The organism is Candidatus Eisenbacteria bacterium (assembly GCA_016930695.1).
In the GTDB taxonomy this organism is placed as follows: Bacteria; Orphanbacterota; Orphanbacteria; order Orphanbacterales; family Orphanbacteraceae; genus JAFGGD01.
Genome location: JAFGGD010000028.1, coordinates 1 through 40,650, shown reverse-complemented (window position 1 = coordinate 40,650; position 40,650 = coordinate 1). Strand labels below are relative to the sequence as shown.

General features: G+C 65.8%; 38 protein-coding genes and 1 tRNA gene. 2 read left to right on the top strand and 37 right to left on the bottom strand.

The features are described from left to right. Positions 1–435 precede the first annotated feature (435 nt). From JW958_05285 to JW958_05170, 24 genes are all read right to left on the bottom strand, one after another. Positions 436–521, bottom strand: a tRNA-Leu gene (locus JW958_05285). A 98-nt stretch (positions 522–619) separates the two neighbouring features. Then, positions 620–1,045 (bottom strand): preprotein translocase subunit SecG, encoded by a 426-nt coding sequence (gene secG, locus JW958_05280; GenBank protein ID MBN1825661.1) that lies wholly within the window; start codon positions 1,043–1,045, stop codon positions 620–622. 36 nt (positions 1,046–1,081) lie between these two features. Beyond that, positions 1,082–1,837, bottom strand: coding sequence for a triose-phosphate isomerase (locus JW958_05275; GenBank protein MBN1825660.1), 756 nt, complete (start codon positions 1,835–1,837; stop codon positions 1,082–1,084). Positions 1,838–1,850: 13 nt separating this feature from the next. Continuing rightward, positions 1,851–3,041 carry a phosphoglycerate kinase gene (locus JW958_05270; protein ID MBN1825659.1) on the bottom strand — a complete coding sequence of 397 codons (1,191 nt, stop codon included), beginning with the start codon at positions 3,039–3,041 and terminating at the stop codon, positions 1,851–1,853. Between the two features lie 19 nt (positions 3,042–3,060). Next, positions 3,061–4,074 (bottom strand): type I glyceraldehyde-3-phosphate dehydrogenase, encoded by a 1,014-nt coding sequence (gene gap, locus JW958_05265; GenBank protein ID MBN1825658.1) that lies wholly within the window; start codon positions 4,072–4,074, stop codon positions 3,061–3,063. A 182-nt stretch (positions 4,075–4,256) separates the two neighbouring features. Next, positions 4,257–5,156: a hypothetical protein gene (locus tag JW958_05260; GenBank protein MBN1825657.1), complete on the bottom strand. Its 900-nt coding sequence runs from the start codon at positions 5,154–5,156 to the stop codon at positions 4,257–4,259. A gap of 97 nt (positions 5,157–5,253) precedes the next feature. Then, complete coding sequence (rnc, locus tag JW958_05255; protein ID MBN1825656.1) at positions 5,254–6,081, bottom strand: ribonuclease III; 828 nt, start codon at positions 6,079–6,081, stop codon at positions 5,254–5,256. A 24-nt stretch (positions 6,082–6,105) separates the two neighbouring features. Continuing rightward, complete coding sequence (gene fabF / locus JW958_05250) at positions 6,106–7,353, bottom strand: beta-ketoacyl-ACP synthase II (protein ID MBN1825655.1); 1,248 nt, start codon at positions 7,351–7,353, stop codon at positions 6,106–6,108. Positions 7,354–7,381: 28 nt separating this feature from the next. Continuing rightward, a complete protein-coding gene (gene acpP, locus JW958_05245; GenBank protein MBN1825654.1) occupies positions 7,382–7,615 on the bottom strand; it encodes an acyl carrier protein in 234 nt (77 codons plus the stop codon). Positions 7,616–7,668: 53 nt separating this feature from the next. Further along, positions 7,669–8,430, bottom strand: coding sequence for a 3-oxoacyl-[acyl-carrier-protein] reductase (fabG, locus tag JW958_05240; GenBank protein ID MBN1825653.1), 762 nt, complete (start codon positions 8,428–8,430; stop codon positions 7,669–7,671). Between the two features lie 27 nt (positions 8,431–8,457). Further along, the gene (gene fabD, locus JW958_05235; GenBank protein ID MBN1825652.1) at positions 8,458–9,387 is read right to left on the bottom strand and encodes an ACP S-malonyltransferase; all 930 of its coding nucleotides are present in this window, start codon (positions 9,385–9,387) and stop codon (positions 8,458–8,460) included. Beyond that, positions 9,387–10,373, bottom strand: coding sequence for a ketoacyl-ACP synthase III (locus tag JW958_05230; GenBank protein MBN1825651.1), 987 nt, complete (start codon positions 10,371–10,373; stop codon positions 9,387–9,389). The genes fabD and JW958_05230 overlap by 1 nt, the downstream gene beginning before the upstream one ends. Then, positions 10,366–11,379 carry a phosphate acyltransferase PlsX gene (plsX, locus tag JW958_05225; protein MBN1825650.1) on the bottom strand — a complete coding sequence of 338 codons (1,014 nt, stop codon included), beginning with the start codon at positions 11,377–11,379 and terminating at the stop codon, positions 10,366–10,368. Before plsX ends, JW958_05230 begins: the two co-directional genes overlap by 8 nt. 15 nt (positions 11,380–11,394) lie before the next feature. Then, entirely contained in the window at positions 11,395–11,571 is a 177-nt protein-coding gene (gene rpmF / locus JW958_05220; protein ID MBN1825649.1) for a 50S ribosomal protein L32, read from the bottom strand. 2 nt (positions 11,572–11,573) lie between these two features. Beyond that, positions 11,574–12,326, bottom strand: coding sequence for a DUF177 domain-containing protein (locus JW958_05215; protein ID MBN1825648.1), 753 nt, complete (start codon positions 12,324–12,326; stop codon positions 11,574–11,576). Beyond that, positions 12,323–13,618 carry an insulinase family protein gene (locus JW958_05210; protein ID MBN1825647.1) on the bottom strand — a complete coding sequence of 432 codons (1,296 nt, stop codon included), beginning with the start codon at positions 13,616–13,618 and terminating at the stop codon, positions 12,323–12,325. Before JW958_05210 ends, JW958_05215 begins: the two co-directional genes overlap by 4 nt. Further along, positions 13,615–14,934 carry an insulinase family protein gene (locus tag JW958_05205; GenBank protein MBN1825646.1) on the bottom strand — a complete coding sequence of 440 codons (1,320 nt, stop codon included), beginning with the start codon at positions 14,932–14,934 and terminating at the stop codon, positions 13,615–13,617. The genes JW958_05210 and JW958_05205 overlap by 4 nt, the downstream gene beginning before the upstream one ends. Next, a complete protein-coding gene (locus tag JW958_05200) occupies positions 14,931–17,009 on the bottom strand; it encodes a hypothetical protein (protein MBN1825645.1) in 2,079 nt (692 codons plus the stop codon). Before JW958_05200 ends, JW958_05205 begins: the two co-directional genes overlap by 4 nt. Positions 17,010–17,037: 28 nt before the next feature. Further along, positions 17,038–18,786, bottom strand: a complete 1,749-nt coding sequence (locus JW958_05195; GenBank protein MBN1825644.1) for a hypothetical protein — start codon at positions 18,784–18,786, stop codon at positions 17,038–17,040. 93 nt (positions 18,787–18,879) lie between these two features. Continuing rightward, a complete protein-coding gene (locus tag JW958_05190; GenBank protein ID MBN1825643.1) occupies positions 18,880–21,171 on the bottom strand; it encodes a carboxypeptidase regulatory-like domain-containing protein in 2,292 nt (763 codons plus the stop codon). Positions 21,172–21,314: 143 nt separating this feature from the next. Then, a complete protein-coding gene (locus tag JW958_05185; protein ID MBN1825642.1) occupies positions 21,315–22,001 on the bottom strand; it encodes a zinc metallopeptidase in 687 nt (228 codons plus the stop codon). Between the two features lie 268 nt (positions 22,002–22,269). Next, a complete protein-coding gene (locus JW958_05180) occupies positions 22,270–22,491 on the bottom strand; it encodes a helix-turn-helix domain-containing protein (protein ID MBN1825641.1) in 222 nt (73 codons plus the stop codon). Between the two features lie 314 nt (positions 22,492–22,805). Further along, positions 22,806–23,804, bottom strand: a complete 999-nt coding sequence (locus tag JW958_05175; GenBank protein ID MBN1825640.1) for a hypothetical protein — start codon at positions 23,802–23,804, stop codon at positions 22,806–22,808. Between the two features lie 146 nt (positions 23,805–23,950). Then, positions 23,951–24,388, bottom strand: coding sequence for an Hsp20/alpha crystallin family protein (locus tag JW958_05170; GenBank protein ID MBN1825639.1), 438 nt, complete (start codon positions 24,386–24,388; stop codon positions 23,951–23,953). Positions 24,389–24,740: 352 nt separating this feature from the next. Between JW958_05170 and JW958_05165 the strand changes: the two genes are divergently transcribed. Continuing rightward, the gene (locus JW958_05165) at positions 24,741–25,751 is read left to right on the top strand and encodes a right-handed parallel beta-helix repeat-containing protein (protein ID MBN1825638.1); all 1,011 of its coding nucleotides are present in this window, start codon (positions 24,741–24,743) and stop codon (positions 25,749–25,751) included. Between the two features lie 117 nt (positions 25,752–25,868). Here the strand turns inward: JW958_05165 and JW958_05160 are convergent, their stop codons facing one another. The 13 genes from JW958_05160 to JW958_05100 form a co-directional block, all read right to left on the bottom strand. Next, positions 25,869–27,116 (bottom strand): hypothetical protein, encoded by a 1,248-nt coding sequence (locus tag JW958_05160; protein MBN1825637.1) that lies wholly within the window; start codon positions 27,114–27,116, stop codon positions 25,869–25,871. A 21-nt stretch (positions 27,117–27,137) separates the two neighbouring features. Beyond that, positions 27,138–27,293 carry a hypothetical protein gene (locus tag JW958_05155; GenBank protein ID MBN1825636.1) on the bottom strand — a complete coding sequence of 52 codons (156 nt, stop codon included), beginning with the start codon at positions 27,291–27,293 and terminating at the stop codon, positions 27,138–27,140. A gap of 161 nt (positions 27,294–27,454) precedes the next feature. Beyond that, positions 27,455–28,246, bottom strand: a complete 792-nt coding sequence (locus JW958_05150) for a ubiquinone/menaquinone biosynthesis methyltransferase (GenBank protein MBN1825635.1) — start codon at positions 28,244–28,246, stop codon at positions 27,455–27,457. Next, a complete protein-coding gene (locus JW958_05145; protein ID MBN1825634.1) occupies positions 28,243–29,658 on the bottom strand; it encodes an RtcB family protein in 1,416 nt (471 codons plus the stop codon). The genes JW958_05150 and JW958_05145 overlap by 4 nt, the downstream gene beginning before the upstream one ends. A gap of 20 nt (positions 29,659–29,678) precedes the next feature. Next, on the bottom strand, positions 29,679–30,101 hold the full coding sequence (locus JW958_05140; protein ID MBN1825633.1) for an archease: 423 nt from the start codon (positions 30,099–30,101) through the stop codon (positions 29,679–29,681). A 201-nt stretch (positions 30,102–30,302) separates the two neighbouring features. Beyond that, complete coding sequence (locus tag JW958_05135) at positions 30,303–33,257, bottom strand: sigma 54-interacting transcriptional regulator (GenBank protein MBN1825632.1); 2,955 nt, start codon at positions 33,255–33,257, stop codon at positions 30,303–30,305. Positions 33,258–33,342: 85 nt separating this feature from the next. Then, a complete protein-coding gene (locus JW958_05130; protein MBN1825631.1) occupies positions 33,343–33,591 on the bottom strand; it encodes a hypothetical protein in 249 nt (82 codons plus the stop codon). 233 nt (positions 33,592–33,824) lie between these two features. Next, positions 33,825–34,028: a hypothetical protein gene (locus tag JW958_05125; protein ID MBN1825630.1), complete on the bottom strand. Its 204-nt coding sequence runs from the start codon at positions 34,026–34,028 to the stop codon at positions 33,825–33,827. Between the two features lie 371 nt (positions 34,029–34,399). Further along, positions 34,400–36,526, bottom strand: coding sequence for a glycosyltransferase family 39 protein (locus JW958_05120; GenBank protein MBN1825629.1), 2,127 nt, complete (start codon positions 36,524–36,526; stop codon positions 34,400–34,402). Positions 36,527–36,729: 203 nt separating this feature from the next. Then, the gene (locus tag JW958_05115; protein ID MBN1825628.1) at positions 36,730–36,963 is read right to left on the bottom strand and encodes a hypothetical protein; all 234 of its coding nucleotides are present in this window, start codon (positions 36,961–36,963) and stop codon (positions 36,730–36,732) included. After that, a complete protein-coding gene (locus JW958_05110) occupies positions 36,960–37,532 on the bottom strand; it encodes a hypothetical protein (GenBank protein ID MBN1825627.1) in 573 nt (190 codons plus the stop codon). The genes JW958_05115 and JW958_05110 overlap by 4 nt, the downstream gene beginning before the upstream one ends. Before the next feature lie 11 nt (positions 37,533–37,543). Next, on the bottom strand, positions 37,544–38,218 hold the full coding sequence (locus tag JW958_05105; protein MBN1825626.1) for a hypothetical protein: 675 nt from the start codon (positions 38,216–38,218) through the stop codon (positions 37,544–37,546). Positions 38,219–38,265: 47 nt separating this feature from the next. Beyond that, positions 38,266–39,351, bottom strand: coding sequence for an AAA family ATPase (locus tag JW958_05100; GenBank protein MBN1825625.1), 1,086 nt, complete (start codon positions 39,349–39,351; stop codon positions 38,266–38,268). Between the two features lie 369 nt (positions 39,352–39,720). Between JW958_05100 and bshB1 the strand changes: the two genes are divergently transcribed. Beyond that, the gene (gene bshB1, locus JW958_05095; GenBank protein ID MBN1825624.1) at positions 39,721–40,434 is read left to right on the top strand and encodes a bacillithiol biosynthesis deacetylase BshB1; all 714 of its coding nucleotides are present in this window, start codon (positions 39,721–39,723) and stop codon (positions 40,432–40,434) included. Positions 40,435–40,650: the final 216 nt, after the last annotated feature.

Sequence of the window (40,650 nt, the reverse complement as noted above, 5' to 3'; positions counted from 1 at the left end):
GGGTCGGCGAGCGAGAAGAGGGAGGATGCGGAAGCATCCGGACCGTGCCCCGAAGGGAGACCGGTGGGGGAAGAGAATGAATCGATATCGATTCCAAGCGCCCCGGATTCCGAGAGGGATTACCCGTCCGTCCTCCTTCCCCACACCGTGCCCCGAAGGGAGTGCCGGGGGTGGAAGGGATTTCGATACCGATAGCGATACCGATAGCGACAAAGACACCCTCACCCCCGAATCTCTACACAATGAAAAACCGCCCGCCGGTCGACGGAGGATCCGTAGCGAGGTTTCAAGGGATGAGGCGAGGAGAACCTTCGGACGAGAGGATTTCCGGAATCGTGGCCATAGTCACGATGAGGAAATCCTCGACGGAGAAGGGTTTCCGCAGCCCATCCATGGAAACCGCAGTAGGATCCTCCGTCGATCGGCGGGCGAAGATGGTGCCGGAGGCGGGATTCGAACCCGCACAGGCTGCGCCCACTGCCCCCTCAAGACAGCGTGTCTACCAATTCCACCACCCCGGCGTACCCATCGTTCTATTCAATTGTCGAAATCATGTTATGTGCATACCGCACGATCTGTCAATGCCTTCGGGCGGTTCGGGGCCGGTCCCCCCGGCGTTTTATCGCCCTTCCGCGGCGCCCCCGGCCGCGGGCTGAGCGCCGGCGCCCTCTTCCGCGGCCTGCGGGGCGGCTTCCGTCCCCCCGCCGTCCATCGGAACGGTGGCGGGAGCCGCGGGCAACCCCGCCGCCGGTACAACCGAATGCCCCTCCTGCTGGAGCGCCCGGCGAAGCGCGCTCGATTGCTCGCCGCCGCCCCGGCGTCCCAGAACGGTCAGGCTAAGCGAGGTGAGCATGAAAATGACCGCCAGAGCGGTGGTCGCCTTGGAGAGAAACGTTCCCGCTCCTCTCCCTCCGAACACGGCGCCGGTTCCGCCGCCGCCGCCGAAGGCGCCGGCCAACCCGCCCCCCTTGCTCGACTGGAGAAGCACCACCACGATAAGCAGCAGGCTGTTGAGCACGTGAATCACCGTCAATACCGTAACCATTTCGATGCGTCCTTCCTGTTCGCTCTTTCCGTAACGCTAGGCGGAGAGAATGGCGGAGAAGGAATCCGCCTTCAGGCTCGCCCCTCCCACCAGCGCCCCATCGATTTCCGGACTCTGCAACAGATCCGCCGCATTGGACGGCTTCACGCTTCCACCATAAAGAATGCGGATCGCTTCCGCCGTCGCCGCGCCGAAACGTCCGCCGACCCAGTCGCGGATAAAGCGATGCATGACCGCCGCGTCCTTCGGCGTAGCGGTTCTCCCGGTGCCGATCGCCCAAACCGGCTCATAGGCGACGGTCAGAAGCCGATCCGCTTCCTCCTTTTGGACGTTCTCCAGCGCCGCGCGGAGCTGGCGTTCCACCACTTTGCGTTCGTGGCCCCGGAGCCGTTCGTCCTCTTTCTCGCCGACGCAGAGAATCGCGCCGAGGCCTACGTCGAAAGCGCGCCGCACTTTCCGCCCGATCAGCTCGTCGCTCTCGCCGCCGTGTTCCCGCCGCTCGGAATGCCCGATGATCGAGAAACGGCACCCCTCGTCGAGGAGCATCTCCGCGGAAAGTTCGCCGGTGAACGCCCCGTCCTCGTGGGCGGAGACGTCCTGGCCGGCGAGAAGGATCGCGCTCCCGACCAGCGCCTCTCGGACCGGTCCGAGGTACGGCGCGGGCGGCGCCAGGAGCACCTCCCGCTTCTTCGCCCCTCCCTCCGCCGCGTGCCGGACGGCGCGGGCCAGGTCGACCGCCGTATCCCGGCGGAGATTCATTTTCCAGTTCGCGGCGATCAGTTCGGTTCTCAAGTTCTCCTCCGCACTATCGGTCGGTGAGCGCCGTGACTCCCGGCAGCTCTTTTCCTTCCACGAATTCCAAAGAGGCGCCGCCGCCGGTGGAGACGTGAGTGACCCGATCGGCCGCCCCCGCCTCGCGAACGGCGCGCGCCGAATCCCCTCCGCCGACCACGGTAACCGCGCCCGCCTCGGTGGCGCGCGCCATCGCTTCCGCCAGCGCGCGGGTGCCCGCGGCGAAGGGCTCCATCTCGAACACACCCATCGGCCCGTTCCAAAAAACGGTCCTCGACTTCTCCAGCTCGGCGGCGTACCGCTTCACCGTCTCCGGACCGATGTCCAGGAAACGCCAGCCCTTCTCCAAACGATCCGCCGCGACGATCCGCCTCTCCGCGTCCTCGGCGAAGGCCGAAGCGGCCACGCCGTCGCCGGGGAGAACCAGCTTCTCTTCGCCGAGCGCGGCGAGCAGATCCCGGGCGACCTCGATCCGGTCCTCTTCGACCAAGGAATCGCCGGTCTCCCACCCCTTCGCGGCGTAGAAGGTCCCCGCCATGCCGCCGCCGATCAAAAGACGGTCCACGCGCCCGGCCAGGTTCCGGATCACGTCGATCTTGCCGCTGATTTTCGCGCCCCCCAGGACCGCCGTGAAGGGATGCTCCGGCGACTCAAGAAGCCGGGAGAGATAGTCGATCTCCTTCTCCATCAGGAAACCGGCGGCGCGGACCGTGAAGTGCGCGGTTACGCCGACGGTCGAGGCGTGGGCGCGGTGGGCGGTGCCGAAGGCGTCGTTCACATAGACGTCGCCGAGCCGGGCGAGCGCCGCCGCGAATGCCGGATCGTTGCCGGTCTCCTCGGCGTGGAAACGGAGGTTCTCCAGAAGGACAACCTCGCCCATCGGGAGTTCGGCCACCCGTTTCTCGATCTCCGGACCGACACACTCCTCGAAGAAGCGGACCGGCGCGCCCAGGAGCTCGCCGAGCCGCTCCGCGACGGGACGAAGGGAAAGCTCCGGCTTCACCGTTCCCTTGGGGCGGCCGAGGTGGCTCATCAGCACCACCGTCCCTCCCTGATCCGACACGTAGCGGATCGAGGGGATCGCCGCGCGGATCCGCCCGTCGTCGGCGACGGTTCGGTCCTCGAGAAGAGGAACGTTGAAATCCACGCGCATGAGAACGCGCCTGTCCAAAACGTCCACGTCCCTCAGGGTCCGCTTTTTCATTCTTCCCGCTCCCCGGCGATCAGACCGACAGGTCCGAGGCGACCCGGTGGGCCATGTCCACCATCCGGCTGGCGTAGCCGTACTCGTTATCGTACCAGGAAAGGACCTTGACCATGTCGCCGGAAAGCACCTTGGTGGAGAGCCCGTCCACGATGGACGACGCCGGATTCCCGACGACGTCGATGGAAACGATCGGCACGTCGGTGTAGACCAGATACCCCTTCAGAGGTCCTTCCGCGGCGGCCTTCCGGAGCGCGTCGTTCACCTGCTCGGCGGTCACTTTCTTCTCGAGCAATACGGTCAGGTCGACCAGCGAGGCGTCCGGAGTGGGAACGCGCACCGCCATTCCGTCCAGCTTCCCCTTCAGTTCCGGCAGCACCAGAGAGACCGCCGCCGCCGCGCCCGTTGTGGTGGGGATCATGGAGAGCGCCGCCGCGCGGGCCCGTCGCAGGTCCTTGTGGGGAAGGTCGAGGATCTGCTGGTCATTCGTATATGCATGAATGGTCGTCATCAGGCCTTTTTGAATGCCGAACGTATCGTTCACCACTTTCGCGACCGGCGCCAGACAGTTGGTGGTGCAGGAGGCGGTGCTGATGATGTGGTGCGTCGCGGGATCGTAGTCGCCGTCGTTGACGCCCATCACGATGGTGATGTCCGGGTTCTTGGCCGGCGCGGAGATGAGAACTTTACGGGCCCCCGCCTCGAGATGCCGGGCCGCGTCGTCCCGGGCGCGGAACCTGCCGGTCGCTTCGATCACCACGTCCACGCCCAGATCCGCCCAGGGAAGGCGGGCGGGGTCCTTTTCCGCGAGCACCCGCACCTCCCGGTCGCCCACTCGGATCACGTCCCCATCCACGGAGATCTCCTCGTCCCAGATTCCGTGCACGGAATCGTACTTGAGGAGGTGGGCCAGCGTCGGTGCGTCGGTCAGATCGTTGATAGCGGCAAAACGGAAATCGTCGTTCCGGAAGGCCCGGCGGAAAACCAGACGGCCGATTCGGCCGAAACCGTTGATGGCGATTGTGGTGGCCACGTATCACCTTTCCTTTCTGTTCTGTGCCTGCGTCGTCGCGCAAACGGGAAAAGGGTCCCGGTCGCCGGTCCGGGAGGACCGTGCCCGAGACCATACAGTGCCGATTGAACCTTTGAACCTAATGCAGAAGGCGTGGAGTGTCAAGAGGTTTTGGGAGGGCGAACTCGTTACCCGGTGGCCGGTTACGCTTCGTTCCGGGCCCGTACCGGGATCAGGACCGTTACCGTCGTCCCGCGGCCGGCGGCGCTCTCGATCGCGATCTCTCCCCCCGCTTCCACCACGATCCGGCGGCAGCTCACCAGACCGAGCCCCTCCCGGCGCGATCCCTTCGTGGTGAAGCCGGGATCGAAAACCCGGGGGAGGTCGCCGGGGGCGATTCCCCGGCCCATGTCCTGCACCGTAAGGACCACGCGGTCTCCGGCCGGATCGTTGGCGGTCACGGCGCGGATCCTCCCCCCTTCCCCCTTGCGGCGGCCCACCGCGTCGGCGGCGTTGTCGAAGAGGGAGAGCAGCAGTTGCTGCCAGCGTGCCGGATCGAGGGAGATCGGCGCCAGATCGGCGGCGAGATCCAGGTCGAATTCGATGTTCTCGTAAGGTCCGAGCAGACGGGCGAAAGCGACCGTCGCCTCCACGATCTCGTTCAGGTCGCTCCGGAGAGGACGGGAGGGATGGCCGGTGAAATCGATCAGCCGAACCGCCAGCGTCTCGATTTTTCCGAGGTAGTCCCGGGCGAGGCCCAGATTGGAGAGAACCTTCTCCCCCTCGCCGCCGCGCGCGCAGAGTTCGGCGATTTCGAGGCGCGTGGCGAGAACGGCGAGAAGATTGTTGAGCCGGTAGCCCACGTCGCCGGCGGTCTTACCGAGAGCCGCGAGGCACGCCAGATTCGTTTCGGCGCCCCCCTCTTCGGCCTCTCCGTCGGATGGCTCCTCCAGATGGCTCAGGCGGTCGGAGATCTCTTCGACGATTCGAAGAAGCCTGCGACGCTGGCTTTCATCGCCGCCGGTCGCCGGCGCGCGCCCCTCGGCCAGATCCCGGAGGCTGCCGACCAGGGCAAGAGTTTCTTCGATGTTGGCTTGGGACATAGGGCGCTCTCCCGGATAACAGGCTCTCCTGGAAGAGTATCGGCCGGACGGAGGGAAGGCTTGAGCCCGGCCCCGAAGGGCCGGGCGCTACAAGCCATTACTGTGTCTTGGGTTGGCGGGTCGATGGGCGGCGGCGGCGGCGGGATCTCCCCCCCCGCTCCCGGTTCAGGTGCCTGAGGGCGGCGCGTGCGGCGGACTGCTCCGCCTCTTTCTTGGTGCGCCCGCCTCCCTGCCCGAGGGTGCGGCCCGCTACGGTCACCTCCACGTGGAAGGTCTTCTCGTGGTCCGGCCCCTGTTCCCGGCGGATCCGATAAACGGGGTGGACCTTCTTCTCGCTCTGGACCTTTTCCTGCAGGAGGCTCTTGTAGTTGATGTGATCCGCGTCCTGGGTGATTTCGAGGAGTTCGTCCAAGATGAGGTGCTTGATGAAACGGCGCGACGCCTCCAGCCCCTGGTCGAGGTAGATCGCGCCGATCACCGCTTCGAGGGCATCGGCGATGATGGACGTCCGCTTGCGCCCACCCGCTTCGCTCTCGCTCGCCGAGAGAAGGAGGTAGCGGCCCAAACCGGTTTGCTCCGCCTTTTCGGCGAGGATCTGCCGGCTTACGATGAGCGATTTGATTTTGGTGAGATTCCCTTCGTTCTCCGTGGGCCTGTTCCGATACAGGTGCTCGTTGACCACGAGCCCGAGGACCGAATCCCCGAGGAATTCCATCCGCTCGTTCGACTGAATCCTCTCCGCCGCCTTCCCGTTCAGGAAGGAGCGATGGATCAGCGCCTGATTCAGAAGCTCCAGGTCGGAGAAACGCACTCCCAGTGTTTTCTCGAGCTGGTGGAGGGTCTGCAACCGTTTCTTGCGGATCGGCTCGCCGTCGATCGACATCGGCCGCTGAAGACCCAGCCACGTTCGAATCGTTCTCCACATGTGGTCCGTCTCACATCCGACCCCCTACGACTCGAACCGACGCAGCATCAAGCTGGCGTTGTGTCCCCCGAAACCGAGGGAGTTGGACAGAGCCGTCCGGACCGGGACCTCACGCGCCTGGTTGACCACGTAGTTCAGGTCGCACTCCGGATCGGGGGTTTCATAGTTAATGGTCGGTGGTATGACGCCGTGAAGAATGGTCAGGGCGGTGGCGATGAACTCGACGCCCGCCGCTGCGCCGAGGAGATGCCCGGTCGTTCCCTTGATGGAATTGACCAACACCCGGTCGGCATGGGGGCCGAAAGCGAGTCGGACGCCCCGCGACTCTTGGACGTCGTTCAACGGCGTGGAGGTGCCGTGCGCGTTGATGTGGTCCACCTCCTCGGGCGCGACGCCTCCGTCCTTCATGGCGGCGGTCATCGCCCGCGCCGCGCCGCTTCCGTCCGGCACGGGAGCGGTCACGTGATAGGCGTCCGCCGTCCGTCCGTAACCGGTCATCTCGGCGTAGATTCGGGCGCCGCGTTTTTTGGCGTGCTCCAATTCCTCGATCAGCACCACACCGGCGCCTTCGGCCATGACGAACCCGTCCCGGTCCTTATCGAAAGGACGACTGGAACGGGCGGGATCGTCATTTCTCGTGGAAAGGGCTTTCATGGCGGTGAAGCCCGCCACCCCCATCGGAGTGATGGCGGCCTCCGCCCCCCCGCACAACATCAGGTCCGCGTCGCCGTGTTGAATGGCGCGGAACGCCTCGCCGATGGCGTGAGCGCCGGACGCGCAGGCGGAGACGGGGGAGAAATTCGGGCCCTGGGCGTGGAAACGAATGGACACGTGTCCCGACGCCAGATTGGCGATCATCATCGGAATGAAGAAGGGGCTGACCCTCGAGGGCCCGCGCTCCATCAGGATCGTGTGCTGTGCCTCGAGGGTCATCATGCCGCCGATTCCGCTGCCGATGATGGTGCCGAAGCGAGTCGGATCGATCCGCTCCACGTCCAGTCCGCCGTCCTCCACGCAGATCGTGGAAGCGGCGATGGCGAATTGGGCGTATAGGTCGATCCTGCGGGTTTCCTTCTTGTCCAGCCAACGACCGGGATCCCAGTCCTTCACCTCCGCCGCGAAACGGACGTCGTACCCTTCCGGGTCGAAGCGGGTGATCGGTCCGAAGCCTTGGCGGCCCTCCACCAAGGCGTCCCATGTCGTCTTCACATCCTGGCCGATGGGGCATAGGGGCCCCAGTCCCGTGATCACAACCCGTCGATCGCTTCTCATGGAAGTACCCATTCGCTCCTTGTCGTGGTTATCCGGCGTTCTCGTTCAGGTAGTTGATCGCGTCCTTCACCGTGGTGATCTTCTCCGCCTCTTCGTCGGGGATCTCGATGTCGAAGGCCTCTTCGAGAGCCATGACCAGCTCGACCGTGTCCAACGAGTCCGCGCCGAGATCGTCGATGAAGGACGCGTCGGGGACGACCTGGTCCGCTCCCACGCCGAGCTGCTCCATAATGATCTCTTTCACCTTCTGTTCGTGCGACATTGTCCTGCACTCCTTTTGACGACAATCGCCAAGAGTAGAAAGCCCTTCCCGGATCAGGCCATGATCATGCCGCCGTCCACGCGGATCACCTGACCGGTGATGTAGGAGGCGGCGGGAGACACGAGAAAGGCGACCACGTCCGCCACATCGCGGCTGGTGCCCAAGCGCCGCAGGGGGATCAGCTCCATCAGGCTTCCCCGCGCCTTTTCGGACATGGCGTCGGTCATCGCCGTCTGGATAAAACCGGGGGCGATCGCGTTGACGGTGATCCCCTTCGAGGCGAGTTCCTTGGCCGTCGACTTGGTCAGGCCGATGATGCCCGCCTTGGAGGCGGCGTAGTTCGCCTGACCCACGTTCCCCATAACGCCGATCACCGACGCGACGTTGACGATGCGACCGGAACGCGCCTTCAACATCGGGCGGGCGGCCGCCTTCGTGAAGTTGAAGGTCCCTTTCAGGTTCACGCCGATCACCGCGTCCCAATCCTCTTCCTTCATGAGCAGGATGAGGTTGTCCCGGGTGATCCCCGCGTTGTTCACGAGAATATCCACTCCGCCCAGTTTTTCCACCGTTTTTTTAACGCAGCCACGAACCTCCTCGGTGTCGCATACGTCCACCCGGAAGGCCGCGGCGCGACGCCCCAGCGATTCGATTTCATGGGCCGTCGCCTCGGCGCCCTCGAGGTTCACGTCCACCACGGCCACGTCCGCGCCCAGCCGGGCGATCGTGAGGGCGATCTCCTTCCCGATGTTCTGGGCTCCGCCGGTGACGATGGCGACCCGTCCCTCCGGCACGGCTTGCGTTTCCCGGCTCATCTTCGATCCCCCTTTCCCTGTTCGAGGCTAGACACCGGTCTCCTTGCGAAACGTTTCGGCGTCCTCGATGCAATCCACCTCGAAGGAGCGGTCGATCTTGCGGGCCAGTCCCTTGAGTACGCGGCCCGGTCCGACTTCATAGAAACGGGTAAAGCCCTCTTCGCCCATCCGCCGCATCCCGTCCTCCCAGCGGACGGCGCCTCGGAGCTGCCGCACCAGCGCGTCGCGCAGATCCGCCCCCTTCACCATCGGAACGGCGTCCACGTTGACCACGACCGGCGCCTCGGCGTCCCGGAAAGGGGTCGCTTCGAGACACTCCCGAAGTCCCTCCGACGCCTCGCCCATCAGCTCGGAATGAAAGGCGCCGCTGACCGGGAGGGGAACGACCTTCTTGGCGCCCCGGTCCGCGGCGAGTTCCATCGCCCGTTCCACCGCGGGCACTTCGCCGGAGATGACGATCTGCCCCGGCGCGTTGAAGTTGGCGGGACGCACGATGCCGGCGTCCTCCGCCTCGCGGCAGACCTGCGTGACCTGATCGGCGGAGAGGCCCAGCACGGCGGCCATCGTGCCGGGCCAGCGCTCTCCGGCCATGAACATCAGCTCGGCGCGGCGCTTGACCGCCGCGAGGGCGTCCCGGGGCTCCAGCACACGCGCCGCCACCAGCGCCGAATACTCGCCCAGGCTGTGGCCCGCCACGATACCCGGCCGCCATCCTTTTTCATCTAAAAGTTTCAGGATCGCGAGGCTTACCATGAGGATCGCGGGCTGGGTGTACCGCGTTTCCCGGAGCGTCTCCTCCGGCCCCTCGAAGGCGATCTTGGAGAGCGGGATCTCCATCACCTCGTCGGCGACGTCGAAGATCTCGCGCGTCTCCGGATACTCCTCCCGAAGGCTCCTTCCCATGCCGACGAATTGCGAACCCTGTCCGGGAAAGAGGTACCCGAATCCAGCGGACATCACAGTCTCACCACGGCGGCCGCCCAGGTGAAGCCGGCGCCGAAAGCGACCAGCTCGATGAGCGCTCCGGGGCCGCAATGGCCGCCGCGAACCGCCTCGTCGAGGGCGATCGGAATGGAAGCGGCCGACGTATTCCCATAGCGGTCCAGATTGACGAACACCCGCTCCCGGGGGACCCGGATCCGCTTGGCCACCGCCTCCATGATTCGGAGGTTCGCCTGGTGCGGAAAGAGCCAGTCCAAGTCGGGCCCCTCGTAGCCGGCGTCGGCGAGCGCCTTCAGCGCCGCCTCGCTCATGTGCGTTACGGCGTGTTTGAAGACCTCCCGCCCCTCCATCTTGATGGTGTGCAGCCTTTGGTCCACCGTTTCGTGAGAGGCGGGCATCCGGCTCCCGCCTGCGGGCTGGTAGAGCAGCTCCTGCAGCGTGCCGTCGCTCCCCGTGTTGATCGACAGGATCCCCCGGTCCTCGTCCGTCTTCTGCAGGATCACGGCGCCGGCGCCGTCGCCGAAGAGAACACAGGAGGACCGGTCCACCCAATCGGTTACTTTGGTGAGCGTCTCGGCGCCGATGACGAGCACCGTCCCCGCCCGATCGTCGTGGATGATCGACCGCCCGACCGAGAGGCCGAAAAGGAATCCGCTGCACGCCGCGGAAACGTCGAAGGCGTAGGCGTTCGACGCGCCGATGTTCGCCTGCACCACCACCGCCGTGGATGGAAAGGGACGGTCTCCCGTCGCGGTCCCCACGATGATCGCGTCCAGGTCCGCCGGTTCCACGCCGGCCGCCTCGCAGGCGCGGAGCGCCGCCGGCGTCGCCATGTCGGACGTGGCCTGGTCATCCGTGCTGATGTGCCGCTCCCGGATTCCGCTACGCGTGACGATCCACTCGTCCGTGGTATCGACCATCTTCTCCAGGTCGGCGTTGGTCAGAATTTTCTCCGGAGCGTAAGATCCGGTCCCTTGGATGCATACGCGTTGCTTACTCAACGGTCACCTCTTCCCAGGTCTGAAGTTTCTCCCGTATCTCTCCGTTTATGTCGTACCGCACGAACCGGCTCGCCGAACGAATCGCGTTCGCGAGAGCCAACGGGGAGGATCGACCGTGACTGATCATACAGGTGCCGTCAACCCCCAGGAGGGGGGCGCCCCCGTAATCCTCGTAGCTGAGCTGTCTTTTCAACCGCCGGAAGGACGGTTTGAGAAGAAGGGCGCCGACCCGGGAGGCGGCGCCGCGGGAAACATCGCCCCGGAAGGACTCGAAGGCGAACTCCATAAGCCCCTCGGCGAATTTCAGAAGAAGATTGCCGATGAACCCGTCGCAGACCGCCACGTCCACCTCGCCGCGGAACATCCCCACCGGTTCCACGTTCCCCGCGAACCGGAGCTTCGCCCGCCCGAGGAGCCCGTGCGCCTCCTTGACCAAGTCGTTCCCCTTCCCTTCCTCCTCACCGATGTTGAGCAGGCCGACCCGGGGATTCTCCCGTTTCAGGATCCTCTCGGCAAAGAGGGCGCCCATGTGGGCGAACTGCACGAGATCCGTCGGTTTGCATTCCTTGGTGGCGCCGATGTCGAGGAGAACGAAACCGTTCCGCTCGTTGGGGAGGTAGGTGGCGATGGCGGGCCGGCGCACGCCGGGAAGCCGGCCGAGGTTCAGAAGGCTGGTGGCGACGACGGCGCCGGTGTTGCCGGCGCTGACGAAGGCGTCCGCCCTCCCCTCTTTCTGCAGGAGGATTCCGCGGCTGATGGAGGAGTCGCGCTTCCGGCGGCTCGCCGCGGCGGCCTCCTCGCGCATCCCGATCTCCTCGGAAGCGTGCTCGATCTCCGGACGGGTCGACCATCCGCCTGCCCGGTCCAGTTCACGGGCGATACGCTCCCGATCCCCGACGAGGACGATCTCCGCCTCGTCCGGGTACCGGCGCAGGAACTCCGCCACGCCGGCGACCGTCACGGAGACGCCCGAGTCTCCGCCCATCGCATCCACGGCGATCCGCAAGAGAGCCCCCGTTCCCTATTCGACGATGACGACCCGCCGTCCGTTGTAATATCCGCAGCTCGGGCAGACCCGATGGGGCGGTTTGGGCTGGCCGCAGTGCGAGCAGGTCGAGGGGTTCACGACGGACAGGCCGTGATGGGAACGCCTCTTGTCCCGTCGCGCTTTGGAAGTACGCCTTTTCGGCAGTCCCATGATCAGTCCCTTTTCTCTCGTTGTTCGTTCAGTTTCCGGAGGGCCTCCCAAGCCGGGTGGGGCTCCTCCGAAGGGCATTCGCAATCTCCACGGTTCAGGTCCGCTCCGCATCGCGGACAGAGCCCGCGGCAATCCGGCCGGCAGAGCGGCTTGATGGGAGAGCAGACAAGTATGGCCTCCCGTACCAGAGGGTCAAGGGAAAAGGCCCCGTTGCGGCTCTCCAGGTACTCGTACCCCCGATCGAAAGGGTCGTCGATCAACCGGATCCGGTCCCCCTCGATGCGGGCGATTTCGTCCAGCCGCGCCTCCACATTCTCGTCGGTCGGCGCGAGGCAACGGCTGCAAACGCGCTCCACGCGCGTCCGGATCGGCCCCCGCACGGTGAGCGTCGATCCGGTCCGAATCAGCTCCAGATCGGCCTCGATCGCCTCCCTGTAGACCGCGTCCTCCTCTTCGAGGCCGATCTCCTCCGGGCCGAAGCGGAAGGAGAAACGGTTCACTCCCTCCCTGACGGTACCGAGATCGATCCGAAGCGCTCCCATGACGTTTCCATCCCCCGAGAAACGGAGACCGCGATCCGAGTCCGGCCCCGGCGCGCCCTCCTCACCGATTTCCCGCTCCACGTCGACGCGTTCTCCGTTGGGCTGCGCGGGCCAGGGGAAGGTGCTCCGGCGGTAGGCGCGGTCCGGTTTCCGGTCGGTCGGCGGAATCGCCTTGAATCCGATAATGTAGCGGACGGGAGGAGGTTCTGTCAAGCCCCCGATCGGACGCGACGGCGGCCGGGCAGGACCTTTTCCAACGGTTCGGGGAGAGGGGGGCCCGCCGCGGCCACCACCCAACCGCCCTTCCGGAGGATCCGCCGGGCGACCCGCCGCACTCCTTCCCGGGTCACGCCGCGGATCTCCTCCTTGTAGCGATCCAGGTAGTCCGGGCCGAGGCCGTAGTACTCCTCTCGAAGGAGGAAGGCGGCGATGCCGTCGTTGGTCTCCAGGCGGAGTGGAATGCTGTCGATCAGGTAGTCCCGGACCTCCCGCAGTTCCCGCGGCGCGACCCGCTCCCGGCGGATGCGGTCCACCTCCTCGCGGATGATCCTCGCGGCGCGGATCACATGATCCGGATGAACGCCGGCGCGGATCAGGAAAGGCCCCGCCCCGATCGAGGCGTGGACCGAACCGTGCACGGAATAGGCGAGGCCCTCCTCCTCGCGAATCCGGTTGCCGAGCCTCCCCCCCATGCCGAAGGCGCCGAGGATCTGGTTGAGGACGGCGGCGTTATAGAAATCGGGGTCGGTCCGGCGGAGTCCCACCCACCCGAAGACCAAGTCGCACTGGGTTTTGTCCGGGATGACGGTGGAGACCGCGGAGGGGGCCGTGGGACCCTTCGCGTCGGGCACCGGCGGGGGCTCGCCGTCACCGGAGATGTTCCATCCGCTGAAAACGCGCTTCGCGATCCGCGCGGCGCGCTCCTCCTCCACGTCCCCGACGACGACCAGAATCGCTCCGGCGGGATGGTAACGCCGTTTGTGAAAACGGACGATGTCGTTTCGGTCGAAGGCGCGCACGCTCTTCCTGTCGCCGCCGCCGGAACGCCGGTAGGGATGGCTGGGCGGGTAGAGGCGCATCGCCAGTTGCCGGAGCGACACCGAGCGGGTGTCGTGCTCCTCCTCCAGAACGCCGCTCATCATCTGCCCGCGGATCTTGCCGATCTCCCGGGCCGGGAAGGAGGGCTCCATCACCGTCTCCGCCTGGAGGCGGAGGATCTCCTCCAGGTGTTCCCGGAGGGCGGAGGCGACCAGCACGGTGGCGTGTTTGTTCACCACCACGTCCGTCTCGGCGCCCAGAAAATCGATTCGGTCCGCGATCTGCCGCCCCGTCCTCCTGCGGGTCCCCTCATCGAGAAGAAGGCCGACGGCGAGCGCGAGGCCGTCCCGCCCCGGCGGGTCCTGGACCGATCCGGTCTGCAGGCAGAGACGGACGGACACGGAGGGGCTGAGCCGGTTCGCCCGGACGATCACCCGCATGCCGTTTTCGAGCACGGTCCGCGTCATTTTCCCCTCCTCTCGCCGCTCGGGCGGTACACGCCGACGGTCCTGTTCCGCCGGTCCAGGAGGCGCGAGGCCAGGTCCCGCACCTGCTCCGCCGTCACCGCCTCCGCCCGCGGGAGGAATTCCTCGAAGAAACCGTAGCGATCGACGGTGTTGTAGTACCCGATCTGGTGAGCCAGTTCGGTCACCGAATCGCTCTGGAAGACGACGGTGGCGCGGAGCTGGTTCTTCGCCTTTCGGAGTTCCCGCTTGCCGGGACGCCGGGAGGCGATCCGGTCGAGTGTCTCCAGTAGGCGGCGCTCCAGACGTTCCACCGGCACTCCCTCCGCGGCGGTGGCGGCGAAGTAATAGAGGAAAGGGTCCCGGGTGGGGATGTAGAAGGAACGGACGCCGGTGGCGAGGCGCGCGTCGATCAACCTCTCGTAGAGGGGCGAACTGCGGCGCACCTCGCTGTCGTAGCTCCAGAGGTTGATCCCCTTGGCGCCGCCGATCACCGCGTCGAGAACGGCCAGGACGTGCGCGTCCGGCTCACGGACCGACGGGGCGGGGAAGGCGACGTGCAGGTAGGTCGTGTTCCCGCCCCCCTCCAGCTCCACGCGCCTCTCGCCGCGCAGGGCCGCCTCGGGGGTTTTGAAGGACCGAGGCGGCTCGCGGTTTTCGATGTCGCCGAAGAGGCGGCGAATCGTCCGGAGCGTCGGGCCGGCGGCGAAATCTCCGACCACCACCAGCGTCGCGTTTCGGGGGACGTAATGCGTGCGATAGAAATCGACCATCTCCTCGCGGGTGATGCGGCTCACGTCCCGCTCCCAGCCGACGGTGGGCCACCGATAGCTGTGGGCGCGAAAAACGGCGGCGGTCACCTCCCGATCGAGGAGCGACTCGGGATGGTTCTCCCCTCCCCTCAGCTCGCTCAGGATCACCGTCCTCTCCGACTCGAACTCGGCCCGGTCGAGGCGGCTCCGGGTCATCCGCTCCGCCTCCAGCTCGAGGGCGAGGTCCAGGTGCTGCTTCGGCAGTGTCTCGAAGTAGGCGGTCTGATCGATCCAGGTGTAGGCGTTCCAGTAGCCGCCCCTCTTCTCGATCAGGTTCTTCATCTCCTCCTTCGAAAAGCGCGCCGTCCCCTTGAAGTTCATGTGCTCCAACCAATGGGCCATGCCGGTGACGCCTGGCCGCTCGTCGGAGGAGCCGACCCGATACCAACACCAGACGCTCACCACCGGGGAGGAGCGGACCGGTTTGAGGAGAACGGAGAGGCCGTTTCGGAGCCGAAGGGCGCGAATCGGACCCGCCATTCCGTCGGAGGACTCTTTGCGCTTCAACGGACCATCGCCTTACGCACCGTCTCGTTGCCGGCCATGTCGATCACGCGGAAGGCGAGGGCGGTCTCCCCCTCCTCGGCCGGGTCCGTCAGGAAAAGGAAGGACTCGGAGGGGGAATCGAAGATCTCGTCTTCCGGATCCACCATTTTCCACTCGCCGGCGTTCACCGACACGTGGGCGTTCCGGATCGGCCCGGCGCCGTCCCACGCCTCGGCGGAGACGCGGATCCGTCCGTTCTCGAGGCGCGCCTCGAGCCGGAGGATCTCCGGATTCGTGTTGTCCACCTGGAAAGGCTGGCCGATCCGCTCGGCGCTCCGCGCCGTCGCCTCGGAGTTGTCCGGATCGTCGCGCGCCGTCACGCGAACGCGGTAGACTCCGTCCTCGACGAGGCGCGTGTCCCAGGAGTAATAGTTCAAATACAAATCTTCGTCGAGAAGAACCCAGTTCTCGTCCCCTTCGGCGCGCAGGTGAAGATCGAAGGCGAGTTCGTCGCCGTTCGGGTCGGCGGTCTCCCAGCGGACCACGCGGATCGAGCGCGCCCAGATCTCCTCCGCGCCGGCGGGGGGATCCTCCGCCTCCACCGGCATGTACTCGACCCGCGTTCCGTTGGAGAGCACCTGATGGAGCGGCTCCGGACGGGGATCGATCGGGCCCTGAAAGTAGGTGTCGCCCAGGCGGGTCACGTCGACGCGGAGCACGCGCGGCGGCTGGTTCGTCTCCTTCCAGGCGACGGACACGCGGTCGATCCGCGGGCTCCGGTCCTCACGTCCTTCCAGCTCCGCCTTCCATTGAAGAAAACGGGCGGGCGGCGACTGCACGGCGCCGAAGCATCCTTCGCCGTCGATCCGCTCCCAATCGCTCCAGGTGTCGTCCGGTTCCTCCCGGTTGCCGCTCCTGGTGAAAAACCGGACCTCCGTCTTTTCGGGAGCGTCCCCCCACCAGGTGAGCGAGCCCCAACGCGCGAGATTGACCGCGTCGAAGATTTCCGATTCATACGATCCCTCGGCGCTCCGCTCCGGGCCGATCCGATAGACCGCCCCCTGGTTGCCGGTGCAGGCGAAAACGCCGCCATCGGTCCGGACCAGACCGAGCAATTGGGACTCGGCGGTCCGTTTCCACTCCGTCGCGGCTCCGTCGGGGCCGACCCGCACGACGGCCCCGGGCGTCCCGGTGCCGACGATCACGCCCCCTTCGCCGTCCGGCTCCAGCGCGTAGATGAATTCCGCCTCGGAGCGCCAGACCATCACCGCCGGACCGCCCGGCTCCACGCGGAAAAGGAGGGCGTTCTCCCCGCCGCCGTTCTTGCTCCGGTTCCCCGCGTCGCCCCCCGACGCGGCCGCCCAGATCGTCCCGTCCGGCTCGATCGCGAGCGCGCCGATCTCCTCGCGAGGCGCCTCGAAAAGGACCCGCGCGATGCCCTCCCGGTTCATTTCCAAAAGAAGGCCGTTCCCGGCGCCGCCGAGGATGAAACGATCCCGCCCGCGATCCCGGAGAATGCGGAGCAGGTTGGTTTCCCCCGATTCATAGATCACCCGCGCCTCGCCGGAGGGGCTCACACGATACACCTTCCCCTGCTCGCCGGTGGCGGCGTAGAGATCGCCCCGCTCGTCGACGACCAGGTCCCACACGTAGTGCTCCGGCGTGTCGAGAAAGGTCTCGGTCCGTCCGTCCCGGTCGATGCGGAGAATCACGCCGTCCGGCGATGTCCCGGCGTAGAGGTTCCCCTCCCGGTCCAGCGCGAGGGTGAGAATGTCCAGCTCGATCGAGTCGTGGAGAAGAGTCGCTTCCCCCTTACGGTCGATCCGATAGATCTTCCCCTGGTCGCCGGTGCCGACGTAGAGGTTCCCTTTGTCGTCGGCGACGACGGACCAGACGTAGTACTCGGAGAGGCCGCCGACCGGTTCGAAGCGGGGAGCCAACTCGATCGCACCGAGAGGGCCGATCGTGATCTCTTCCGTCGTTCCCTCCCGGACCGATTCCACACCCGACACGGTCCAGTAGGCGGTGCGGACCGCCGCGGCGTCGCCGGCCAGGAAGAGCAGAAACGTCAGAGAGAAGGGTAGGATTCGTTTCATCGCGTTTCTCCCGATCGAAAAGGCGGCGTTAGGGAGCCGCGCGGTCCACCGTTATGGGAAGAGTTTTGCACCCCGTGACATGGGCGTCCGTCGTCACCGTCCTCTCCGCGACGATCCTCCCGCGCATTTCGTCGGCGTCGCCCGTGTGGAGCGGTTCCTTGATCACGGTCAGAACGGACCGGGGGAGCCGAGGCATCTCGCGCCCGCTCACGGTCGCCCCGGAGGAGGCGTCGTAGAGCGTGCAGTATACGTTTTCGTTGGTCCTGAGCCGCTCCAGATATCCGACGAGTCCCTCGATCCGATCGGTGGCGTATCGATAAGGAGCGCGCTTTAAGTCAAAATCGTCCGCGGCCAAAGCGTCACACACGCGGAGTTGCATCTTCCCCTCCGGCTGGTTGGCCGGCACGGGGAGGTCGAAATCGCGGCGCACCGTGCCTCCCTGAAAGAGGCGGAGCGTGATCGAGCCGCGCACGCGCCCGCCGGGACGGACCCGCGCCTTCTCCAGGCGAACCTCTTCGATCCGCGCGGAGCTTCTCGCCTCCCGCGCCTCCACCCGGACCCGCACCGACCGGATCGCCGGGCTCTCCAGGGGATTGTTGGCGAGCACCTGGAGAGGGAAGAGGATCTCGTCGTTCAGTTCCTGAAGCGCCGTGTAGCCGGAGAAGACGTTCTTCCGGTTGAGCGGCGGCGCCCCGTCGAGTTCGATGTCGAGGGTCACCTTCAGGTATCCCTCTCCCATCGCCCTCTCCTTGTAGAGGATCGAATTCATCACCGACCAGGCGACCAGGTTCGGCGTGATCCTTTTCTCGCGGATCGCTTCATAGTGATAGCGTTCCTCACCGACGCCGGGGACCACGATCTCCACGTCGATGGGGACGGTGGGGGCTTTCGCGCCGATGCCCGCGGCGACGCCGGGGCGGCGGTCCTGGGTGAGGGCGCCGACAGTCCGAATCGGCGAGCCGAGCTTGAAGGAGACGAAGCGGCTCGGCACGACGGTGTGGATCGACGCGCTGACGAGAGGCATCCGGACGGAACCGGCTTGGAATAGGGGGTGGCCGAAGGCGACCAGGCGGTCCCCGTCGATCCAGGTGAGCGTCCCGATCGCCGAGAGAGAGGCGTCGCCGGATAGGAGGCTGACGCCGACCGCCGCGCCCGGCAGCGGCTTCCACTCCCCGCTCTCTTCGGCGTTCCCCCCGGCGGCGCCTGCGGCGGTCGCCACCATGCCGTAGGGGAGGAAGAACTCCTCCATCCGCCGGGCGACCTCCGGCGCGAAACCGGCGAAGGAGAGCGGCGTGGCGATCGGATCCGGACCGCGGGCGAGCCCCGGCGCTCCGGGCGGAGAACCGCCCGCCGAGGAAGCGGCCTCCTTCTCCTCGAGCAGGTCCCTCTCCAACACTTCCCACATCTCGCCGATGGGGGTCACGCCCGCGATCGGCTTGGTGGAGTAGGGATAGGAATAGGCGACCGCGCCGGCGAGCCGCCCGCCCAGAAAGACCGGCGAACCGCTCATCCCCTGGGCGACGCCGCCCTCCTCCAGGCCGAGCCCGGAGACGAGAACCAGGATGATGTCGCCGCTCCCGCCGGCGCCGCGCATCACGTCCAGCACCTCCACACGGAAGGTGTCGATCCTCGTCCCCTCCAGCACGGTCAGCCCGAAGCCGGTTTGGCCGCGGCGGATCCCATCCACGGGGATGGTGTCGGGCGGCTGCAGGCCGAGGGCGGGCGCGGCGAGGCAGAGAGCGAGGGCGATCGGGGCGAGCGCCTTCGGGCCCTTCATGTTTCGTTTCTCCTCTCGTAAACGGGGCAGCCGGATTCTATCGGCGGCCCGCGGCTCTGTCAAACCGCCGCGCGGCGCCGGAGGGTGATCCCCTCAGCGGGCGCCGGGCGGGTCGAAGCGCCCGTTGCCGTTGAAATCGACCCAGATCGGGTTGGTGACCGCCACCGGCAGGACCGGCCCGCCGCTCGGCCCGGTGTAGACCGGGTCGAGGGAGCGGTCTCCGGAAACGACCACCACGAACCAGGTGTCCCGGTAGATAGCGAGTGTTTCCCGGACGTCGCACCGGACCGTTCCTCCGCCGGAGCGAACCGCGGGGGAGAGCACGGGCGCGCCGTTTCCGAAAACACGGATCCGGTCTACGTCGATCCATTCCGCCGCCTCCACACGGACGGCGAGTTCCACGAGCCCGTCGTCGTCCGGTACGAGATCGCCGGAACGACCGGCGCCGTTCACGCGGAGACGGACCAGCGGGCCTGTGGTCAGCGAGGAGCGCCCTTCACCGAGTGCGCCGAGGAAGGTCTCCCGAGTAAGGGACCCTTCCCTCGTCTCCACCAGGACGCGGGGCATGCCCGCCGAGGCGCGGTCCCCGCCGTCGGAGGCGGAACTCCCGGCGGCGAAGAGCCTGTGCCCCAGGTTCAACAGATGAAACCAGTCGGCCAGCACGTCGCCCGCGTCCTCCAGGGAGGTCCCCGTCGCCACCTCCACGAGGTCGAAACCGGTTTCGAATTCCAAGTTGTTCGAGAGGCCGGTGACCGGATCGACGCCCATGCTCCGAAAATAGCCCTCTTCGGCGCTCCTCGGCGCATGCACCATCACGAGAGGCGGGCCGGGCCTTCGCCGGAACAGACGGAACAATTCGCCCGGCGTCTTCCCCTCCGCCCCACGGCCGCCGAGCGGTTGGATCGCCCGGTCCGGATCGACGGGAAAGACGACGAACCGTCCGATGTCGCGAAGGACGATCTCCTCTCCCGGGACGACGAGAAAAGCGGGGAGGGAGGGAACGAGGGTCACCACGCCCCGATCGGCGATCACAGCCGCCCGTAGCCCCTCGGCGCGGGCGGCCTCGATCCTCTCGGCGGCCGGAACGGGGCTCCGCAGACCGGCGGTCGTGCGTAGATCGAGATCCGCCGGAGTCAGTCCGGTCTCGTCCACTTCGCGGCGGATCCGGAAGACCACCTCTTCCCGGTCGCCGGAACGGAGGCGCATCTCCCTCTCGTCCAAAGACCACGCGATCCCCCGCGACGCGACCAGGCGATAGCGCCCCTCGGGGAGTCGGATCGTTCCCTCACCGTCCCCGGCGTACGCCACGGCCCGGGGCGCGATGCGCCCGCTTTCGCGAGCCGGCGGGCCGCCCCTCTCCTCGCACACCGTCACCTTGCCGGCAACCGATACTCCCCCGTCGTCTTGGATGACGAAATGGATGACCGCGTTCTCTTCGGCGTGGAGGTCGATCGAGACGGGCCTGTCCGGTTCGACGCGGAAACGCTTGTCTCTTCCTGCGCGCCCTTCCGGGAAAACCGCCCGCGCCCGATAGTCGTCGCCCGGGGGAAGCCACGCCCGGAAACGCCCCTCGTCGTCGGTGCGGGCCGCCGTGACCAGGCCCGCCGCGCCGAGCAGTTCCACCCAGGCGCCGGCGACCGGATCGCCGCTCCGGTTCCCCTCCACACGCCCCTCGACGAGGATCGACGGCTCGTCCACCGCCGCCGCGCGGAGCGCGGCCGGGTCGCCACGCACCACCCAGAGACGTCTCTCCAGAACGCGCTCCCCCATGGCGGGAACGCGGAAACGCCGGAGTCGATAACGGATCGCCCCGTCCCGGAGAGGAGTGAACCCGTCCCCTTCGCGGGAGGTCCAGCCGTAACAGGTCGTCTCGCCGACCAGTATCAGCATGGAAGGATCCGGATCGATCTCCTCCGGCGGCTCCCCCTCGGCCAGAAAGCCGAATCCGGGAAGGAAGGGGAGCGCGCCGCCGCACTCGATCCGGTCCGCGGCGATCCCTTCCTCTTGGTCGTGATGCATGCCGTAGTGGTACACCGTGCGGATGGTGATGTAGGAGTCCCCCTCGCCGAGCAGATACTCGGTCCGGATCTCGATGTCGTCCACTCGGCTGTCTTCACCGAGGAAACGCACTCCGGCGGTCCCGCCGAATGCGCCCGGCTCGATCAGTTCCATTTCCTTATAGCGGACCTGTCGGGGGAACTCTTCGGTCAGCGCCAGGACCGACTGCCCCCAGGCGTCCTCGCCGCCGACGGGAGCCGCGTCGATGATTCGCCCGCCACTGGCGGCGGCGCCGAGGGCGTGATCGACGCCGCTGATCACCACCCGGATCCGGCCGTTTTCGAGCAGCACGTCTCCGGCGGTCCCTTGAGCGTAAGGACCGGCCAACCCCTCGCCGGCCCCCTCCATAACACGCACCGAGGGGAGCGCCGAAGCGGTCCCCGCCGCAAGGAGAAACGCGAACGAACAGAGCCGTAGAACCGCGGGGAGGAGCGGGCGGCTCCGGGCAGGCGGATCGATCCCCCGGCGGCTCAACCCTTCCGTCCCCGCAAGATCAGGAGACGGAGGAGTTGAAGAATCGCCATGGTGGCCGCGGCCACATAGGTGAGCGCCGCCGCCCGCAGGACCTCCCGCGCCGCCGGAAGCTCGTCGGGCGCGAGGAAACCGCCCCGCTCCAGCTCTGCGACGGCGCGGCGGCTGGCGTTGAACTCGACCGGAAGGGTGACGAGGGAGAAGAGCACCGCGCCGGCGAAGAGGAGGATCCCCAGGTCGATCAGAGGGCGGTAGCTCATCAGAAATCCGATAAAAAAGAGGGGAAAGGCGAGGGTGGACCCCAGGTTCGCCACCGGAAACACGGCGTGACGGAAGGCGAGCGGTCCATAGCCCGATCCGTGCTGCAAGGCGTGCCCTACTTCGTGGGCGGCGATGCCGACCGCCGCGATCGAGTGGGAACGATAGTTCCCCGCCGAAAGGCTCACGCTTCGGCTTCGCGGATCGTAATGGTCGCTCAGCTCGCCCGGCGTTTCCCGGACGGACACGTCACCGAGGCCGTTCCCCCCCAGGATCGCTCGGGCGATCTCCGCGCCGCTCCGCCCTCCGCGGGAAGGGACCTTACTAAAACGCGCATAGGCCGACCGCACCTTCCACTGCGCGTAGCCGGCGAGGATCAACGCCGGGATCAACAGAAGAATGCTGGGATCGTAGAAGAATGGGATCATCGCCTTCCAGCCTCCCCACGCCGCGGCTCGCGGCGCGATTCCCGCTTCTTGCACCGGCCGGCGCGGGAAACGGTTCCCGGCTGGTGCCGCCGCTCCGGAGAGGGCGGAGGCGGCGACCCGGGTGTCCGGGACGGCCGCCGGGCGGGGACTCCCGCCGTCGCTATTCTACATACCAACGATGGGCGGGGGAAAGCAAGAGATCCGCCCATCGGGGCGGATCTCTCGTAAGACGCGGGGGATGGTCGTAGTCGTAATGGAGAGCTGGTGGTCAGTCCAGAGTGTGGACCGCTTCGGCTTCTTTTGCTTCCACCGAATCGCCCGGCTCGAAACCCTCGGCGAAGAGTTCGTCCAGCCGCTCCTTGGAGAAGCGCCATTGCCCTCCAATCTTCAGACCCGGTATCTTCTTTTCTTTGGCGAGCTTGTACAGAGTCGCCCTGGTGATGTGCAGGTACTCCGCAGCAGCTCCGACGTCCAGAATCTCCTTAGCCATCCAGCACCTCTTCTGAATCCTTCGTGTTCGGAGGAAGCGTTCGCCTTTGTTCCGACTATCGTCGAAAGACCCGTTTTACTTGAGCATTTTTTATCCGTTTCACGGCTTCGGCGGCTCTTCCCCGCGGTTGCCGGCACCGGGCCGGCGCCCCTTCGCGGGCCGGCTTGCGCCGCGGGAAAATGCGCTCTCCATCCGACTATCGGCAGGACCGGGGGAACGGTTTACCCCTCACTCGCACGATGTCCCCCCAAACAGAAAAAATCCCCCGGGGGCCGGAAAGCGCCCCGGGGGACATCTTTTCGCGAGAATGGCGATCAGAAGTGGTAACGGAGGCCGATCTGGAAGCCCACCCCGCTGAAATCGATCTTGATCGGATCCTCCCCCACGGACCACCCGAACTCGATGCTTCCGTCCAGGGGAGGCCACATGTCCTCGGGGAACCAAGGATCCCAGGTCGTGGCGGTTTCCTCTTCGCCGATCAGGATCGGCGAATCCAGGATCTCGTCGACATCGTTGTATTTCAGATCTTCCACCTCGACCAGGCGGTAGCTCAGCTGGTAGCTGATCGAGAGGAAGGGGGTGATGTACTCGTCCCCACCCACGAGGAACTGATACATCACGGCATTGCCATCCGCTTCATAAGTAAAGTTGGTGCCGATCCCCTGGAGGGTCAGATCGGGGGCGAAGACCTCGACGATATGCCTCCCCCAGACGTAGCCCATGCCGAAACCGACGTACAGCTCGCGCCGCTCGACGCCCCGTATGATCTTCAAACGGGAGAGATCGCCGGGGATGTAGTAGAGGAAATCGCCGGTGAACTGGTAAGCCTCGTCGGTGATGGCGGCCCCGAATCCCTTCTCGGAAAAGCGGTCGGAGGTTCCCGTCCGGCCGGCGGAGGCTTGCAAACCGATCCGTCCTCCCAAACCGGGGAGACGCACCGATTCGGGTAGTTTGTACCGAAAGTTTCCGTAGAAATCGAGGACGGGGCGCACCCCCTCGAAAGCATCATTCTGCCAGGAGATATCGATCCCGGTGGCGTCCTGAAAACCTATGGCGAGTGCGTCATAGGCCGTTTTCACCGAGGCGATATTTCGCGCCTGGGTTTCGCTCGTCGACAGATCCTTCTGCGAAGAACCGAGATAGAACGCTACCGAGAAGAGCTTTTCTTTCTCCGCGATGATCGCATCCAGATCCAATTCAATTAGGTCCGGATCGAAAAGATCATCGGGAGCGGGTGGATGTCGATGAACCCCGGCGAAGGCCGGAAAAACGAAAAGTCCCATCAGGACAAGCAGGTAGAGAACACGTCTCATGAAGCAGACCCCCTTACAGACGTGCGAAACTATACTCCAGATTTCTCACAAGTGTCAATGCGAAGGGGGGTTCGGGTCAAGGGAGAAACGAAGAGGGGGAGGCTTCTTCGCCTCCCCCTCGCTTCGCGGGTGCCGAATCCCTTATGTTACTTCACTTTGACCTCGATCTGTTTGGGAAGAGCCTCCTCGGCCTTGGGGATCCGGATGCCCAGAACCCCTTTGTCGTAGGTACTTTCGATCTCTTCCGCCCGCACTTCCTTCGGAAGCCGGAAGGAGCGCCGGAAGCAGCCGAAGAGTCTCTCGATCCGCTGGTAGCCCTTGGAATCCTCGCTCTTCTCCAGATTGCGCTCGCCGGTCACCTCCAGAACCCCGTCGTGGACCGTAATCTTGATGTCCTTCTTATCCAGCCCCGGCAGGTCGATGGTGATCTCGTAGTCGTTCTCTTTCTCCATGACGTCGGTCCGCGGAGCCCAGGGCGTCTCGCTCGCGGTCCTCTGCTCAGGCCGACCGCCGCTGAAGAAGCCGTTCATCCAGTCGAACAGGTTCGTCGTTCCGAGATTCGGGTCGTACTGCATCAGTCTCATTGTCTCATCCTCCTTTTTCGTATCTCGTTTTCTTCGGAGCCCGCGCTCCGTATGTTTCTTCGTTCCGGTCTTGTACATATACAAGCAACGTGCCAAGAAAAAGCGCCCGCGTCTCTTTCGCGCATATCGTTGTTTCCGTGTTAGATACAAGATTTTTTCCTTGCGCGGCCTCAATCCCTCTTTTTGCAGCACTGCCATTATGGCGCTTTTTTGCCATTGATGCATGCAAGGAGGGTCATAATGGCTGTCCGGATCGGGGGGGGCGGTTTCTCTCTTGACCGGGGAACTCCAGCTGAGCCAGGATGGTGGGATCTATGGGTTTCAGCCCGGAATCAATTGAGGAGAAAAAGAGATGCGACGTTTCTCTATCGTTCTGCTTGCCGGCCTAGCGCCGATGTTCGTTCAAGCCGCCTCCTTGAAGGTCCCCGAACATTTCGGGTCGATCCAGGAGGCCGTGGACGCATGTTCGGAAGGAGATACGGTTCTCATCGCCCCCGGCGACTACTTCGAGAACATCAGGATCGAAGAGAAGGGCGCCCTCAACCTGATCGGCGAGGGCGGGGCGGAGAAGACCGTCCTGGACGGGAACGAGAAAGGGATCGTGATCGAGATCCTCCGCTCCGGCAGAACCGTTCTCCGGGGGCTCACTCTGCAGAGGGGTTACACCGTGGGGAACGGGGGCGGGCTCTCCGTTCAGCAGAGCGACGTGGAAGTGCTCGACTGCCGCTTCGCCAATAACACGGCGGACAACGAGGGGGGCGGGCTGATGGTCGGCAACTGCTCCGATTTCCTCGTTTCCGGCTGTTCCTTCGAAAGAAACGAGAGCGAAGCCGCGTCCGCCATCGGCGTCGTCGGAGGACGCGGTCTTCTGGAGAAGAACCGGATTCGGAACAACACGGGCGGCCTGACCATATCGATCAGCTTTTCCGGCTGCGACATCCGGGGGAACACGATCACCAACAATCTCTCTACCGGGTTCGGCGTGATCGGCTACGCTGTGGCTTACGTGGCCGAGGTGCGGAACAACACGATCGCCATGAACCTGGGGAAAGAGGGATTCGGCGCCGTGCTCGCCCAGCAGGGCGCCCTGCGGATCGAGAAGAATATCATCGCCTTCAACGAGGGGATTTCCGGTGTTCAGATCGAATCGCGGGACAACCTGATCACCGTAGAAGGAAACCTGATCTACCAGAACGAGGGGGGCGACTACCTCGGGATCGAGGGCGGTAACGGAGACATCTCGGTGGATCCCCTCTTCTGCGACGCCAAGGGGGGAGACTTCCGCGTCCGCGCCGGCTCTCCCTGCCTCGATGCGGACGGGGGAAGGGTCATCGGCGCCTTGGGAAAGGGGTGCGACCACTGATCCGGCCGAACCGGCCGGCGCAGGCGAATCCCTCGCGCAAGAACGGGAAACGAGAAGAGGCCCTCTCCCGTCGAGAGGGCCTCTTCTCGTTATTCGAGCGTGATCGGCGGTCCCGGATCAGGGACGATGATCGACCAGCTTCACATCCTTCTCATAGTCGAAGGTCGGGTCCTGCTCGGAATCGTGGCAGGCGATGCAGCGGTCCTCCGCCGGCGCGAGCAGATAGGAGAGTTTCGCGTCCCGGTCGCATTCGCCTACATGCCCCTCCCTTTCGAACTGCACATGATCGATGCCGTAGCCGTGGCAGACTTCGCACTGCACGTTGATCCTCTCCGGCGTCTTCTCGACGGAGTGAAACCCGTTAAAGAACCCGTATCCCGTCGTGTGGCATTTCAGGCAGTTCGGATTCTTCTCCTGGTTCTCTCCCACCAGGGTGTTGTATGTATGGGCGTGAGACGTGCTTTTCCAGTCCTCGTACTCGACGGCGTGACAGGAGCGGCACTCCTCGACGCCTACATAGCGGACGTCCTCGAGATCGCTCGTTCCGGGCGCCAGCTCCCCGCCCCGGTCCTGCAGCTCTTTGTTGTATCGAACGAGCAGATCCGCCATGTCCGGATCTTCGGACACCGTGTTGTCCAGAGCCTTCACGCGGCCCCGGATGTCCTCCACTTTGCGGTTCCCGTCGAGATAGACCTCGAGAACACCCAGGTACTTTCCCTGCTGTCCGGGCATCACGAGAGGAATGCCGTTCACCATGTACGGTTTGGTTTTCACGCTGGCGCCCCCGCCCACGATCATCGCATCGATGCCGGACACGCTCCGCGCGATCGCCCGGGCCTGCAGCCAACCGGTCTGGGCGAGACAGACGATCAGGTCCGTTTTCGGCTCCAGCTCCTCCACGATCTCCCGGCCGATCGTGGCGGCGTCCTTGATGATGAGCCGCTTTTCGCCGCCGTCCCGGTTCCAAGGGAGCGGCTCCAGCTCCTGCTCCATCATGAGGACGCCGAAGATGCCCACCTTCAGCCCGCCCCACTCGAATCCGAGGAAGCGTTTTCCGCCGATCCTTTTAATGATGTAGGGCGCGAGGAATCGTTCGCCGGTGTCCGCGTAGTACACGTTGGCGGATACGATCGGGACTCCGGTCCGTTCCCCCTGAGCCAGAAGCCAGTTCTGTCCCAGAAGCAGATCGCTCCCGCCGAGGTTGAAGCAGTCCATTCCCATCATGCCGTAGGCATCGAAAAGGTACTGCCCCTTGATTCTTTCGAGCCGGGAATCGGAACCCACCGTGTTCCCGCAGTCCAAGACCAGGGTCGAAGCGCTGTCGCTCTCCGCGAGTCGGGTGATGTAGGCAGCCCGCCGGGCCACGCCTCCTTTACGGCTCGACTTTCACCCGACCGGCTCGATGCCGCCGATCATGTCGCTGGAATAGAAAATGCGGATCTTCCGCCAGCTCTTCTCTCCCGTTTCGAAACACCCGGACAGCGTCGAGAGAAGGAGGAAAGCGAGGAGTCCGACCCATAATCCTCGGTCCTTACCAATCATCCTTGACCACCTCGTGCTCGCATCGTGTTGAAATCCCGTCGATCCGGACGGTCGCCGCGGCGCCCCGCGGGCGGCGGGACGCGCACACGCTCCGGACAAAAGTACCACCGGAAAGCCGGGACGACAACGCCTCCCGGCCTCTGAGCGAGCGCTCCACTCTCCTACCCGTCGGCCGGCGGAACGGTTCCCGTGAACAGCCAAACCGGCGCCGGCGGCAGCCTTCGCGCCTCCGCCCCGAGTAGCCCGGCCCCTCTCATCTCCTCGAGAAAACGATCCGGCGGGGGGAACGCTTCCACAGAACGGGTCAGATACTCGTAGGCCGAGCGATCGGAAAGGAGGCCGCCGATCCGCGGCAGAAGACGGCGGAGGTACCAGCCGGCGATACGATCCAGGAAACCGCCGTCCACCTCGATGAACTCGAGCACCGCCACACGCCCTCCCGGACGGACCGCCCGGGCCATCTCGCGAAGCGCGGCGGCGCGGTCCGGCACGTTGCGGACACCGAAAGCGATCCCGGCTGCGGCGAAGGAGCCCCCCCGGAAGGGGAGCGATTCCGCCGCGCCGAGAGCCATGCGGGCCGTCGTGCGGCGACGGGCCGCCTTCCGGCGGGCGATGCGGAGCATGGGCGCCGAAAAATCGACGCCCACCACGATCCCCTCCGGCGCCGCTTCGGCCGCCGCGAGCGCGAGGTCCGCCGTACCGCAGGCCACGTCCAAAAAGCGATCGCCGCGACCCAGACCGAGCGACCGGACCACCCGCCGCCGCCACGTCCGGTCCAGCCCGAGGGAGAGGACCCGGTTCAGGGCGTCGTAACGCCCGCTCACTCCGTCGAACATCCGCCGAGTCGCGGCGCGCCTCTCCGGAACCGATTCCCCCTTCGTGCCGGGCGGGAGAACCGGACGCTCCGGTCCGGGCGACCCCTTTTCCGCCCAATCGCCCCCCCGCCCCCTCATCCCTTCATCACCAGAAGCGGGCGGAGCCGGGCCACCTTGCGGGCGATACCGGCGCCGTGGACGACGCGCACCACCCCGTCCACTTCCTTGTACGCGGAGGGCGCCTCCTCGACCAACGTCTTCAGTGATCGGGCGCGGTAACGCACCCCCGCCTCGGCCAATTCCCTCTCCAACCGCTCCAATCCGATCCCTTTCTTCGCCTGCGAACGGCTCTTGACCCGCCCGGCGCCGTGGCAGGTGCTGCCGAAGGTCTCCTCCATCGCCCGTTCCGTCCCGACGAGGACGTAGGAGGCGGTTCCCATGTCGCCGGGGATGAGCACCGGTTGACCGACGGCGCGGTACTCCTCCGGCACGTCCCGGTGGCTGGCGGGGAAGGCGCGCGTCGCCCCTTTGCGATGCACCAGTAGGCGCCACTCGTTCCCTTTCACGCGGTGGGTCTCCGTCTTGGCGATGTTATGGGAGACGTCATAGAGGAGATCGAGGCGTGAGCCCGGGAAGACGCCGTCGAAAACCTCGCGGGCCATGTGCAGGAGGACCTGGCGGTTCGCCCAGCCGTAGTTCGCCGCCGCCGCCATGGCGCTCAGGTAGCGCCGTCCCGCCGACGAGCGAATCGGCACGCAGGCGAGCTGGCGGTCCGGAATCTCGATCGTTTCTCCCCCGCTCCGGCGCTGCATCGCCTGGAGCGAGTCGCCGCACACCTGGTGCCCCAGCCCCCGGGAGCCGCAGTGGATGAGGAGGGTCGCCATCCCCTCCCGCAGACCGAAGGCCGCGGCGGTCCGTTCGTCGTAGATCGTCTCCACCCAACCCACCTCGACGAAGTGGTTTCCCGAGCCGAGGGTCCCCACCTGGGTTCGCCCCCGGTCGATCGCGCGGGCGCTCACCGCGTCCGGGTCCGCGCCACCCATACACCCTTCCTCCTCGGTGCGCCGGAGGTCTCCGGCCGAGCCGCAGCCGCGGCGCACCGCCCACCCCGCCCCGCGCTCGAGCAGGTCCCGCATCTCCCGGTCGTTCAGTTTCCAATCGCCGCCGCCGCCGACACCGCACGGGATTCGGCTGAAAAGCGCGGAGAGGAGCCGATCCCCCCCGGCGAGGATATCCTCCCGGTCCAGGTTCGTCCGGGCGAGCCGGACACCGCAGTTGATGTCGTATCCAACGCCCCCCGGCGAGACCACGCCCTCCTCGACGTCCATCGCGGCGACCCCGCCGATCGGGAAACCGTAGCCCCAGTGGATGTCCGGCATGGCGAGGGAACAGCGGACGATGCCCGGGAGATGGGCTACGTTCCGCACCTGCTCCAGGCTCCGGTCCCGCTCGATTCGCTCGAGCCCCTTGCCGTCGGCGTAGATCACGCCGGGCACCCGCATCTTCCCGGATCGCCGCAATCGCCAGCGGAACTCGTCGATGCGCTCCAGATCGGCCATCACGGTCTCCTTTATACGTCAAAAAGAACGGTCGCCGACCATACGCTTCCGGTCTTCACGACCGAAAGATCGTGGAATGTCGCCGCCTTGATCTCCCGAAGAAAGCGGTGGCGCGACGGGTCGGGCGGCCCGCCGATCAGCTCGGCCGAGAGATCGCCCCCCCCGAGGCGCAACCCTTCCACGCCGGCGGGGAGAAAACCGCCCGACGAAACGAGGTAGAGGATCTCGTTCAACCAGGCGACGAGGAGGCTCTCCCGGTCCGGCTCGGAAAGCGCGACGCGGCGGCGATCCGTCCCCGAGAGCGTCCCCTCCACCGACGCCGCGACGACGGCTCGGGCGGCCGCCAGGAAGAGGGATTCCGGATCGGGCGCGCGGAGACGCAGCCGGAGATCCGCGTCGTGTCGGAGCCAGCGGACGGTCGCGCGTTCAGGCAACGCCTCCCCCTCTTCCCGCCCCCGCGGAAAGCTCAGCGCCGTCTCCCATCGGGGCCGGTGGCATTTTATCCCCTTCGGGCGCCGCACGCACTCCCGGAGAAGGGGGGCGCGTCGTCGCGCGCCGAAGCCGAACGGCCGCGCCCGTCAAGAAACGAACGAGGGGATGTTGCTTTCCCGCGCTTTCGAAACGGAGTCGGAACGTCAGCCGTCGATCTCGTACCGGAGGATTTTGTTGCGGAGTCCCTTGCGGGTGAGCCCCAGGATTCGGGCCACCTGGGATTTGTTGTTGTCGTACTGCCGGAGCGCGTCGCGGATCACACGCCCCTCCAGTTCCTCGACCATCTGCGCGAGAGCCTTTTCACCCGTGACGGGCGTGGTCACCTCGTAGCGACCGAAGGCGACCAACTCCTCGGAGAGGGCGTCGATCCCCAAGGTCTCGCCGCTGGTCGCCAGCGCCACCGCCCGCTCCACCTCGTTTTGCAGATCCCGTACGTTCCCGGGCCAGTGATAGGCGCGAAGCAGATCGACGGCTTCCTCGGAGAAGCGGACGTCCCTCTTGTCCATCTCCCGGGAGAAATCGGCGAGAAAGTGCTCCACGAGGAGGGGCACGTCGTCGGCGCGCTCCCGCAGAGGCGGAATGTGGATGGAGATCACTTTGAGCCTGTAGTAAAGATCCTTGAGGAAGCGTCTCTTCTCGACCAGCTCGCCCAGATCGCGATTGGAGGCGACGATGATCCGGCAATCCACCTGCTTGAGCCGGACCGAACCGACCGGCTTGAACTCGCGTCGGTCGACGACACGGAGCAGCTTTTCCTGAAACTTGCGGCTCGTCTTGTCGATCTCGTCGATGAAGACCGTGCCGCCGTCGGCCACCTCGAAGAGCCCCTTCTTCGCGACCGCGGCGCCGGTGAAGGCGCTTTTCACGTGCCCGAAAAGTTCGCTCTCCAGAATCGATTCGGTGAGGTCGGCGCAATTGATGGTGACGAAGGGGGCGTTGTTCCCCTTGGAGATCTCGTAGGCCAGGAGCCCCTTGCCGGTCCCGGTCTCCCCCTGGAGGAGGATCGTCGCGTTCATGCCCGAGATCTTCCGGAGCATGTCGACGATTTTCTTCATCTTTTCGCTGCGGGAGATCACGCCCTCGAAGCCCTTGTCCTCGGGGTTCGCGGCGACGGACTCCGCCGGAAGCGCGATGCGCAGGTTCCGTGCGAGCGCGAGAAGGAAGCCGAGGTCCCGGCGGTCGAAGAGTCCCCGCTGGTTCCCCGCCCGGCGTTCCACGACCAGCCCGGTTCCGTTCCTCCCGCCCACGGGCGCCACGAGGAAGGAACGCTCCGTTTCGCCGAAGGACACCAGGGGACGGACGTCGCCGGGAAGCCCCCAGCGCTCGCCGATTCGGCTGATCGTGCGAAGAGCTTCGTCGGCGGACCCGTTCAAGCTCTCCACGATCCGGAAAGCGCCCGATTCGTCGCGGGAGAAGACGAAGGCGCCGTCCGCGGCGAGTTGCTCCGCAATCCGCGGGAGAACGCTCACCCCCCCGTTCATCGATTCGTGAAAGACCAGGAAACGGTCCGAGGTGCAGAGGGACTGCTCGACGAAGCGCTCCTCGATCCTCTCGCGCAGCCGGCGGATCTCCTCGCTCTCGCCGCCCGAGTACTCCCGATCGACGAAACGCGCCGCTTTCCGGAGAAGCACCAGAGCGTCCTCGAGTCGATCGGTGCGGGTTTTCAGGCGGGCGAACTCGATCAACACGCGGCAGGAATAGGTGTCCGCGCCGAGACGCCGGAAAATCGCCTCCGCCCGGGAGAGGTCGGAGCGGGCCGTGCCGATGTCGTCGTTCAGCCGGGCCACCGCCGCCGCTTCGAGGAGGGACCGCCCCAGCTCGAAGGGGATCCCCGACGCCTCGAAAATGCTCACGCTGCGGGCGGCGTAGAAAGAAGCCAGCTTCGTCTCTCCGGCCTTCCGTTTCACCATGGCGAGCACGCGGAGGCCGCTCCCGATCAGTCGCTTGTCCCTGATCCCCACCGCCGCCTTCAAGCCGCGTTTCGCGAAAACCGTCGCCTCGTCGAGGCGGCCTCCGGCGATCGCTTCCTCGGCGAGCCGGCGGTTCACCTCGGCGATGTGGTCGTTCCGCTCCGAGATCTCCCGGGCGACTTGCAGGGACTGGTCGAGGAAAGCGCGCGCGGTCCGATGCTGCCCGCGCGAGAAATAGAGCGCTCCGAGTTCCTCATAGGAGGCGGCGATTTCCCGGCGGTACCCGTGGCGTTTGCTGAGACGAAGCGCTTCGAGCAGCGAACGTTTGGCCTCCACCCAACGCCTCTCGTGACGGGCGATTCTCGCCAGCGCCAGCGAGCAGAGCGTGACGCCCAGGGCGTCTTTGACCCCCCGAAACATCTGCAGGCTCTCCTCGATCCTCTCCGTCGCGCCATCCCAATCGCCGGTCTGATACCGGATCAATCCCAGGTTCAGCGACCGGAGGGCGACACCGGCGTAGTTTCCGAGGCGATGATCGATCTCGATCGCCCGGGAAAGCGCGTCGGTGGCGTTCTCCCACTGGCAGAGGTTTTTGCTGGCCACGCCGATGTTGTTATAGGCCTTCGCGATTCCCTCGTCATCGTCGATGCGCCGATAGGTGGCGAGAGAATCGGAGAAGTAGCGGAGGGCTTCCCTGTAGTTACCCTGCCGCAGGAAGATGGAACCGCAGGTCAGTTGGACGAACGCGACCTCGCGGTTCTCCTTGGAGTGGCGCAGCATGTCGAGGGCGCGCAGCGAATAGGCGAGCGCGTCTTGGTGATTCCCGATCCTCCGATTGACCTGACCGCCGAGGGAAAAGATCCGGCCGAGCAGCACCGGTTCTTCTTCCCCTTCGAGAAGACGCTCGGCGCGGGCGACGAGACGAAGGGCCGTTTCCAGGACTCCCAAACCGAGATGGGCTTTCGCGGATTTGTAGCAGATCCGCGCGCGGTGAACGTGGGACGACGAGAACCACTGGCCGTTGTTTTGGATTCTCTCGAACTGGGAGAGGGCGAGTTCGTAGTTGTCCGACGCGAGGTAAATATCGCCGAGGCTTTCGAGGAGACCGTATTCGGCGCGAGCGTCGCCGTCCGCTTCCGCTCTGCGGATGGCTTTCATGACCTGATCGAGACGATCGTCGCCCTGCATGCCCGCCCCCTTGCGCTCCGCGGATTCTCCGACTTCCGTATTCCGTGGGCCACGGTCGACGAGAATCGCGTCGCGTTCGTGTCCTTTAGAGGCCGATTATCCAGGCCTGGTGGAGCAGAACACGCAGAAACACAAACCAGTGATTCACATCGACGGCGGCTTCCGCTGTGTGGGTGCCGGTCGGTGCGTGCAACCCTTCCAAGCCGTCCGGATCGACTTCCATCGGCGTGATCGGACGAGGATCGGGATGCTCGTCCTCCGCGAGGACCCAAGTCGCCGTAAAAGCGACCAGGACGACGAGGAGAAGCAATCGAGCCCATAGCTGCCGAGACATGGTCTCTCCTTTCCGAGGACAGAACGGGTTTATCCGGGGTCCACCCCTTATGATTTCATTATACAGCAACAAGTTGCCCTGTCAAGGGGACGCATGGATCCGGAACGCGCGAAACCGGGGAACGTGGAACCGCTCTCCGGTTCCGCGCCTATGTGCCCGACCGGTCCGGCCGGGGTCCGATCAGTCCTTATCGACTCAAAAACAAAGCGTTAGCAAGATTCCGGGAACACCTCCTAGCTGTGCGTTTTCGCCGCGCCCGGGAAATCGGCTTCCGGACCGGCCGAACCGTTTTCCAAACCGTTCCGGCCGCGTTCTCCGTTGCCCGGGATTACCCTGGCGATCTTCTCCCATCCGGCGTTCACGGCGCAGAGACGCGCAATCACAAAAGCCAGAACAAGATAGACGCCGAGGACCAAAATGATAATCGTCACTTTCATGTCATTTACGCCGCTCTCCTTTCTGTCCGGAAGGTTTCATGTGACGGGGCGGAAGGGTTTCCCCCTCCTCGCTCCGGACTCCGCCCCGGCGCGAAGGAAGGCGCGGGGACGGACCCGTAAGGGCAGGGGGAACCTGCCACCGAATGATCAAGCGGGGAACGCGGACAGCTTCTTCGCGGTTCGATCCCGAAGCTCCCGACCGCGCGCATGAGGCTCCCGCTCTCTCCGCTCAACAAAAGAGGGGACGAGAGGGCGAAACCGATTCGGTCGGAAAAGGGGATGATATTCGAGTGGGCGTCGGCCTTAGTGTCTCTAGTATAGCAGATTCGTTCTCCCATGGCGAGCGGCTTTGGGGAGGTACGGCGAACATGTTACCGGGGAGACCCTTGCGCGCGCTCCCGAAGGAAACGGCGGATCTCCGCGGCCCGCGGGTGAGAGGGCGCAATCTCCAGAAAACGACGGAAATGGCGTTCCGCGCCCGCGCCGTCCCCCGCGGAGAGGAGCGCCGAAGCGAGGTTTCCGTGCACCTCCGGGTCCGCCTCCCTCTCCCCGAGCATGGCATGAAAGAGGGCGATTCCCTCGTCGAGCCGGCCTGCCATACAGAGGAGAACCCCGAGATTCATCCGAACCTGGCGGTTCGCGGGATCCACATCGAGGCTCCGCCGCAAATAGACGATCCCCCCCTCCGGATCCCCCGACCCTCCCAGCAGAAACCCCAGATAGAAGAGGACTTCCGGATCATCCGGCCGCTCGCGCAGAATCGCCTCGTACACCCGGAGCGCCGGATCGGCCCATCCCCTCTCCTCGTACAGTTTCCCCACGCTTCGCAGAAAGAGAAGGCAACGCTCGTCCCGGGACGCCCCCTCCCCCAGGCGAACCTCCAGGGGAGACGGAGGAGGGGCGGACGGACGGTAGACGAGAATCGTCGGACCGGTACCCCCCTCCGGGTCGAATCGCGCGGCCAGGTCGTAGCGTTCCTTCACCAGGCGATAGAAACGATTCTGCGCCGGAAAACGCTCCGGATCGCCCAGGTATCGCTCGTAGATGTCGGCGCTGAGGACGACGTATTCGAACCACTGATAGGGAGTGAATTCGTAGAACCGCTCGGATCGGTCCACGTCGATGGAGAAGGAAGGGAGGGTAACGGCGCGGTACCAGGGGCGGGAGGAGGTCCCATCGAGAAGAAGCTCCCGGATGTCCGCGAAGGAGGAATCCCCCGCGTACCGGTCTCTCGTTTCCGATGTAAAAAGTTGTGGGCCGTACGGCTCCATGAGCACGAGGGCGCCGGCGGGGACGTGCCGTTCCACCCACTCCCGCGCACGCGCACGCGTGTCCCCCCTCCGCCGCGCCGTCTCCTCGGCGGTGATCCTCCGGGCGGGAAGGATCAGGAGCAGGATCGTCGCCGCCACGAGGAGGCGCCTCCGCCCCTTCCCTCCCGAAAAAGCCCTGTCCAACGCCACCGCGGCGAGCAGGGCGAGGGCGGGCGCGGCCGGCAACGGATAGTGCGGCGCCTGCATCCGGGAGAGGGCGAGCAAGAGGAAGAGCAGGAACGGCGCGGGCCAGAAGAGCCGCTCGTCTCCGCGCGGACGCACGGCGGCCAGAACCGCGCCGGCCGCGGCGACCAACGCCAGCGGGGGCTCGAATCCGCCGGTGAAGTGACGCGCCGCGCCGAGGAATCCTCCGGCGACGCCGCCGAAGTGCCCGGCGCGCATGTGGAGCCTCTCCGCGCCGAAATCGCGCAGAAATCCGGGCCAGTCGAGGAGCACGTAAGGACTCGCGAGAAGAAAAGCGGCACCGGCCGTAGTGACGGCCAGAACCGGGACGGCGGCGCTCCCCCTCTCCCGGCGGAGCGCCCATGCCCACACCGGTTGGATTAAAAATACCGCCGCCGGGTACTTGGTCGCCGCGGCGAGCCCCGCCGCCGCGCCCGCGACGATTCCGTCCCTGAGACGGCCTTCCCGCAAATATCGGAGCGACGCCCAGGAGGATAGTGCGACGAAAAAAGTCATCGCCACGTCCACCTCGACGAAGCGCGACTTGTGAACGTGGAGCGCGTGAAGGGCGAGGAAGAGCGCCGCGGGGACGGCGACCCGCGCCCCGCCGATCCGCCATCCGATCAGGAAGAGGAGCGTCACGGTCGCCGATCCGAGAAGGGCCGTGACCGCTCGACCGGTCCCGTAGAAGAGTCCGGGGTGAAGATAATACGCGGCGCGGAACGCCTCCGCGTCGGGGAGCGCGCCTGTGACCTCTCCCCAGGCGCGGATCGCCGCCTGGGCGCCGAACTGCACGTAGAAATACAAAGTCGGATAGTTGAAGAAGCGGGGGTTGAAGTCAAAACCGTCCCGGTCCCAAGCCCAGAACCCCCAGGCTTTCCGGACCACCGTCCCCTCTTCGTAAATATCGGGGAAACCCCAGCCCAAGTCGTGAAAGCGGAGGACCGCCGCGAGGGCTGTCACGGCGAGGCAGAGGAAAACCGGATTCCGGAGAAGACGCTTCAAAGGGACCGCTCCTCGAGAAGGGATGGACACCCCTCCATTCTAGCCGAGCGCCTCCCGCACGTCCAAGGGCGCGCGGTCGAAGACCGGTCCGGCGATGGCGGGCGGGGAAGGGCGGCGCGGCGATGTCCGGGGGAGAGAACGCGGGTTGCGGCCGGGGGATCGGGGAAATCGCGCGGAGAACAGGGGAGGTCGGCGGACCCGCGTCACCTCTTTTCCGAGGCCGCGCCCCCCTGCCCGTCGATCCCCTCGGCGGGGAGCAGATCGAATTCCCTCTTCGCGATCAGGGATCCGCGGGAACCGAGACCGTTCACCGAAGATCCCGGCTCCACGCCGTCCACGCTCTTTTCCCAGCGGGAGTTGATGGCGCACATCTTACCGACGACGATAGCCACCACCACGTAGATGGCCGCAAGTAGGACGAGCCAGATCCAAATCATCCCACTCCCTCCCGGTGAAGGAGCGAATCGCGCTCCTCCTCCAGACGGCGGAAGAATGCTCTCTCTTCCGCCGTCAGATCGCCGGGTTGCGCCCGGCCGGGCGCCCCGCCGTCTCCGCCGGCGGCACGCTCCAAGAAGAGTAGCCGCCGCCCATCGGCGCCGGTCAGGGCGCGCAGAACGAGGAGAACGGGGCGGTCGCCGAACACCGCCCCCAGCGTCTCACGGAACGAAGGGGAGAATCCGGCGGCGATCAAGAAAGGGCGCGGCGGCGCCCCCTCGCGAAGGCCGCGGTCCGGAAAGGCTTCCCGCAGCCATTCGGACCTTTCCCTTAAAAAGGCGATCGCCCTCCCCAAGCGGAGAAAGGCCTCCGATTCGTTCTCGACGGCGATCACCACCGCCGGCGCGCCTCCGCCCTCCACCCCGAGCAGGGGAATCACGTCCCCGCCGGGAAGGGGAACGCGCCGGGAGAGCGATCGAAAACCCTCGCCGAGGAGGGAGGGATTCTCCTCCGCCCAGGCGATCGGATCGATCCTCTCCTCGCCGGCCACGATGAACGTTTCGAATCCCAAAGACTTCTTCCTCAATCATCCCCCTCGACCAGGGGGGCGATACGGCGGAGAAGGGGGTCCACCCCTCTCTCCTTGCGGGACCGCATCCGCCGGAGACCGTCGGCGATGCGCGCGGCGGTGCGATCCGGTCCCTCGGCGTCCCAAACCGCGACGCGCCGATGGAGAAAACGCTCCGCCGCCTCGGCGAGCCGCCGGTGCGCCAGACCGTCCCAGGCGCTCCGTCGGGGGCTCACGGAAAGAAGGGCGGGCATGGTTCCCCGTTCGATGGCGTTCAGGCGTTTCAGAACAAGATAGGCGGCCTTGAGTGAGGGCACCTCGCTGTCGACGAGCAACAGCGATATATCCCCCCGGCAGAGGAGGCGAAGGCCCCGCTCCTCCGGCTCGGCGGAAAGGATCAGGAAGAACACGGCGAGGTCGCTCTCGGCGCGCAGGCGGTCGAGAAGCGCGGGGCCGTCCAGGCCGGTACCGTTTCCGCCGCGGAGGCGGTACGCCTCTCCGTCGAAATCGGCGAGCAGGGAGGAGACTCCCTCTCGATCCAGGCAGCGGCGGATCGATTCGACGGCGACTTCCCCGCCGTTTCCCGCTCCGTTCAGGACGGGGACGAATGCGACCGGCGCCGGCGGGGATTCCCCCCCCTCCGCCGCCGCCCCGCTTTCGGAGAAGTAGATACGCGAGAGCCGTTCCATCCGGCCCCTCCGTCCGCCGTCCTTCGCGTCGGCGTTCGTCTCCCCCGTCATCCGACCTCTTCGATTTGGACCACCGAATTCCGGAACCCCTCGGCGCCGAAATCGTGGTCTTCGTTCTCCGGGTCCTCGATCCAAGCCCCGTCCACGATGAACCGGTATTGGTGGCGCCCCTCCGGAATCCTCGCACGAAGAATCCACACGCCGCTGATCGGGTCCTGCGTCATCACGCCTTCATCCGGATTCCAACCGTTCCATTCGCCCGCCACCCGCACCTCTCGCGCGTGCGGAGCCTCGAGACGAAAAATCACCTCGTCGCCGCGCACCGCGGGGCCGAAAAGCTTCTCCTCCCAAACAGGCAGGTCCTCCACCTCCACCACCGGCGTGCTCTCCAGGATCTCCGTGGCGAGGGCGAGGTAATCGTGATGGACCTTGCTGTGGGTGTGGGTGCGCCCCACGGGAAGACCACGGGCGGCGGCGTCCTTGACGATCACCGACTGCCGGATCGACGTCTCGAGGAGGCGGTCCATGAACCGGTCCTGCAATTCGCGCTGGAACCGCCGGGCATAGCGGGTGCGCCCGTCGTATACGTTCGCCAGGGCGCGGCAGAGGATCCGCCGCCCCGTGTTGCGTTCCACCATCTCCACCGTGTCGAGCAGCCGCTCCAATCCTTGCAGGGAGAAGCTGGAACTTTCGATCGGAATGATCGCCTCGTCCGAGGCGACCAGGGCGTTGATGGTCAGAAAACCGAGGTTGGGCGGGCAGTCGATGACGACCCGGTCGTATGTCCGGGTCGCCGTGGAGAGCGCGATCTGCAGCCGTTTCTCCCGCTCGGGTTCCCCGGCGAGTTCCTGTTCGAGCGAGGCGAGGGCCAGATTGGCCGGCGCCAAGTCCAGGTTGTCCGAGAAGGGAAGAAGCACTTCCGGCAAGCGCCGCCCGGGCCTCGTCAGCGTGTCGCGGATCGTGCGGTCCAGCAGATCCGTGTCATAGCCGTACGCGAGAGAGGAATGGCCCTGAGGATCCATGTCGACGAGAAGCACGGAGAGATTCAGCTCGGCGAACGCCCAGGCGAGGTTGACCGCCGTCGTCGTCTTGCCGCATCCCCCCTTCTGATTGGCGATACAGATAACGTTCATCCCTGCCTCCTCCACGGCGAGTCACAGGATCGAACCGCCCGAAATCGCGCCCCTGCCGGGCAAGAAAAAACGGGGAAAGAGATACCCGCACCCCCATCCCCGGTTATCCGGCCCGAAAGGCCGTTCCCGAGCGGAGACCGAGCATGTGCGCCTCCCTCCGCCGTCGATTCCCCGGTCCATTCACAACGCAACTTGCGTCACGCCAAACTATTAACACGCAATCACGAAAGTCAAGCAAAAAACGCTCCGGGGAGCGCCTCCTAATCGCTTATGACATGAACTAAATGAACCGAAAGCCGCGCGATGGCGCCTCCTCCTTGACGGAGCCGCGCCGAGGGGATAGCCTCGCTTCGGGAGGAATCGAGGGAGATGGAGCCTCTACACCTGCTCGCCGTGGCCGCCCATCCGGACGACGCGGAGCTTCTCATGGGAGGGGCGCTCGCCGCGGCGGCATTCGACGGCATGCGCGCCGGCGTGATCGACCTCGCCGCCGGGGAGTCGGGAACGCGGGGGAGCGCCTCCTCGCGGGCGAAGGAGGCGGAGGAGGCCGCGGCGATTCTGGGCCTCGTCCACAGGGAAAATCTCGGTCTTCCGGACGGAGGAATCGAAGCGGACCGGGAAAGCCGCATGCGTTTGGCGGAGAGGATCCGAGCCCTTCGACCGGACACGCTGCTGATCCAGCACCGCGGCGGCCGCAACCCGGATCATCACGCCGCCGCGGATCTTTCCCGCGCGGCGGCGTACTCCGCCGGCCTGGCCCGTCTCGGGAGCGGCGCCCCTCACAGGCCCCGCCGCATTCTGGAGGCGGTCTCCTTTCAGAACGTCCCCCCGAACCTCTTGTTGGACATCACCGGCGTTTTCGAAACGAAAATGCGGGCGATCCGCGCCTACCGCTCTCAGTTCGAAGGAGCTCTCGAGGCGGGGGACATCCTTTCCAACGGAAAAGACGACCTGTTCGAGCAGATCACCTTCCGTTGCCGCGCATACGGCGCCCTCGTTCAGGTCCCCTTCGGCGAGCCCTACCGCACGGAAAGCCCCCTTCTCGTCCGCACTCTTCTCGCCGTCGAGGGGCGGTCTCTATAAGCAAGCGGTGCTCCCAGCCTCTCCCGCAAGCGGGAGAGGAATGCACTCCGTGCCCCGAAGGGAGACCGGGGATGGAAGGAAAGGCACCCTCACCCTAAACCTCACCCGCTATCCTCTCCGCCTCCTCTTCGGACGGACGGCGTGATCCTTCGAGGAGAAGGGGCGGGCGACCTCCCTTCCGCCGCCGGGCTCCCTCTCGGGGCCGTCTCGACTCGC

Coding starts and splice junctions, on each gene's coding strand:
- secG (MBN1825661.1), bottom strand. CDS start 1,045: ATGGTTACGGTATTGACGGTGATTCACGTGCTCAACAGCCTGCTGCTT.
- JW958_05270 (MBN1825659.1), bottom strand. CDS start 3,041: ATGAAAAAGCGGACCCTGAGGGACGTGGACGTTTTGGACAGGCGCGTT.
- JW958_05260 (MBN1825657.1), bottom strand. CDS start 5,156: ATGTCCCAAGCCAACATCGAAGAAACTCTTGCCCTGGTCGGCAGCCTC.
- rnc (MBN1825656.1), bottom strand. CDS start 6,081: ATGTGGAGAACGATTCGAACGTGGCTGGGTCTTCAGCGGCCGATGTCG.
- fabF (MBN1825655.1), bottom strand. CDS start 7,353: ATGAGAAGCGATCGACGGGTTGTGATCACGGGACTGGGGCCCCTATGC.
- acpP (MBN1825654.1), bottom strand. CDS start 7,615: ATGTCGCACGAACAGAAGGTGAAAGAGATCATTATGGAGCAGCTCGGC.
- fabG (MBN1825653.1), bottom strand. CDS start 8,430: ATGAGCCGGGAAACGCAAGCCGTGCCGGAGGGACGGGTCGCCATCGTC.
- fabD (MBN1825652.1), bottom strand. CDS start 9,387: ATGTCCGCTGGATTCGGGTACCTCTTTCCCGGACAGGGTTCGCAATTC.
- rpmF (MBN1825649.1), bottom strand. CDS start 11,571: ATGGGACTGCCGAAAAGGCGTACTTCCAAAGCGCGACGGGACAAGAGG.
- JW958_05210 (MBN1825647.1), bottom strand. CDS start 13,618: ATGACGCGGACCGTGCTCGAAAACGGCATGCGGGTGATCGTCCGGGCG.
- JW958_05200 (MBN1825645.1), bottom strand. CDS start 17,009: ATGAAACGAATCCTACCCTTCTCTCTGACGTTTCTGCTCTTCCTGGCC.
- JW958_05195 (MBN1825644.1), bottom strand. CDS start 18,786: ATGAAGGGCCCGAAGGCGCTCGCCCCGATCGCCCTCGCTCTCTGCCTC.
- JW958_05185 (MBN1825642.1), bottom strand. CDS start 22,001: ATGATCCCATTCTTCTACGATCCCAGCATTCTTCTGTTGATCCCGGCG.
- JW958_05180 (MBN1825641.1), bottom strand. CDS start 22,491: ATGGCTAAGGAGATTCTGGACGTCGGAGCTGCTGCGGAGTACCTGCAC.
- JW958_05175 (MBN1825640.1), bottom strand. CDS start 23,804: ATGAGACGTGTTCTCTACCTGCTTGTCCTGATGGGACTTTTCGTTTTT.
- JW958_05170 (MBN1825639.1), bottom strand. CDS start 24,388: ATGAGACTGATGCAGTACGACCCGAATCTCGGAACGACGAACCTGTTC.
- JW958_05165 (MBN1825638.1), top strand. CDS start 24,741: ATGCGACGTTTCTCTATCGTTCTGCTTGCCGGCCTAGCGCCGATGTTC.
- JW958_05155 (MBN1825636.1), bottom strand. CDS start 27,293: ATGATTGGTAAGGACCGAGGATTATGGGTCGGACTCCTCGCTTTCCTC.
- JW958_05150 (MBN1825635.1), bottom strand. CDS start 28,246: ATGAGGGGGCGGGGGGGCGATTGGGCGGAAAAGGGGTCGCCCGGACCG.
- JW958_05135 (MBN1825632.1), bottom strand. CDS start 33,257: ATGCAGGGCGACGATCGTCTCGATCAGGTCATGAAAGCCATCCGCAGA.
- JW958_05130 (MBN1825631.1), bottom strand. CDS start 33,591: ATGTCTCGGCAGCTATGGGCTCGATTGCTTCTCCTCGTCGTCCTGGTC.
- JW958_05125 (MBN1825630.1), bottom strand. CDS start 34,028: ATGAAAGTGACGATTATCATTTTGGTCCTCGGCGTCTATCTTGTTCTG.
- JW958_05115 (MBN1825628.1), bottom strand. CDS start 36,963: ATGATTTGGATCTGGCTCGTCCTACTTGCGGCCATCTACGTGGTGGTG.
- JW958_05105 (MBN1825626.1), bottom strand. CDS start 38,218: ATGGAACGGCTCTCGCGTATCTACTTCTCCGAAAGCGGGGCGGCGGCG.
- JW958_05100 (MBN1825625.1), bottom strand. CDS start 39,351: ATGAACGTTATCTGTATCGCCAATCAGAAGGGGGGATGCGGCAAGACG.
- bshB1 (MBN1825624.1), top strand. CDS start 39,721: ATGGAGCCTCTACACCTGCTCGCCGTGGCCGCCCATCCGGACGACGCG.